General features: G+C 34.7%; 52 protein-coding genes (1 of these 52 running past the window's edge). 11 read left to right on the forward strand and 41 right to left on the reverse strand.

Features of this window, described 5'->3' with window-relative positions; all coding sequences use genetic code 11:
- The first annotated feature begins 341 nt into the window (after positions 1 to 341).
- Entirely contained in the window at positions 342 to 1,604 is a 1,263-nt protein-coding gene (locus tag METHO_RS11810) for a Cdc6/Cdc18 family protein (RefSeq protein ID WP_015313734.1), read from the forward strand.
- 1,023 nt (positions 1,605 to 2,627) lie between these two features.
- Here METHO_RS11810 and METHO_RS11815 read toward each other — a convergent pair.
- The 15 genes from METHO_RS11815 to METHO_RS11885 form a co-directional block, all read right to left on the reverse strand.
- Positions 2,628 to 4,937: a DEAD/DEAH box helicase gene (locus METHO_RS11815; protein ID WP_015313735.1), complete on the reverse strand. Its 2,310-nt coding sequence runs from the start codon at positions 4,935 to 4,937 to the stop codon at positions 2,628 to 2,630.
- A 70-nt stretch (positions 4,938 to 5,007) separates the two neighbouring features.
- Positions 5,008 to 5,184, reverse strand: a complete 177-nt coding sequence (locus METHO_RS13800; RefSeq protein WP_015313736.1) for a hypothetical protein — start codon at positions 5,182 to 5,184, stop codon at positions 5,008 to 5,010.
- A gap of 330 nt (positions 5,185 to 5,514) precedes the next feature.
- A complete protein-coding gene (locus tag METHO_RS11820) occupies positions 5,515 to 6,036 on the reverse strand; it encodes a hypothetical protein (RefSeq protein WP_015313738.1) in 522 nt (173 codons plus the stop codon).
- 31 nt (positions 6,037 to 6,067) lie between these two features.
- Positions 6,068 to 6,940, reverse strand: coding sequence for a hypothetical protein (locus tag METHO_RS11825; RefSeq protein ID WP_015313739.1), 873 nt, complete (start codon positions 6,938 to 6,940; stop codon positions 6,068 to 6,070).
- Between the two features lie 102 nt (positions 6,941 to 7,042).
- A complete protein-coding gene (locus METHO_RS11830) occupies positions 7,043 to 7,411 on the reverse strand; it encodes a hypothetical protein (RefSeq protein WP_015313740.1) in 369 nt (122 codons plus the stop codon).
- 104 nt (positions 7,412 to 7,515) lie between these two features.
- On the reverse strand, positions 7,516 to 7,935 hold the full coding sequence (locus METHO_RS11835) for a hypothetical protein (protein ID WP_015313741.1): 420 nt from the start codon (positions 7,933 to 7,935) through the stop codon (positions 7,516 to 7,518).
- Positions 7,936 to 8,048: 113 nt separating this feature from the next.
- Positions 8,049 to 8,534, reverse strand: a complete 486-nt coding sequence (locus tag METHO_RS11840) for an SLOG family protein (protein WP_015313742.1) — start codon at positions 8,532 to 8,534, stop codon at positions 8,049 to 8,051.
- A 574-nt stretch (positions 8,535 to 9,108) separates the two neighbouring features.
- A complete protein-coding gene (rnhC, locus tag METHO_RS11845) occupies positions 9,109 to 10,080 on the reverse strand; it encodes a ribonuclease HIII (protein WP_015313743.1) in 972 nt (323 codons plus the stop codon).
- A gap of 175 nt (positions 10,081 to 10,255) precedes the next feature.
- The gene (locus METHO_RS11850) at positions 10,256 to 10,561 is read right to left on the reverse strand and encodes a hypothetical protein (RefSeq protein WP_015313745.1); all 306 of its coding nucleotides are present in this window, start codon (positions 10,559 to 10,561) and stop codon (positions 10,256 to 10,258) included.
- Positions 10,562 to 10,689: 128 nt separating this feature from the next.
- On the reverse strand, positions 10,690 to 10,995 hold the full coding sequence (locus METHO_RS11855; RefSeq protein WP_015313746.1) for a hypothetical protein: 306 nt from the start codon (positions 10,993 to 10,995) through the stop codon (positions 10,690 to 10,692).
- A 263-nt stretch (positions 10,996 to 11,258) separates the two neighbouring features.
- Entirely contained in the window at positions 11,259 to 12,593 is a 1,335-nt protein-coding gene (locus tag METHO_RS11860) for an RNA-guided endonuclease InsQ/TnpB family protein (protein WP_048831345.1), read from the reverse strand.
- A 235-nt stretch (positions 12,594 to 12,828) separates the two neighbouring features.
- Positions 12,829 to 13,074 (reverse strand): hypothetical protein, encoded by a 246-nt coding sequence (locus METHO_RS11865; protein ID WP_015313748.1) that lies wholly within the window; start codon positions 13,072 to 13,074, stop codon positions 12,829 to 12,831.
- A 534-nt stretch (positions 13,075 to 13,608) separates the two neighbouring features.
- Positions 13,609 to 14,988, reverse strand: a complete 1,380-nt coding sequence (locus METHO_RS11870; protein ID WP_245546408.1) for an RNA-guided endonuclease InsQ/TnpB family protein — start codon at positions 14,986 to 14,988, stop codon at positions 13,609 to 13,611.
- Between the two features lie 543 nt (positions 14,989 to 15,531).
- Entirely contained in the window at positions 15,532 to 15,762 is a 231-nt protein-coding gene (locus METHO_RS11880; protein ID WP_015313750.1) for a hypothetical protein, read from the reverse strand.
- A gap of 45 nt (positions 15,763 to 15,807) precedes the next feature.
- Positions 15,808 to 16,227, reverse strand: a complete 420-nt coding sequence (locus tag METHO_RS11885) for a hypothetical protein (protein ID WP_015313751.1) — start codon at positions 16,225 to 16,227, stop codon at positions 15,808 to 15,810.
- A gap of 3,247 nt (positions 16,228 to 19,474) precedes the next feature.
- On the opposite strand from METHO_RS11885, the gene METHO_RS11890 reads away from it, so the two are divergent.
- The gene (locus METHO_RS11890; RefSeq protein ID WP_015313752.1) at positions 19,475 to 21,481 is read left to right on the forward strand and encodes a hypothetical protein; all 2,007 of its coding nucleotides are present in this window, start codon (positions 19,475 to 19,477) and stop codon (positions 21,479 to 21,481) included.
- A 47-nt stretch (positions 21,482 to 21,528) separates the two neighbouring features.
- A complete protein-coding gene (gene nrdD, locus METHO_RS11895) occupies positions 21,529 to 23,856 on the forward strand; it encodes an anaerobic ribonucleoside-triphosphate reductase (RefSeq protein WP_015313753.1) in 2,328 nt (775 codons plus the stop codon).
- A gap of 21 nt (positions 23,857 to 23,877) precedes the next feature.
- Here the strand turns inward: nrdD and METHO_RS11900 are convergent, their stop codons facing one another.
- The 12 genes from METHO_RS11900 to METHO_RS11950 all read right to left on the reverse strand — a co-directional run bounded on the left by METHO_RS11900 (position 23,878) and on the right by METHO_RS11950 (position 29,937).
- On the reverse strand, positions 23,878 to 25,944 hold the full coding sequence (locus tag METHO_RS11900; RefSeq protein WP_015313754.1) for a minichromosome maintenance protein MCM: 2,067 nt from the start codon (positions 25,942 to 25,944) through the stop codon (positions 23,878 to 23,880).
- On the reverse strand, positions 25,937 to 27,082 hold the full coding sequence (locus METHO_RS11905) for a Cdc6/Cdc18 family protein (protein WP_172635211.1): 1,146 nt from the start codon (positions 27,080 to 27,082) through the stop codon (positions 25,937 to 25,939). Before METHO_RS11905 ends, METHO_RS11900 begins: the two co-directional genes overlap by 8 nt.
- A gap of 270 nt (positions 27,083 to 27,352) precedes the next feature.
- Positions 27,353 to 27,559: a hypothetical protein gene (locus METHO_RS11910; protein WP_015313756.1), complete on the reverse strand. Its 207-nt coding sequence runs from the start codon at positions 27,557 to 27,559 to the stop codon at positions 27,353 to 27,355.
- Positions 27,556 to 27,861: a hypothetical protein gene (locus METHO_RS11915; protein ID WP_015313757.1), complete on the reverse strand. Its 306-nt coding sequence runs from the start codon at positions 27,859 to 27,861 to the stop codon at positions 27,556 to 27,558. The genes METHO_RS11910 and METHO_RS11915 overlap by 4 nt, the downstream gene beginning before the upstream one ends.
- Before the next feature lie 8 nt (positions 27,862 to 27,869).
- Positions 27,870 to 28,094 (reverse strand): hypothetical protein, encoded by a 225-nt coding sequence (locus tag METHO_RS11920; RefSeq protein ID WP_015313758.1) that lies wholly within the window; start codon positions 28,092 to 28,094, stop codon positions 27,870 to 27,872.
- A gap of 5 nt (positions 28,095 to 28,099) precedes the next feature.
- Entirely contained in the window at positions 28,100 to 28,288 is a 189-nt protein-coding gene (locus tag METHO_RS11925) for a hypothetical protein (RefSeq protein ID WP_015313759.1), read from the reverse strand.
- A complete protein-coding gene (locus METHO_RS11930) occupies positions 28,288 to 28,491 on the reverse strand; it encodes a hypothetical protein (RefSeq protein ID WP_015313760.1) in 204 nt (67 codons plus the stop codon). The genes METHO_RS11925 and METHO_RS11930 overlap by 1 nt, the downstream gene beginning before the upstream one ends.
- On the reverse strand, positions 28,488 to 28,721 hold the full coding sequence (locus METHO_RS11935; RefSeq protein ID WP_015313761.1) for a hypothetical protein: 234 nt from the start codon (positions 28,719 to 28,721) through the stop codon (positions 28,488 to 28,490). The genes METHO_RS11930 and METHO_RS11935 overlap by 4 nt, the downstream gene beginning before the upstream one ends.
- Before the next feature lie 9 nt (positions 28,722 to 28,730).
- Entirely contained in the window at positions 28,731 to 28,964 is a 234-nt protein-coding gene (locus tag METHO_RS11940) for a hypothetical protein (RefSeq protein WP_015313762.1), read from the reverse strand.
- A 56-nt stretch (positions 28,965 to 29,020) separates the two neighbouring features.
- Positions 29,021 to 29,182: a hypothetical protein gene (locus tag METHO_RS13445; protein WP_156811293.1), complete on the reverse strand. Its 162-nt coding sequence runs from the start codon at positions 29,180 to 29,182 to the stop codon at positions 29,021 to 29,023.
- A 278-nt stretch (positions 29,183 to 29,460) separates the two neighbouring features.
- Entirely contained in the window at positions 29,461 to 29,661 is a 201-nt protein-coding gene (locus METHO_RS11945; RefSeq protein WP_015313764.1) for a hypothetical protein, read from the reverse strand.
- Positions 29,662 to 29,679: 18 nt separating this feature from the next.
- Positions 29,680 to 29,937: a hypothetical protein gene (locus METHO_RS11950; protein ID WP_172635212.1), complete on the reverse strand. Its 258-nt coding sequence runs from the start codon at positions 29,935 to 29,937 to the stop codon at positions 29,680 to 29,682.
- Positions 29,938 to 30,413: 476 nt separating this feature from the next.
- On the opposite strand from METHO_RS11950, the gene METHO_RS11955 reads away from it, so the two are divergent.
- The 3 genes from METHO_RS11955 to METHO_RS11965 are packed head-to-tail and all read left to right on the forward strand — an operon-like array spanning position 30,414 to position 35,190.
- Positions 30,414 to 33,944 carry a hypothetical protein gene (locus METHO_RS11955; protein WP_015313766.1) on the forward strand — a complete coding sequence of 1,177 codons (3,531 nt, stop codon included), beginning with the start codon at positions 30,414 to 30,416 and terminating at the stop codon, positions 33,942 to 33,944.
- Entirely contained in the window at positions 33,941 to 34,879 is a 939-nt protein-coding gene (locus tag METHO_RS11960; protein ID WP_015313767.1) for a hypothetical protein, read from the forward strand. The genes METHO_RS11955 and METHO_RS11960 overlap by 4 nt, the downstream gene beginning before the upstream one ends.
- A 5-nt stretch (positions 34,880 to 34,884) precedes the next feature.
- Positions 34,885 to 35,190: a hypothetical protein gene (locus tag METHO_RS11965; protein WP_156811294.1), complete on the forward strand. Its 306-nt coding sequence runs from the start codon at positions 34,885 to 34,887 to the stop codon at positions 35,188 to 35,190.
- A 35-nt stretch (positions 35,191 to 35,225) separates the two neighbouring features.
- On the opposite strand, the gene METHO_RS11970 is transcribed toward METHO_RS11965, so the two are convergent.
- From METHO_RS11970 to METHO_RS12010, 9 genes are all read right to left on the reverse strand, one after another.
- The gene (locus METHO_RS11970; protein WP_015313769.1) at positions 35,226 to 36,662 is read right to left on the reverse strand and encodes a hypothetical protein; all 1,437 of its coding nucleotides are present in this window, start codon (positions 36,660 to 36,662) and stop codon (positions 35,226 to 35,228) included.
- A gap of 86 nt (positions 36,663 to 36,748) precedes the next feature.
- A complete protein-coding gene (locus tag METHO_RS11975) occupies positions 36,749 to 37,450 on the reverse strand; it encodes a hypothetical protein (protein ID WP_015313770.1) in 702 nt (233 codons plus the stop codon).
- Positions 37,450 to 37,848 (reverse strand): hypothetical protein, encoded by a 399-nt coding sequence (locus METHO_RS11980; protein ID WP_015313771.1) that lies wholly within the window; start codon positions 37,846 to 37,848, stop codon positions 37,450 to 37,452. Before METHO_RS11980 ends, METHO_RS11975 begins: the two co-directional genes overlap by 1 nt.
- Positions 37,849 to 37,857: 9 nt before the next feature.
- Positions 37,858 to 38,481: a hypothetical protein gene (locus METHO_RS11985; protein WP_015313772.1), complete on the reverse strand. Its 624-nt coding sequence runs from the start codon at positions 38,479 to 38,481 to the stop codon at positions 37,858 to 37,860.
- Between the two features lie 13 nt (positions 38,482 to 38,494).
- Positions 38,495 to 39,001 (reverse strand): hypothetical protein, encoded by a 507-nt coding sequence (locus METHO_RS11990; RefSeq protein WP_015313773.1) that lies wholly within the window; start codon positions 38,999 to 39,001, stop codon positions 38,495 to 38,497.
- Entirely contained in the window at positions 38,994 to 39,581 is a 588-nt protein-coding gene (locus METHO_RS11995; RefSeq protein WP_015313774.1) for a GNAT family N-acetyltransferase, read from the reverse strand. The genes METHO_RS11990 and METHO_RS11995 overlap by 8 nt, the downstream gene beginning before the upstream one ends.
- Positions 39,574 to 42,564: a hypothetical protein gene (locus tag METHO_RS12000; protein WP_015313775.1), complete on the reverse strand. Its 2,991-nt coding sequence runs from the start codon at positions 42,562 to 42,564 to the stop codon at positions 39,574 to 39,576. The genes METHO_RS11995 and METHO_RS12000 overlap by 8 nt, the downstream gene beginning before the upstream one ends.
- Before the next feature lie 10 nt (positions 42,565 to 42,574).
- Positions 42,575 to 44,008, reverse strand: a complete 1,434-nt coding sequence (locus METHO_RS12005; protein ID WP_015313776.1) for a nucleotide-binding protein — start codon at positions 44,006 to 44,008, stop codon at positions 42,575 to 42,577.
- 18 nt (positions 44,009 to 44,026) lie between these two features.
- Complete coding sequence (locus METHO_RS12010) at positions 44,027 to 44,545, reverse strand: hypothetical protein (RefSeq protein WP_015313777.1); 519 nt, start codon at positions 44,543 to 44,545, stop codon at positions 44,027 to 44,029.
- Positions 44,546 to 44,881: 336 nt separating this feature from the next.
- Between METHO_RS12010 and METHO_RS13805 the strand changes: the two genes are divergently transcribed.
- Together METHO_RS13805 and METHO_RS12015 are read left to right on the forward strand one after the other, a co-directional pair.
- On the forward strand, positions 44,882 to 45,055 hold the full coding sequence (locus tag METHO_RS13805; RefSeq protein ID WP_015313778.1) for a hypothetical protein: 174 nt from the start codon (positions 44,882 to 44,884) through the stop codon (positions 45,053 to 45,055).
- A 4-nt stretch (positions 45,056 to 45,059) separates the two neighbouring features.
- Entirely contained in the window at positions 45,060 to 45,347 is a 288-nt protein-coding gene (locus METHO_RS12015) for a hypothetical protein (protein ID WP_048831349.1), read from the forward strand.
- Positions 45,348 to 45,352: 5 nt separating this feature from the next.
- Here METHO_RS12015 and METHO_RS12020 read toward each other — a convergent pair whose 3' ends face one another.
- Genes METHO_RS12020 through METHO_RS13810 form a run of 4 tightly spaced genes read right to left on the reverse strand, consistent with a single transcriptional unit; the run spans position 45,353 to position 50,610 of the window.
- Entirely contained in the window at positions 45,353 to 47,500 is a 2,148-nt protein-coding gene (locus METHO_RS12020; protein WP_015313780.1) for a type IA DNA topoisomerase, read from the reverse strand.
- A 53-nt stretch (positions 47,501 to 47,553) separates the two neighbouring features.
- Positions 47,554 to 48,825: a carboxypeptidase-like regulatory domain-containing protein gene (locus METHO_RS12025; RefSeq protein WP_015313781.1), complete on the reverse strand. Its 1,272-nt coding sequence runs from the start codon at positions 48,823 to 48,825 to the stop codon at positions 47,554 to 47,556.
- Positions 48,826 to 48,829: 4 nt separating this feature from the next.
- Complete coding sequence (locus METHO_RS12030; RefSeq protein ID WP_048831351.1) at positions 48,830 to 50,200, reverse strand: hypothetical protein; 1,371 nt, start codon at positions 50,198 to 50,200, stop codon at positions 48,830 to 48,832.
- Positions 50,197 to 50,610, reverse strand: coding sequence for a hypothetical protein (locus METHO_RS13810; protein WP_048831352.1), 414 nt, complete (start codon positions 50,608 to 50,610; stop codon positions 50,197 to 50,199). The genes METHO_RS12030 and METHO_RS13810 overlap by 4 nt, the downstream gene beginning before the upstream one ends.
- Positions 50,611 to 51,316: 706 nt before the next feature.
- On the opposite strand from METHO_RS13810, the gene METHO_RS12040 reads away from it, so the two are divergent.
- From METHO_RS12040 to METHO_RS12050, 3 genes are all read left to right on the forward strand, one after another.
- On the forward strand, positions 51,317 to 53,230 hold the full coding sequence (locus tag METHO_RS12040; protein ID WP_015313784.1) for a hypothetical protein: 1,914 nt from the start codon (positions 51,317 to 51,319) through the stop codon (positions 53,228 to 53,230).
- A gap of 267 nt (positions 53,231 to 53,497) precedes the next feature.
- Positions 53,498 to 53,866 (forward strand): transposase, encoded by a 369-nt coding sequence (locus METHO_RS12045; RefSeq protein ID WP_048831018.1) that lies wholly within the window; start codon positions 53,498 to 53,500, stop codon positions 53,864 to 53,866.
- A gap of 2 nt (positions 53,867 to 53,868) precedes the next feature.
- Entirely contained in the window at positions 53,869 to 54,300 is a 432-nt protein-coding gene (locus METHO_RS12050) for a transposase (RefSeq protein WP_245546356.1), read from the forward strand.
- 313 nt (positions 54,301 to 54,613) lie between these two features.
- Here the strand turns inward: METHO_RS12050 and METHO_RS12055 are convergent, their stop codons facing one another.
- Positions 54,614 to 57,671, reverse strand: the 3' portion of a protein-coding gene (locus METHO_RS12055; protein WP_015313786.1) for an ATP-binding protein. 35 nt of this gene lie beyond the right edge of the window; 3,058 of the gene's 3,093 nt are visible here — the last part of the coding sequence; the start codon falls outside the window, past its right edge — the gene reads right to left on this strand; it ends in the stop codon at positions 54,614 to 54,616.

Below are 57,671 nucleotides of genomic sequence, written 5' to 3' on the forward strand. Positions count from 1 at the left end.
TTGTCTATTTTTTTATTTTGTTAACTTATATCATTTTGGTAAATATACACTTGTTTGCCAATGTAATAGTAATTTCATTTTATCCCAGATAATATTCTTCGTATATTATAAACCCAAATAATATCCTTGTCTGTTTTTCATAGATTTTTATTATATTTAAATATTCCGTATAACTTGTATATCAAAAAACGATTTTTACAAAATAAGAAATACTTGTTACATTAGCAATGTAGTGTACATACACTTACGTTGGTATTATTGGTTACATTGGTTACAAAGACCAATTAGATTTATATATTAGTATATACATGTGTTAAATAAAAAAAGTATGAAGGAATAAGATGGCTGAAAATACAGTTGATGTAAATAAAATACTGTTTAGTGGCTCAGTATTTTTAAATCCTGATGCTGTGTCGCCAGGATATAAACCTAAATCTATAAATGAAGTCATGCATCGAGTTGATTTTATCGAAGCATATACTACACATTTTAAGAAAACTGTAATGGGTTTTGATTCTTCTAATCTTCTTGTATTTGGTAAAACTGGAACTGGAAAAACAATGGTTACTAAGTTAATGATGCAAGTTATTAGTGAAGCTGCACTTCAAAATGGTATTGAAGTTTTTCCTGTTTTTGTTAATTGTAATGTTACTTATTCTGATACGATGGTTCTGCGTTTCCTTATAACACAATTTGAGGAAAAATTGGATTTACCTCATGAAAAATTAGTGAATAATTTTTCAGAATACTATAATCGTTTGACATATCTAATGACTAAATATGGAAAAAGCATCATTATTATCTTTGATGAGATAGATAAACTTACAAATCCCGATATCATAAATAATTTTTTACGTATTAAAGAAAATGATGATATGAAGCGCAATGTGTGTATTGTGGGAATATCAAATAGTTTATATTTCACAAAAAACCTTGATCCGCGTACGAAAAGTGCTTTATCACAAACAGAAATAACAGTTGAGCCATATGATGCAGTTCAACTTGAAGAGATATTATGCTATCGTGCGAAATTGGCTTTTAAAGATGGAGTAATTGATGATATGGTTATTCCTTTATGTGCCGCACTTGCAGCTCAAGAACATGGAGATGCTAGAAGGGCTATAGATCTTCTAAGAGTATCTGGTGATATTGCGGATATGAGAGGAGATAAGATTATCCAATCAGAGCATGTTCGTGAAGCAAATACAAAAATTGATTCTGATAAAACGAAGAGAGTTGTTACTCGCCTTACTCCCCAATCGAAGACAGCGTTTCTTTCATCATTGTTGTTATTAAATAAGCCAGGAACAAACACTGTAATTACTAGTGATATTTATAATGTTTATTTACAAGTGTGTGAACAAATTGGAATCGATGTATTAAGTGCACGTCGGTTTAATGATTTGATTGGTGAGCTCTCTATGTTAGAGCTACTTTATACAAAGAAAACTTCACGGGGAAGAGGAAAAGGGGTCGTGAATATGGTTGGTATTGATGTTAATCTCGATTCCAATATAATTTTCGATTGGATATATGAAGATTCTCAATTTTATAGTATGAATGGCAGAAAGCAATTGACTATTTATAATCAATTAAAGTTTTGATTTCTTCATTGAATCAATATCCTGCTACTATTTTCATATTTACATTGGCAATGAAGTGTCTACGTTTGTTGATTTTCATATTTACATTATCAATTCTATCTCTTTAAGTCTACTGGTATTGTTTTTACATTGGCAATAAGGTGTCTAGGAATTATTTACAAATTTACATTGGCAATGAAGTGTCTACGTTTGTTGATTTTCATATTTACATTATCAATTCTATCTCTTTCAGTCTAATGGTATTGTTTTTACATTGGCAATAAGGTGTCTAGGAATTATTTACAAATTTACATTGGCAATGAAATGTCTATTGTTGTTGATTTTCATATTTACATTATTAATTCTATCTCTTTCAGTCTACTGGTATTGTTTTTACATTGGCAATAAGGTGTCTTGGGATTATTTACAAATTTACATTGGCAATGAAGTGTCTACGTTTGTTGATTTTCATATTTACATTATCAATTCTATCTCTTTAAGTCTACTGGTATTGTTTTTACATTGGCAATAAGGTGTCCTGGGATTATTTACAAATTTACATTGGCAATGAAGTGTCTACGGTTGTTGATTTTCATATTTACATTATCAATTCTATATCTTTCAGTCTACTGGTATTGTTTTTACATTGGCAATAAGGTGTCCTGGGATTATTTACAAATTTACATTGGCAATGAAGTGTCTATTGTTGTTGATTTTCATATTTACATTATCTATTCTATCTCTTTCAGTCTACTGGTATTGTTTTTACATTGGCAATAAGGTGTCCTGGGATTATTTACAAATTTACATTGGCAATGAAGTGTCTACGGTTGTTGATTTTCATATTTACATTATCAATTCTATCTCTTTCAGTCTAATGGTATTGTTTTTACATTGGCAATAAGGTGTCTAGGGATTATTTACAAATTTACATTGGCAATGAAGTGTCTACGGTTGTTGATTTTCATATTTACATTATCAATTCTGTCTCTTTCAGTTTACTGGTATTGTTTTTACATTAGCAATAAGGCGTCTAGGGATTATTTATCTTAAAAATAGATTACGAAGTATCTTTGCTATAATGCTTCTAACCGTGATTTTTGGCTTATTCTCTTCCATTGCTAATAATTCAGTATTCGGTGTTTCAACTACTTTTTCTTGCTCAATTTCTGTTATCAGCATATCTTTTTTTGTTTCTGTTTGTTGTTTTTTCTGAGCTTCAATTTCATCTATTACTTTGAATAGGTCATAATCAATACCAAGGGAGTTAAAAATCTCAATGGATTTATTGAGTCCAAGTATTTCAATAACATCTTTTAGTGGCATTGTTTTTAAGATGTCAAGTGAATCGATTTTGTTATCATACAGCTTTTTGGATGATAATCTGTCAATGGATGTTGTTGTCATCAGAGCAAGCATTTCATTGTTAGCACCCTTTTCAAGCATTTTCTCAATATCAGAGACAGTGCTTGTCCAGATGTTCTCTTGCATTTCCATGATTTTCCGGGAAGCGTAGACTAACCATTTTGCTGTTGATATGGTGTTTTTCAGATCGCCTTCTCCAATTTTATAGTTCCTCATTATTGTTTCTATTGGAGTTCCATTAATCCATTCCATTAGCATTAGAGCTGTTTTAATGCTTCCTATTTCCTGCGGGGTGATCTGGTTTATTTTGGTTGCATTTATCCACGGAATTTCGTTACTTCTTTCGATGATGATATTTTCAATATTCTTCCTTTCGTCTGCAGTAAAGGAAGTGTTTTTCATATTTGGAGTCGAACATATTATACTCATCAAATTGAAGGGAGTAATGAATAATGATTTTTCAATCTTGCTTGTTATTATAGATGCTGTTTCCGGGTAGATATATACTACGGATACCATTTTCCCAAAAGGAGTGGATTCTATCCTATCGCATATTTCAATCATTTTTCTTCGATGCAGTACTTTAATACATTTCGTTGTTAAGTTCTCAAAATCAGCATCTGGGTTCTGGAATCCAAACAATGTTTTCCGGAGGAAGTGATTGATATCTTCGAGTGTATTGGCGAATTTGTTATTTATTGTAGCTAATAAATGAGTTTCAAAGTGGTTCTCTTGTGCTAGATTTGATATAACAAGCTCTGCCTGTGCATTGATAAACGTTGCTTTGAGTTTTTCTATATCCTTTTCAGATTCAGCTATGAGTACGCTTTCTCCATATGGATCAAGATGTGGTCTTCCTGCTCTTCCGGCCATTTGTTTATAATCAAGTACGGGAATTGGACATCTTCCCTGGCCAGGATTGAATCTTTTGTAATTTCTTATAATTACTCTTCTTGCTGGTAAGTTAAGGCCTGCAGCTAGAGTGGGTGTGCAGGTTATTATTTTAATTAATCCATTCTTGAATCCTGATTCTACGATATCTCTTTGTTTTTCATTCAGGCCTGCATGGTGAAAAGCAACTCCATTTCTGATGCATTCGGATAAGATAGGGTTAGACTGTTCTTCTCTATCGAGTTCAATAGATAGTTTGTTGAGTTCTTCCCTATTCTTTTCAGTAATTAGTGGAGAGATATGCTTACTGAGTTTCTTTGCAAAATCAGAACAGCTGTTTCGACTTGTTTCGAATACAAGGCACTGCCCTCCGATATTTACGGTATCGATAGCAATATTTATTGAAGGATCATTAGTTATTGGATTTATATCAATACTGTACTTACTGAATTGTATCTTGTTCTGGAAAAAGATACCTTCTCTAAGGTCTGCTGGTCTCCAATCTGTAGTAATTAGTTCAGATTGAAGCCACCTTGCGACTTCTTCTGCATTTCCAACTGTTGCTGATAGACTGACAAATTGGATTTGAGAGTTTTTTTCTCTAAGCTTGGTCGTTACCATTTCGAGAGTAGGGCCTCTGGTCTTACATGCAAGAAGATGAACTTCATCAATAACAACGCATGTAACATCATCAATCCAGGATGCTTCTGATCGTAGCAGAGAGTCTGCTTTTTCAGCGGTGCAAACGATGATATTACATTTTTCAAGCCACCTATTATCAGTGTTGTAGTCACCGGAAGCAATACCAGGGTTTATTCCAAGAGGAACAAAATCCTTAAAAGAGGTGTATTTCTCTTTTGCAAGAGCTCTAAGGGGAACAATGTACATTGCTTTCTTCCCTTTAGATATTGCTTTTAGCATTGCAAGTTCTGCAAGAAATGTCTTTCCGCTTGCAGTTGGAATTGCACAAAAAACATTTTTTCCTTTAAGTAAACCCTTTTCCATACACTCTGCTTGTGGAGGATATAGGGTTGTATATCCTTTGTTCAAGTAAAAATCGATGTAATTCTGTGGAAGGTCGAGTGTATTTATGTCCATGCGTAGTTCTCCTGTAATTACATGGACTCTGTTTGTCTTTTTTTGTTCTGGGGGAGCTGGCAAAAGAAGATTATATTTCGTATTCAGGCAATGGACCTGAAATCCATATATTTCTTGTATTTTCTAATAGTTCTATTGCTGAGCACAACGAGATATCAAGATCAAGTGCTTTGATTGCAATGAGTTTAGAATCTTCATTTGGAAGAACATCTAAAAGTTCATCAAATTCTTCTTGTGACCGTGGCATGTGATTTTCCTTGCGTTGATCTGTATTAATTTAATATTCTCTGAGCAATCTTTTCAAGTTGACGTATATGCCCTTCCTGAAAAAGCTGTTTGATAATATCTAAAGAAAAGAGATTTGATTCATTTTCAGTGTTGAATATAAATTTCCCATATGTATCTTCAGTGAATAGCAGTATTTGTGTTGTCATACAAGATTCCTTATGATTTCGATTTTCTAAAATAAGATAAAAAAAGAAAGAAGATAATGATAGCAAGAGGTAGATCTATCATTGGCCGATATTTGATAGAGGCTGAAGGGTGTTTGTTTTTTTGAGAAAGGGATTACTGGATTTCACCCCAGTAACTTTTCAACGATTGGCTGATACTTGGCCACGATTTCAGGGGAAAGGTTGTTCTTCTCAAGTCTCTCTGAAAGGAAACCAGATAGTTCCTTGAGATAGATTTCCTGTGTTTCTGCACTTGCCGGAGTTACGGATTCTGCACGGATATTGATTATTCTTGTATGGTCTTCAGTTTCAAAGGATGTCAGCTTTCCGATGATGGAGATAATGCTGTGAATTGGTATTTCTGCAAGTTGTGCAGATGCTTCTGGCTGGTATTCTCCTGCAGTAACATAAATTGGTCCACTGGGATCTGCTACCTTTGCTTTCCAGAATGTCTTTTCCTTTCCTATATCTTCCTTTTCCATAAGAGCTGCCACAAGGAAGACTTTGCTTGCTTCCTCACCGGTTTCTGTTACGAATATCCGGGCTTCGTTATCAAGTCCTTTGATTGGTACGGCTTCTTCAGCTATAATGTTCTTCATTTCTTCAATGGTCAGACGCTTTGCTACTGGATTGTATTGATTGCTCATGGTTATTACCTCGAAAATTTGTATGGGTTTTTTACTCACCCATAGGAGTTATCTCGCATGCATTCAGGTATGTGGACTTCATATCCAGCACTATTGTGGATATGTATTTCCCAACGAACATGTTGGTCTGTGCTTCTCTGACAATGCTATGGTCTAAGGCATCTGCGGCCATTGCAAGTGCAGTATCAAGGGTCATTCCGGTTATCTTTTCGGTGAGCTCTCTTCCTGCTACTATCTTAGATTCCTTGCGTCCATCATCAATGGTCAATATCAGGCGAAGATCGTATATCCCTTCTACAGTTCCATGTTGTTTACATGTTCCCTTGTAGAGAGAAGCTTCACATACCGGACATCTCTTAATGAGACCACTTCCGGGTGCAACCTTTGTGACTATGCCGACAATTTCTTTCTTTTCGGGTACATAGTTGATTGCTTTATCAGAGACTGCAAGCTCAGATGACTTGTTGACTGATATCTGTGGATTCCCGTTGAATGGGTTGCATACAACATTCCGGAAATCGATGGTCTGTCCTTCTTCTATAAGAGGAACATTGGCTGTAGACCAGATTGTGAATATCACTGAGCCTGTTTCATCGCCTGCAACACCTTTCTGAACGATATTATTCTTCTTTTGATCAAAGATCTTGATTACCTTGAGGGTCATATCTACCCAAGTTCCCTCTTTCATTTTTTCAAGCTCTATGACAGTTGCTCTGGTCTTTGAGCTGGATTTTTTTATTTCAATTCCAGCATTCTTAGCATACATATTAAGTACAGCTATGGATGCTGTCTTTTCATCAACTTTGAAGTTTAACCTGAAAGCCTGTACTTTGCTCTCAACTTCTGCTTGTTCAACTGCGATTCCATTCTTTCCGAGTGTTTCCACTATTGCTGTTGCGTTCATTTCTCTCACCTAATTAATTCAACTACCTGTTTGTCTTTTTAACAGGGGTTTGACAATTGCATTTGTATCTCTGGTTTTTTTGTTTGTTACCAGTTTTTGCAATTACACTAAATCTTTGTTTTTTTTGACTTGATGCATTCGTTCCTTTGCTTCTGGGCTTTGAGCTCTTTCAAGCAGGCCATATTTTTCAAGAAGCTTTTCTGGCAGAGATCCATAGAAGTATTCTGACATATCTTCTTCATATCCTCCAGAATATCTCATGGGGATGTTGGTTCCTTTCTGGAATGTCGCAGAGCATTCTGAGCAGACAAAGTCCTTGAATGAACCATGATTGTAATCAACACTAAAGGTTCCCGGGCAGATTTGTTGATGAAGTTCCAGGAAGAGTTTTTCGTTTCGTATAGGGATATCGTCTCCAAATTGCTGTCTTTTCTTTTCTGTTTCCTCTGAAAGTTTCTTGAAATCAACCACTTAGATCACCACTAGTTTCCTTTGCTTTTTTTTGCTATTAGCATAAGCTAAAAGAATTGTAATGTACCCAGACCTAATATTGTTTTTTTAAAAAAAGAAAAATATCAAAGTGAAAAAACCGTGAACCGATCATCGAGAATATCCTCGATAAGAGGTTTCACCTGCTCCCATTTGAGTCCACCATTGCCACATCCGGGTTTTGAGAGTCCACAAGAAGAGTCTATAGGGAGTATATCAGCAATCTTCCTTGCAGATTCCCTGATGAGTGAGAGATCAGAAGGATCCTTCCAGTTATACTTTGTAGGGAAAGAGACTATCCTGTATTCTGGTACAATATAAGGAATATTTCCGTTCTTCCTTACATGTTCTGCAAGGATACGTGGCAGGCCAGGATATCTTAGAGATGCCTGTTTTGCAACTCCGGCACCCATGACAAGTGTTCCATTCTTCTTGATGATGCTATTGGTTGTAACAGCAGTATAATCACAACCAGAATTCCATAGATCGCCCTGACATTCCTTCATAGTTATCGGAAAATTGTGTGTCTTTTTTTAAAAGCCAATAAGAGTATTATGTTAAAGTATACCTAATATCTAATGTATTTTTTATCTATAAGGATTTAAAATCGTATTGAAAATTAGATATTAATAACAATAACCTTCTTTCTTACAAGATTAAGTTTATGAATAGTGTAACATGTTCCTGAATTAGAAGATCCATCCCATACTGCAATGGCCATATCTGCATCATGAACCATAGCATCATTTCTCTGGAGGAAAGCATTTTTCGAACCTTCCTGGGAGATGATTTTTGCAACTTTACATTTTGCAAGGATTTCTCTATACCTTTCCTGTGATTTCTTTGGCCACTTTGATTCCTGGCCAGTAAAAGGGATGTAAGCATAAATTGGAATATTCTTCTCTAGACCAATCTCTGCGAACCAAGTGTCTACACCTTGAGCAAGTCCAGTGATTATCTCGATTTTAGGATCCTCAAGAAGAAGCAGTTCCAGCTGCATAGAGAGTTCCGTTTTGATTCTCTTTGTAACAGGATTGTTTTCATCATATCCACCAAGTCTTTCTGGTCTGTGTCCTGTAATCATAACTTTCATTTCAATCACCATTTATATGTATGTCTTTTTCAGGTAGATCAGGACAGATAATCTTAGAATGGTAGAATGATGATTGTGAACTACCCTCCCTACCATCCTTTGGATGTCGAGGAAGGAGACTTTTGCTTAAGGTATTAAAAAAGAGAAAAATTAAAAAAAGAAAGTCTAAGAATGGTTTTTATCGATATTCAGGACAACAATATCTTTAGGGACTGCATTGTTAGTATTGTTTCTTTATTGTGGAAAAGGTCTTATAATGTCATTAATTCTAAAGGGTATATTCATCAATCCAACAGAAACCTTTTCCGAATTTGATAACCTTGACTTTTGTTGCATTGATTACATTGAGTTACGTATTTGTCCTTACATACAATGCAACTGCTCATGAATATCTGATTCTGATAGTTGACATATTTTTGGTTTTGAAATCTCCAGTATCAGCTTCTCTTTCTTTACATCTGTTACATAGTAACATAATATCCTCTGATTTTAATTATCTCTAATCATATAAAAGAATGATTTTTAGGAACGGAAGGGAGGATTGTGTGATTCAAATAGCAGATATACCTCCCGTTCCAGTGGTTATTTAATCGTTTTTAAATGCAACAACCTGTTCGGTTGTCTTAAAATGGAGTTTTGAAACGTTTTTTAGAGCATTTGGTCCATGTGCTTTGACGAATTTCTGTCCTGTGGATATTACATCAGTGGCACCTTTAGGGAATCTCATCTTATAATTGTTAGACATTTCATCCATACATTTCAGAAATTCTGCTCTGGCAAGTATGGAGGCAGCAGCTACAGCAACATTAGACTCAGCATGTGTTTGTTGTATAAGCTTACAGCAAGAACCAAGTGTATTTAATTCATCCTTGAGAATGTTTTCATTATGGGAAAACTGATCTACAAGAAGTGTGGTTTGGGTTGCATAAGCTTTCTTTAATTCGATGTCTATAGTAACAATTCCATTTAACCCACCTAATAAATTCTCAATTCCAGATGCGTGTAGCCACGCTAATAATTTATTGAGATTATTAATTTCATTATACTTCTGATTGTATTCCTCAGGGAGTAGGGTCTCGATCTGATATTTCCTATGTGTCAGTAAGTTAGTAATCTTATCAGCGATATCCAGGACCTGTTCATCTGTGAGTAATTTGCAGTCCTTCACACCAATGGATCGAAGAGTGGATTCGACTTTTCCATCGGTAATACAAACAGCTGCAGTCACTAATGGCCCGAAATAATCTCCTTTTCCAGACTCATCGCATCCGATAAGTGGATATCCGAGATTATCCTGGGAGGGTGTTGCAGTTACATAAGTAGATTCTGCAGGAGAACCTATTATTTTCCGGATTTGGTCTGCATCTTCTCCGTTACCCAACTGAGAGGCATCTATTGTAATTCCTTTCTTCTTGGATGAGTAAATTCTCAAAATCCTTGAATAGGAACCCTTGGATACAGAAAACTGAACTCCGTAGTTGATTGATTGCACATCTCCAACCCGGAATCCATTATTTATAAGATCCGTTCGAATGGTATTTGTTGTTTTTTCAAGCATTTGAATCACACAGGCATATTTGCCTTTTTAGATGTGTTCGATTATCGTTGTTAGTATATAGCCTATTCCTATCGAATAGGGCATTGCTAACAATATTAAACCAATGCACAGGTTCTTTGTAGATGTTCTTTTTATTATTCTGACTATTTTCATCATATTATCACCTAAAAAAGAATTATTCAAAAAGGCCAACATTGACCTTGTATATCGGTGCAGTAATATATCCTGATCTGACTTGTCTTACAAAATCAGTTATTATCCCTGCATCTATAAGAGCTTGAACCATTCCTTTATTTTCATCATAATCCTTGATTATAGCTTCGTCCTCTGCAAGTTGCTCTGCAGGGATGTTAATTGTAGCGGTTGCAACTGGTGCTCCATCGCAGTCATCAATTAGCTGAATAGCAATTCTGCCATTGTTATACTTCAGTTTTTCTGCAATGCAATCCCATTCACCGAACTGTACTCTAATTATTGGCATCTTAAATCACCACAAACATATCTGCTTTTTTTGTTAGCAAATACTCCATATTCTTCAGGACCTCGTCCTAGTCTCTTGATACATTAATAAGTTCTTTCTGGATGATCAATAGGGAAGAAAAAGAAGGATTATGAAGGCACATATTCGGGGGAGAGCCTGTATACTGGGAATTCCCATCCTTGAAATTCAATGTCCCGAATATGCTCAATAAGGATACCGGCATCTATCAGATATTCGGGAATGTCTTCATCTCCCCTGATATCAATTATTGTTTCATCAACCCCAATCTCTTCCTCAGGCATAATAATCGTTATGAATGTGATTGTTTTCTGAGTTTCAGCGTTTATGATACGAATAACAATTCTCCCCATTTCTGTTCGATTGATATCAGCAATACAATCCCATGGCCCATATGCAAATTCATTTGTTTCCATATAATGAACCTACTATTATTGTGAATAAAAAAGATTTGGTTCCTTGGAAAAGGAACGAAAAAAAGAGAAAATCTAAAAAACAAAAGTAATTAAATCGGAGCAACAGGAAACTTATTAAGGGCTTGTATTAAGCTTAATTTTTCGTTTATGTATCTTTCAATTTGGTTCTTAGCTGTTTGTTTGTACTTTCTGTCACTCATGTGAACTACTGCTCCCTGCCAGCTTTCAGCTGTCGAGGAAGGAGCTTCCTACGAGTATTTGTTTCATCTCAAGATCATCCTGTTAGGAATGATCCCGATCAACAAACCTGTTTGTCGTAGATTATCAATTATATTTTGATAGCTTGTCCACAAAGCATTGTGTTTGAAATACCTCAAGAGAATGTTTACAGAACTATTACAATCTCTATCAAGAATGTTACCACAATAACTACATTCATAAGTTCTGTCGTTAAGTGACATATTCTTGATCGTTCCGCAAACACAACATTTCTTTGAGGTATAGGATTCATCAATTCTTATTACTCTCTTACCCAAGCTTTCAGCTTTGTAGGTTAAGAATTGAGCAAATCTTCCTATATGTCCTGAATTATGAGTACCACGATTGGTACTCCTATCTTTTTTACTTGTTTTTGGCTTAGAAGAAGCCATTTGTTTTACATCAAGTTTACCAATGATAATAGTATTAGCATCTGTATTCTCAACAATATTTCTGGTAATTTTATGCTGGTTATCTTTGAGTTGATTAGATGATTTTCGTTTCATCCTACCAAGGTTGTTATGCAATCGTTTCCATTTTCTGCTGTTCTTCTTACAATGGTCTCTTCGGGATTGGATCTGTTGAATTTTAGGTTCCCAGTACTTATCTGGTCGTCTATTAACTAATTCATTGAATTGACCATAAGAATTAACCATCGTTTGTTTGATTGTACCAATATCAATAGCAAGATAACAATCATTATTACTATGCTTTACTGCAGGTATTTCATATGTAATCGAAATGTAAAAGTCATTGTCTTTCTGATAAACACTAATCTGAACAATATCAGTAGCCGTACTAAATATTCTTTCTTCAAGCAGAGTAGCAGGAAGTTCAAATATCAAAGGTATTCCAGATGGATGCTTATGAGAGAGACCAATGAAAATCTTGTCTACATCAGAATACTCTACTTCCTGTTTATGGATTCGAGTATCCATAGACTTGCTTACAAGAATATTACCTTTAGTATCAGAGATCTCAAATCCTGACTGATTATAGATCATCGTAGTGAAATACTTCTTGCCTTTGAATCCAGGAGGTCTAGCTTTGACATCCTTATTCTTTCTTAGATTGAAAAAAGACCTATAATCATTGTCTAGACACTTCAGGGTTCCCTGCAATACTTTGGAATATACCCATTTATATTCAGGAAATTGTTGTTTGAGTTCGGGTAACTTGTTCTGTTGCTGAATGTAGCTGATCTTTATTTTGTTCTTATATGCATCATGACGTTCTTTCAAACCAAAGTTATAGATAAGTCTGCACTTTTCAGATAGATTCCATAGAACAGATTCCTGTTCCAAAGTAACATCTATCTTGATTGGTAATGTCAACTGCATACAAAAACCCATATATTATAGCGATAATAATGTATATAAGCATTAGCATGATACTGATTTTTGTAACAAAAGTATCTTTCTCATCCCCCACCTGTCGCTACGCTCCGAGGAAGGGGACTTCTCGCTTAGAAGTTAAATCACCGGAAATTTGTTTGTCTTTTTTCCGGTGTTAGCTACCATTAGTGATGTGTAACAGCAATTATGAAAAGAACGATGCCAATAATTGTGAAGACAATCATAAGCATCGCCTCACATGTGTATAGTTGATGTTACCATATGGAATAGTAATATTATTAAGTTGAGCGCGTGTACGTCCAAGGATTCTCCTCTTGGTAAGTTCTATTTTACCAATGCTATGCAGATGCAATAGCTTTTCTTTTACATTCTCCAGAGGATAGCCAGATTGCTCAAGCTCTCTCAAAATTGGTGCAATAGAAGTTTCTCTTTCCGGAATGAGGTCCATTATTTGTACTTGTGTCATTTTATTCCTCATTCTTTTGTTTGGCTTTTGGCTAGGTACAAAAAGACAAACTACAAGAGTGTCACAAGTGAACTCTATCAAAAAAGAATAATTGGAAAGTGCGGAACTCTACGAGTATAAGTAGAGTTCCTGTTTGTTTGAGCGACAGAAGAATGTATGCAATTTTTAGAAAATAGAAATGGAGTTTTGCCTCCCGATAGAAACCGAGAGGCATTTTGGGAGTTGGAGTCTGTCTAAGTTAGACTCTTGCCTGGATTGGTTCCACCTGGATTTTAACCAGGTACTATGGACCCATTGGAACCATGGTGGTGGTGGGGACTCTGCTGATATTGCTGTAAAATACAGAGTCCCTATGTGTTGGTTGGTAGTTACAAATTTTCCGAAGCATGAAGTGGACAGAAAATATTCTACCGTGGACCGGATAGATAAATTTCATACCACTTCGATATCATATTACTACTCAAACTATATGAACTACTCCCTCCTAATCACTTTGCAGTGATTTGAGGAAGGAGCTTCCTACGAGTATTCGTATCATTTCGGTATCATTCTGGTTGGAATAACCCCGATCAACAAACCTGTTTGTCGTAGATTATCAATTGTGTTTTGATAGCTTGTCCACAAAGCATTATGTTTGAAATACCTCAAGAGAATGTTCACAGAACTATTGTAGTCTCTATCAAGAATGTTTCCACAATAACCACATTCATATGTTCTGTCATTAAGTGACATATTCTTGATAGTTCCGCAAATACAACATTTCTTTGAGGTATATGATTCATCAATTCTTATTACTCTTTTACCCAAGCTTTCAGCTTTGTAGGTTAAGAATTGAGTAAATCTTCCTATATGTCCTGAGTTATGAGTACTTCTATGAATGCTTTTTTCATATCTACTATCCTTTGGTTCACTTGAAGCCATTTGCTTTACATCAAGTTTACCTATGATTATGGTATTAGCATCCGTATTATCGATAATATTTCTGGTAATTTTGTGCTGGTTATCTTTTAACTGATTAGATGATTTTCGCTTTATCTTACCAAGGTTGTTATGAAGCCTTTTCCATTTTCTGCTGTTCTTCTGGCAATGATCTCTTCTGGATTGAATCTGTTGGATCTTAGGTTCCCAATACTTGTCTGGTCTCCTATTCTTCAACTCTGTGAATTTTCCGTAAGAATCAACCATGCTTTGTTTCGAGACACCAATATCGATAGCAAGATAAGAATCATTGTTATTATGCTTAACATCAAGTACTTCATAAGTAATCGAAATGTAAAAGTCCTTGTCTTTCTGATAGATATTAACCTGAACTATATCAGTAGCCTTGCTGAATATTTTGTCTTCAATCAAAGTAGCAGGTAATTCGAACTTTAGTGAAACTCCAGATGGATGATTGTGTGAGAAGCCAATGTATACTTTATCCTGTTCAGAATACTCTACTTCTGGTTTGTGTATCCTGGTATCCATGGATTTGCTCACAATAACATAACCATTAGAATCAGATATTTCAAAACCAGACTGGTTATATAGCATAGTAGTAAAATATTTTCTACCTTTGAATCCAGGTGGTTTTGCTTTCTTATCCTTGTTATTTCTCAAATTGAAGAACGATTTGTAATTATTATCAAGACACTTCAAGGTTCCCTGTAATACCTTGGAATACACCCATCTATAATCAGGAAACTTTTTCTTAAGTTCAGGCAACTTATTCTGTAGATTAACATAACCTATTCTAGTCTTATTTTTGTAAGCATCCTGACGTTCTCTCAGACCAAAGTTATAGATAAGTCTACATTTCTCAGATAGATCCCATAGAACAGATTTTTGTTCTGGAGTAGTATCTATCTTAATTGGTAACGTCAACAGCATATGAAAAAACCTATATCTTATAATGAGACTAAGATATTTAAGCATTAGTATCTAATGATAATTATTATTGAATAAGACGCATTCATCTCCCAGCTTACGCAAGGAGACTTCTGCTTAATATGTTAAACATATGTCCAAAAATAGAAAAGTGAGGTATTGGCTCCGGGTTGGAGATGCCCGGAGCTGGATTTAGATATTATTTGGATAGGAGAAAGACATTAATAAGGAGGTCTTTCTCCTTGGGGAGTCTGGGGGTAGGTTCCATCTGGAATTCAACCAGCCGTGGAACCACATAGGAAGTGGAGAGCCTGCAGGAGAACAGACTCTCTAGCTGTGGGTTCCGGCAGGACTTGAACCAGCTAACCAGCAAGGAGGTATCTGGCATCGGAACCATTTGATTTTCATCTTTTTGTTTGCCTTTTTGTGTGGTGGAAGGAGGACTGCATCCACTACAGGCCTCCTTTATGGTTGTGTGTTGGGTGGTACGTTCCTAAAACGGGGTCCTTTCCGGACTTGAACCGGATGTAGATTTTAAGGACCACATTGATTCCATTTATTTGTTTGCCTTTTTTTTGAATATTTGGAGGATTAATCCTCCAATTCGCTGTAATCACAATATTCTAAATCCGGTTTTTCAAGCTCATGGAGTTCTCTTAATTCTTCCTGGATGAGCTTTGGATCAAAGAAGTCCAGTTCTGCAAGTTGTTCATCAATACCAGCGATGTCTTCACTGATTTCAATGTGTTCTTTTTCAGTTATTGCTTGATTGGACTTTTCTATAAGCTGTTCTCTCTTTTCGATTAGTTCTATTCTATCCATTTGAATCACACTAATCTGTTTGCTTTTTTTTGAAAATTAAATGGATTAGATCATTAAAGTATAGTTGAATACATCAGTTTTTGGATTGCTAACAGTTATAGCAAGCTGAAATCCAGCTTGTAGATCATTCCGGTTTCCATCGGTTCCCAAAATAACTTGGTCGGGAAACATTTCTTGAAGAAGGAACAGACAGGCTACAACAACCTTATCATAATGTTTTTTCCTGGTCTTACATGAAAACATTCCTGCATGATTTGGTTTTACGGTAAATGGATCACATGAATTATATGCGAATCCATTCAAAACGATTGATTTTTCAGTTACCAGCGTTTTCATTTTCCAGGGATCTTTTCCCGAAAGTACAACATTTGTACTTTCAACAATTTGTTTTACTTTTTCGGAATATGATTTGAATTTTTCTCTATCCAGTTCTCCATTAATTGTCCAATAGTGAGTAAATCCCATCTTAAATCACCACTAACATTGTTTGCTTTTTTGTCTCGATGCTATAGATGTTATCTTTTGATATACACAAATGGTAGACAAACAGTATCAACTGATTGAACTATTTGAACTAGAAATATGACTAAATATTAAAGAAACATACATGGAATCAGCAATCAACATTTAAATTTTAACTACAATAAAATCATATATTATTTAACTGTAAGAGCTACAGAAATCTAGTAAATTCAGATTCACAGTTTAAATAAAATACAGAATTTATTACAATCAACACTGCAATTTTATTAAGCCATTCAACAAAAAACTAGTAAAATGTTCTGGCGTATAAATGGCTCTATTTTTGTTCGTAACTTCTATAATTATCATGTATAATGGATTGATAAAATTTATACTCTTTACAATGCCAAATTTCTAAATTTCTGCATGTTCTCAGCAAACTACCTTAATAAGTATCATGTCGATTTTATGAATAATTGAATTGTATCCTATACAAGAAAAAGTTAATTTAAACGAATTAATTGATGTAACTACTACATAAAATGATTATGTCTTAAAACACGCAATTTTCACTATGTTCTACTAATCATCATTATTTTCATTCAAATCCTTAAAATTAAATGTATGTTTGTAATGACAAGTGACTAAAATAATTTATGTCATAAAAAAACTAAACTATACTGTATTGCCAATCTTAAAGACAAATGGTACTAAATTTCTTAAAAGAACCAATTAATAAAAGTAGTTATATTAGATACTTATTATACATGTTTAATGTCCCAAAACAAAGTTTAATTCAATATTCAATATACTTTTAGTGTATATACTTGTTAAAACCGACTCGTTTTTAGATCCATCTTTATTTTATCTATTAAAATCGTAACAGTAGATTATATAATTAATTTTAAAAGACCCGCTTAACCTCAGAATACAAAACCGTAAAAATTAATACATTTTTTTACTAGAGTCTATTAATTCATAGTATAGTTAAATAGCAAAAAAATAAAAATTAATATTTAAATATTAAAGTAAAAAATATATCTTAAAAAATATGTACATACTTAATTAGTACAACTTCCTCAAAACAGTAATAAACTCAAAAGATGTACAATGTTTCCAATACAAACCAACTATACTAAAAACATACTTTGAACCAATAATATAAATGAACACTTGTTTTAAGATAGCTATCTGATTCCTAAGAAGAAGTTTCTTCAAAACAAAAGGAACTCTTTCATTTATTACACAAAAAGATTAAATAAAAACAACATGTACCATCTTTTAAAATCATCTCATGTAAGGTAAACAATCACAATTTATCGATAAAAAAATAAAATTCATAAACATATAAATCAAAATAATCATTCTTTCATCCTTTCTAAAAATGGAATTTATGATGAAAGACAGATCTATTTTAAGGAAAAACCTTCAAATTATCACACTATCCATATTCCAGTTCTATTATTTTCTTATTATTCTTCTAGTTGAAGCTCTAGCCTACTTCACAAATAAAATTACTCGAGTACCCAAAAAAGACAAACAAAAACATCACTTAACTTTGTAAATATGGTCTCCAAAAAAACACCCCAAAAATGACCAAAAATTCGCCTAAAAAATGCTCCAAAATTTGTCTAAATTTGCCAGTCCAACATTCTCAATTTTCCGGAAATCTATTAACTAGATTAGGTCAGGGTAGTTTCAACAGTTCACACTGTTACTCATCAAAAAAGAGCAGATTGTAAAACTCGCGTAATACCCTATTTTTCCAGTTAAAATATGAGACTTGTCATAATAGATAACTTTATATATGAAAAAGCAACTAAAAATGTATTACCAGAGAAAAAATCTTTGGGGTCCTATGACCAATCGCACAATAATCCGAGAAGACTGAGTTTCCCCAATCTCCTAGATTTCCACCGGCTCGAGGTGAGTTCTTTGCGAGGGCTTGATCAATCCGTTCCCGATGGTCGCTAGTTACTTCGGTTTCTAGCTTCACAGAAAAATGGATAAGGCACAAAGGTCCGATGGTCGTTGACTACTTCGGTTATCAGCCTCACAGGAATATGTGCAGCGAGTGATGGAGACACTCATAGAAGATTCCGGGGTTAATCCCCCGGGATCTTCTCTTCTCAAACGCAACAAATTTAATTACAGTTAATTAAAATAAGTTAGCTAAGTACATTCTAAAAGAAATCCGAATTTTTATACTCAATATGTAAAAATGCTATTATCCACACATGTGGATATAATTACTCGGCACAAGATTTATTATTACACAGTTCCTTTTACGTAAAAGATATTCTAAAGAATTAAAATATATTTTCTTAAATTAAAATCAATTTCTAGTATACGATTAGTTTCATCATCACATTTAGACTTATCAAATTATCTACTAAAAAATCGAATTAATACTACGTAGTTTAACTAGCAGAAATTCTTGATATATAGAAAATACTCCCAGTTTAACAATATGAATAAAATATGAATGCTTAAAATCCTGAAAAATCCGAATATGGACAGTTACAATTCACAACGATTTGATATTAATAAATTAATACTCAAAATTAATCCAATACGCATTTTAAAAAAGTAAGACAAATTTAAATTCAAATACACAGTTCAAAATAAATATACCCTATTCTAATCAAATTAAAAAACATACTTCGCTGTTTTTTTTACTATTCCTTTTTGCTATAAATTTAGATCTCAAAATGATAAAACAATACCTTTAGAAAAATCAAATCAATATCCAAAACATATTTAGATAATTTTTAGATATACAAATAACAAGACACATTTTCACATGTGTAAATTCACACACCAATGTCTCCAAAATTTAATATTGTATAATGTTAACTAATTGTGCTGACATAACCACTAAATTATTTAATGTGCTAAATTATCAGGGAATCATTTAGAGCAAAACAACTCGAAAAAACAGAATATAACTTTTCAAATATGTTCGCGTTTTCTGCTGTATATTTGTTAAAGTTGTGTGTCCGTTACAAATAACAATGTATAACTTATATTAGATTTGATCCGATAGTACATACATAATATATAAACAAAAACTATCATTTTATTTATAAATAAATCATCTTACACTATCTAAAACAACCACCACGATGTATAAATATAATCCAAACAATTTATATTTGAACATTGAAAATACTGGTGAATAACTTCACACAAACATAACAAAATATATACTACAGATAGTTGGAAACTTTTTTTGTAGGGATGTCTTATAATGGATACAAATAATCTTTTAGAAACTCGAATAGCAGGTCCTCACGAAATATATGCAAGATGGAATTTTGATAAAGTTACTTTTGATAGACGAGATGGAACCTTAGAATCCGATGCTCTCAGGTATATAAGCTTGAAAGATTTCAAATTATCACAAATCAAACATTCTAAAGACTTTTTTGAGCTACTTCCAGCTGAACCCTTTTTTCCATTGTTAGCAAAGATTATAGGTATCAAGAAAGGAATATTTTTTTCATCAGAACAATATGCGAAAATTAGACTTCATTTACTCAATAACAAACTTATTAATTACAAATGGATTGATTTTCAAAAATATGATGGATCAGTTTATAATTCGACTCCTTATTTCTTAAATGCTCTTGGAAAATATTATTATCAACATACATTTATCCTAAGTGCTGATACAACGGCCAAAGGATTTTATCGGTCATGTGTAATTTCAAATAAAGATTGTTCTGTTAGACATATATATCATCTTGAAAAATTTTATAAAAATAATGGTCATGAGGTAGTAGTTGGCAAATACCCCTTTGATCTTATCATTGATAATAAACATGCTTTCATTTTAACAGAAATGCATGAAAATAGTATTGGAATTGAAATGAGGTTATCTGAGGCAATTTTTCAAAGTATAAAAAATGGAATCAATCTATACTTACCATCGATGACTTCCGAACATCGAAGAAGGGTTTGTGGGATTATGGCTGGTCTGTTGTTTGAATATAAGCTTGAAAAATATGCATTTGTGTCTTATTTAGAATCTGAAATATGCTCTGATCTTAAGATAAATAATTGGTCGTATTTCCTTACTAATTCAAAAGAACATGGTCGTACTCCAATATTCCAGGATCCACTTGAATTCCCAAAAATATCCCTTACATCAGACAAGATAATTGGTACTCAATTGACAAACATACATGAAAAGATTCAGGAAAAAAATAAGATTAGCTTCTTTTATTCTTTACGTTACATCAATGGAATGAACAATAAAGAAATATGTCCCGGTGTAAAAGCAACAATCGGCTATGGCCAAATACAAAATCTATGGAAAGATATGGCAAATGGAGCAGATGTATTAATTACCGGAAAAGTTCGTTCAACTCTTCTTGATAATATACATGTTCCACCAAGAATGATGATAATTGATAGTTTCAATTTAGAAGAGAATCAGATTCAAGGTAAATATGATAGCTTTGAAGACGACGAAAGGTCTGTAATGACAGCAACACAAGTCTATAGGGTATTTGAAAAGAAAAATGTTGAAATGATAATGCTACCAAGAAACCATGCAAAAGCGATCCTTAAAGGCTATAAATTTTTGGTACATTCAATGACAACAACTCATTATATGGGTAACAACAGAGAATCATTCATTTTAATTGATTTTTTTGATCATCCTCGAAAAGAAGAGATTCATCAATCTCTATTAAAAATGTTAATTGCATTTGGTCATGATTCACCAAAAGAATTCATTCCAGAACTTGCAAAGGTCAGGGAGATGTTCCAGGATAAAATACGGATATTTGCTCACTTCAGTGGTACGGAGACAGTAAATTGGGTCTACTATAAGGAGCTAATAAGGTATTCTAACAGAGAAAAAGTGTGTATACTGACTTCTCACGTAGATATGAAAGGCCTTGTAAAAAATGCAGAGCTTATCAGAATACAGGGAACTAGTCGATTTGCTAATCATAATAGCTTGATGTTAGCTAATTGTCCTGTAATGAAGGAAAGAATGTGGCATCCAAGAATGGTGTACAACAAGAGATTTGTTGGTGCAGGGAGTTGGGACTTTGCACAAATAACTGATCAGAAAGAACTTCAGGTCATTTGCATAATGCCGGAATATAGCTCTTTTTACGAAAAAAGCAGCCAGAAATCCCAAGATAATCTCATAGGCTTTAACCGTGGGAGCAGTCACACTGTTACCAATCATGGTACAACAAGAGAGAATCGTATTCAGAATCGGGCTCAAAAACGTTTATAATGTTTCTTTTCCTATTTAATTATAGTTAATCTACACGAAGGGATCTTATGATTGAGATTAAAGATAGCCAACAAGAACCAATAGATATATCCATTCATTCGAAAAAAGTTGTGCAATCGACTTTAGATGGAAATACCATTTCACCCATTCCAAAAGTAAGGACTACTGATGGGCATGTTATCGAATGGAATAGAGAGGCAATAATTTCTCAACTAATTAAGGATACAACACTTGGAGAATCCTTTAGCGGAAAACCTTCTATCACAAAGGAAGAGGCCACTGAAATAGCAATCTCGGTCGAGAACCAGATTCGTAGTATGAGGATTAGTTTCCTGTCAGGGGCCCTAATAAGGGAAATGGTTAACAGGGAACTTCTGGAAAGAGGGCATATAGAATGGAGAAATGTATCAACAAGAATAGGTACTCCTGTGGTTGATGCATGTGAAATCGATTTAGGGACTGGATTTGAAGCCAACGAAAATGCTAACCTGCAGGGAAACGCTGAAACATCTCACAAGAAGAAAGCAGATAAGATATCCAAGGAACAGTATTTGCTTTTACTGCCGCCCAAAATCTCTGATCTTCATCTGAATGGAGATATCCACATCCATGATCTTGAATACCTTGGAACAAGACCATTTTGTCAGGATTGGGATCTGAGATATTTCTTCTACTATGGCTTGATGCCAGATGGAAATGGAACCAAGGCAAGTGTAGCAGGACCTGCAATGAAAGCAGAAGTTGCTATCCTTCATGCAGTCAAAGCACTTGGAAGTGCTCAGACAAACTTTGCTGGTGGTCAAGGATTCTACAATTTCCTTACATTCCTTGCACCTTATTTGGAAGGGAAAGAATACAAGGAAATAGAACAGTTAATGCAGATGTTTGTGTACGAAATGACGCAAATGATGGTAGCTCGCGGAGGACAGCTGGTGTTCTCATCAGTTCAGCTTTCTCCAGGCGTACCAAAGCTCTGGAAGGACAAATCCGTGGTCTATAAGGGGAAAGTATGGGATGGAATTCAAAGTCCTCATAGAAGGGAATATGGTGAGTTTGAGAGAGAAGTAAGGTTATCCTTCAAAGCTTTAATGAATGTCATGCTTCAAGGCGATTATTGGGGGAAACCTTTCAGTTTCCCAAAACCAGAAATATCCATTGAGCCTGATTTCATGCAAGAAGATGAGTTGTTCAATAAATCTCATCCCGAATTGCCAACGTATGATGACCTGTATACAATGTCATTTAAACTTGCATCAAAGTTCGGAACGCCTTATTTTGACAATCAGCTTCCTGAATACAGGGGAGCCGGAAATGGAATCTCCTGCTACCAGTGTTGTGCATACCAGTTCTCAGCTACTCCCGGAAGCGATGCAAAGTTTGACGAAAAATTAGATTTCAATAATGGTATGCATTTTTCAATGGGTTCATGGCAGGTAGTTTCACTGAATTGCCCAAGAGCAGCTTACAGGTCAAATGGTGATGATAAAACATTATTTGCAAATCTCCGTGCTCTAATGGATGAAAGCATTAAACTGTTCAAGATAAAGCGATCATGGATGACCAAGGTAATGGATGCAAACCGAATGCCATTTGTTACACAAAGACCAAAGGATCCACGTACCAATCAAAAGGGAGAGATAGCTGTAGATCTAAATGCTCTGGTTTACACTATAGGTGTTGTAGGGATTAATGAAATGGTGCAATATCATACCGGAAAACAAATGCACGAATCAAAGGATTCTTTCAAGCTTGCTATCAGAGCTATGATTGAGATGGGTCAATATGCCAAAAAACTATCTGAGGAACATGGGATGGAAATTGCTCTTGCAAGAACACCTGCAGAAACAACATGTCAAAGGTTTGCTGTATCAGATCTGTTACATACAGATTATAGAGAGAAAGCTGAATTGGTCATAAAGGGTGATGTTCAATTGGCTCTTAAGAATCTTGGTAAAACCAGAGATCTTCCTGTATATTATACAAATGGTACACACGTTCCCCCTGGAGCAGGTGTTTCTTTGACTGAACGTATACGGATAGAGCAGGCTTTCTTCTCGATTGTTGCTGGAGGAAATATTCTCCATATATGGATGGGAGAAAGTGCTCCAGATCCGAAGGGCCTGAAGGATTTTGCAATGAACATTGCCAAGAACACACAGGTTGGTTATTTTGCTTTCACGAAAGACATGACAATATGCCAGAACGATTTCCATGTTATGAGTGGTCTTCACGATACATGTGAAAATTGTGGGTCAAATAATGTTGAGCAGCTTTCCAGAGTAACAGGCTATATCCAGGCTGTTGGTGGTTGGAATGCTGCAAAGAAACAGGAACTAATTGATAGACAAAGGTATTCGATTTCCAATATGGTATAAAAAAATAAAAATTGTTTTTCTTTAGACAAGTGTTAGAGTGTCATGAGAAGGAGACAGGATATCTCCGGATCGTTTCATCTTTTCTATCAGTTCTTCAGTCGTTCTTTCATCAAAACCTTTCAGTTTCATTTCTTCGATGATTTTTACTTTTTGTACTTTGTATCTTCCGAGATAGTCAATTACGTTTTTAAGAAGCTGGATCTTATCTTTCTGGCTTTTGCTGGTCCCGGTAGCTACAATATCTACATCATATTTCCCAGTTAACGGGTCTTTATAAACCTGATCCATACTAGCAAGTGTTAGACGGATGGTTCGCTTTGCATCATCTTCTTCAGCGAATTGTCTTAATCGTATCCTTGCACTAGCTTCAGTTAACCTGATCAATCCTTCAAGTTGTCTTGCAGTAACAGGGACAGGATTATCCTGAGAATTTGATGTGCTTCTCCTCATATCAAGATAAAAGTTTTGTAGTATTCTTATAACATCATCTGGGATTCTTGGAATAACACATTTTCTACAATAAGCTACATATTTCTTGATTAGCTCAGGACTTATCTCTGGACTTGCGGTTCTTCTGATTTCATCAATTTCACCACTAAAAGGCATTTTTGACTCTATGATCTTACGATCTATGCCTGCCTGGTGAGACTGCAGGATATGCATGGATATCTCGGAATCTTTCTTTTCATTTGGGATATCGAGCATAAGGAATATCAGATCGAACCTTGACATGAGAGCAGGTGGTAGAGTTAGTTGGCTCATGATGGCCTCAAATTTATCAAATCGACCATATTTTGGATTAGCAGCTCCTAGAATAGCACACCTGCTTCTTAGAGTTGTATTGATGCCAGCTTTTGTAATTGTCACTGTCTGCTGTTCCATGGCTTCGTGGAATGCAGATTGGTCTTCTTTTGACATCTTATCCATTTCATCAATAGCAGCTATTCCACCATCAGCAAGTACTAATGCTCCTGCCTGTAAGGTCCATCTTCCGGATTCATCCTTTGTTGCAGTTGCTGTCAGGCCTGCAATTGAACTACCTTTTCCAGAGGCAAGTATTCCTCTGGGAGCGAACTCAATCATTTTTCTAAGGAGCTGGCTCTTTGCAACTCCAGGATCTCCTATAAGCATTATATGAGATTCACCACGAATACGAGTGTTATCATTCAGTATCTTTGATGTTCCTCCGAACAATTGAAGCACCAGAGCTTCTTTTATCTCATCATGTCCTTTGATAGCGGGTGCAATGCTTTGTATGAGTTTTGTGAATATTTTCGGATCTTTAGAGCATTCCGTGATCAACTGAATATCTTCTTCAGTGATCTCGATTTCCTCGTAATCATCTACAAGTTTCTCGAATGAATTAGCATTAAGAACGAATTCAAAATACGTTGATTTACCATCCCTTCCAATGATTGGAAGTATGCTAATAATACCGTTAAAAATAACCCGATCTCCAGCATTGAGTTTTCCAACGAGATTACCTTCAACATTAATTTTCAGGTTGTCTGGGTTGGTTTTTCCTTTCAATGATTCTGGAGGATCCTGTATCAATACATCTTGGGTGTTAACGAATTCGTATTTTTCAACTAAATCTTTGAATGGTCCTTTTTTTCCACATGTTTCATTATCACAAAATTGAGGCACTATTAGTTTTGTCCCTGTTTGGAATATTTCCATTTCACATTCACATCTCATGCATTGGTGTACAGTCATTGTTGTCTTTGGTTTTACACTAGTGATTTGACTGATGATGCCCTCAACAGCTATGAATTTGTTAATATGCTCACTTCTAATATCAGATATAGGTATTCTTCCTGGGAAATTATGGATTCTGATAGTAGCAGATTTAAGGTCTACATCAACCGGCAGGTCTATAGTTCTCAGAGCTTCATTAAAATCCTCTAAAAATGTAGCAGGTGACTCTTTAAAAATAGGGACAAGATTTCCACTATTGTAAGTTTCTATATTGCTATAATCAACGATCAAGTTATCTTTATCAGGGTAGTTGTTAGCTAATTCTAGAATGTCATCCCAATAATATAGTTTCAGGAATGCAACTAGTTCATTTGTGGTATCGTTATTCAATTTTACTCACCTCGTTGAGCATTTCTCTTAGAGATTCAGATGAAACATTTAGAGTAATTGTAGATATTCTGCCGGGAATTTCTTCATAGATGACGTTTCTATTGAGAATTCCTAGATCTTCAAATCCACCAATTATTTGAGAGATTCGTGGTCTCGATAAAGGTTTTATATTTTCTTTCTTACATAAAGACACATACTCATTATAGATGTCAGAAGCATGTACTTCTTTTTTTTCACTTGTTAATGCAGCTATAATTTGGATTACTATTCTCTGGGATGGTGTAAGTGTACGGATTATTTCTATGACTGGGTTGTGTTTTCTTATTTTTAACATATTAACTAGATGTTCTTCGGTAACAGAGTTTGCATTTTTTGATTCAGCAATAATCGTTGTGTCCAAAAGTAAGGAAAGTATATCAGATATACTATTAGGTACTGCTGTTATACATTGTTTGATGATTTCATCCGAAATGGCTCCTTCCTTAAATGCACTCTTTCTATCGAAAACAATTTTCTCAATTTCCTCTTTTGAATATGGGGAGAATAATATTGTAATATAATTGTCATCAACTTGCCATTTTTCAATATCACTATCAATAATCAGAATAAAAGAAATGAATATGTTTTTATTTGTATTCCTTGTTTGTAAGGATGCCTGTGCATCAAAAAGAAGCTTTAGAAAATCCTTAGATTTTTTTCCTGGAACATTGTGATCAACAATTAATAAGGACATTTCTTTTGTTTTAAGAATATCAATCAATTTTGAAACAACTTGTTGTTCATTGAGTCCTGCTTCATATACGTTATCATCCTCTGTGATTCTGTAAATCACATTCTGAATTGCTCTTTCAGGACTAAATGAGATGGAATAAGATATTTCAATAATTTCAAGGTTGAGTGTTTCTTGATGTATTTTTTCTCTTAAATCATTGAGAATCTTGTTTACTACAATTGTTTTTCCAGTTTCAGATTTACCGAGAAGAACCATATCTTTTGGTTGATATCCTCTTAGAATTGGAGAGATGGTTGTAACTAATTTATTTAATTGCTCATCTCGAAACAATATTTGGTCGGGCATGTAACCTGTCTGCAGTAGTTCTGGCCTTATTATCAAACTGTCTCTGTCAAACACGTTCATACTCATAAATGACGTATTAACGAGTTCATATATATAACTGATGGTAGTTTTTAGTTTAAATAATTAGTTTTCATATATCTAGTTAATCATTGTTAACGAAATAATGAACAATAATTCCAAGACTAACAAAAAAAGTCTATAGGAAAATAGAATAACAAACCAGAGTTTTTTCGAATAAATTATCCTAAAAAAAGAGACATAAAAATTGTATACGTTTTTAAATCCTAAGTTACAAAAAATAGATCTATAAAATAGTAGTTTTCTTTAACATTATGTTAATGGAAGTTCTTCATATAGTGCTTCAACAAAGGCTCTTGAAGGGTTAACCAATATATGCTCTTTTACATACATAAGGGAATAGAGAGAAGCAACTAGCATCATTAACGCTAATGTCATATTTGCAAATGTCATATATGCATCAAGTAGTGTTCCAGTTGCAACGTTGAGTTCCATTTTATCTGAAAACAAACTTATCACCAAGCATGAGGAGTATAATATTCTTCAATTTCTCGCATATCTTCCCAATATGCAGGTTCTGGTACATCTTCAGGTTCAACTAAATATTTGTTTACATTATAGTCAGCAATTAGCTGGTTTGTTGCTTCATCAGCTTGATTTGCAGTGGTGGTAGCTGTTTCACTTAAGCCAGTATGAACAGTTGTGCTGGTGGTACCTATCAAGGAAAGGATCGTTCCTGCAATAAGAACGAATATCACGATACTGACAAATGTTATCTGTAATCGTGGGCTTTTCATGAGAACATCAAATGGGCTTGTCATCTTCCACCTTAATATTCAAATGCTTTTTCTTCAGTAATTACTCCGATGATACTGTTGACCATCGTGTTTGAATTGTCAACAAGAGCTCCTTGTACAGCGGTATAAGCATTGATAGACACTTGTATCAGTGCTAATGCTACAGCTATTCCAATAATGGTTGGAGCAAGCGATATTAGATCAACATATATATTGAGTAAATAATTAGAGGATAGTTGCATTTTGCTCTGGAACATTATCCTCACGTACCAATGATATCTGCAGCATAATCAATGAATCCTTGTGCAACTGTAGTAGGAACAGTCAGGTATAATTCCGTAAGGACTACTAATGCACCCATGAAACCAAGTATGATGGGTAATACTCCGATTACTTGTTTATACAATCCAATTACAGGATTGTGCATCAGAGTCATCTTAGGTCCGAACATTAAAATACCCCTGAAGTTTCTACAATATCGAGCACTCTTGTTGTAGATGCGGTGATCATATCATTATATCCACCAGTCTGTTGAGTAATAAGTGGATCTGCACCAGAATTCATTATTAAATATACGATTACACAAGCAATTGCAACTACAGCAATATATAATGCAAATCTAATTCCAGCAGGAATGATTTCATCAATGATCATGGACCAAATTCCTCAATAAGTTCATTTGTTGTTTCTGTGGACGTTCCGATAATGTCTGTTACTCCATCATTAGTTTCATCCAGGATATCTACTCCCCCGTAGTATGCCTGCTCATATAACAACAATAAGATACTTACTCCAGCAAACGCTCCAACCAAATAGGGAGCATATTTTCTGATGATCTCCAGTGGGCTTCCTTCAAATGCCAAGAATACTTTTGATGTAAACATATACTCTCCTCATGGCACTATTCTTTCAAAGATTCCGTCTGCAATATCCCCAGTATCGTCAACTGTATCGGCAGCTGCATCACCAGCACCCTCAAACATATCATCACTGGCATTAAATCCAATATAATATATTGCAGCAATTACACCAACGGCAGTCATTGCTCCAATTATTTGTGGAGCATACCTACGAAGCACTTCCAGAGGGCTGCCTTCAAAAGATAGATTTATTTTTTCTCCAAACATTTTGTATTCCTCTAGTGGTGATATTTTGATAAAAATTATTTTGATAAAAATTTAAGTTATGGAACAACTTCTAGATAGACTTCTCCCACTGCTTCTCTTGCTATTCGCGTATTAGCATCAACAGAATCAGCAGCAGCATCTCCTAATTCATCAAGTGTTTCATGAGATCCTCTAAAAGAAAGATAGTACAAACTAACTACAGTTCCAACCGCTGCCATAACGATTAAGAAGTAAGGGGCATATTTTCTCATTACGTCAATGGTATTTGATTCAAATGTTAGTTGGCATTTTTTCGTGAACATAAAAATGGAGAAGATTTATTCAACATCTGTACTAAATTAATCCAGCGAACTGGATATATCGGGAAAGATCGTATGAGTATGGAAGTATTCTCGAAGCCAGAGTCAGGATTTGGAGTAGTACTGCAAACGAGGCAATAATTACTATCACGTAATTGAATACGATTCTCCAGCTTGTTTGAAACATTTCCATTTGATCACTCTACGATCTGTTCTGTCAGTGCATCGATAATGGTTACAGTAGATTCACCAGTTGCTTCTACCATTGTGTATACTTCATTCAGTATACGTTCAAGCATTGCTGCTCCTGCTGCAAGCAATATGAATGCGTATCCAACTCCTATCAGATCAGTGTATAGCTGGATAGGGCTGAATAACTGACATTTTTTCCCGAACATATTGTTACCCAGGTACGATTACCATGCTCCGAAGGCAGCCTCACCAGAACCGTCAAGACCTGCGTCAATTGCACTCTCAGCAGATGTTTCAAGTGCAATACGGTTATTATCTGTTAAGGTGCCGGTTGCGGCGTCGTAGCCGTCGCTAACCATTTCAGAACCTTCTGTGAAACCGAGGTAGTACAGTGCGGCCAGGGAACCGACTGCGGCTCCTGCTACGATCAGGTATGGTCCGTATTTTCTGAGTATATCAACAGTGTTGCTTTCTGTCTGCAAGCTAATTTTCTGTCCAAACATTTTATTCACCTATGCAATTTTATTTAGTTTGACACGTAGCTGAAAATTCGGAAACACTCATATTTCAATTATAAATTTTAATTAAAGTGCAGATTCCCGATAGTTTCCACTAATGTGCCTAGTTCTCGTTTATCTCATTAAACAAAAACTGCTTTCTAGCAGCTGTTTCATATATTGTTGAGATATACTCTACTTGGTTTTTGTCATATATATATATAGCTTAATTTTAAGTGGTTGATGATATGCGTTGTTTGTTTTACAAACTTCCTTAACGAATCGTGCAATGGTGATTCGTATAAAATATAATTACTTCTCAAAGTTTAGGGTTATATATGTACTATTCTTTCGAAATATGTATATACTCTAAAAAACAAATATGGGCGTGACTAAAAACAATCACGAATAGAATTTTCTATTTAAATTATACGATTAAAACTATTCCTGGCGGAAAATATATGTTTGATAATGATGACTGGCTGAATTTCCAATTTGGAAATGGAATTGGCGACCTATCTAATTTCGATGATGAAATGGATGATATGGAATCTGCCCTGAATGAAGAAGAACCAAATGGGGGGACTTTTAAATCAACAGTAAGTGAATTTTCCCATTTTGAAGGAGAGATGTATAGCCGGGCTAGAAGGATTGTATCAGGAATTGTGGAGTCATCTGAATTGGTAATCAATGCAGCTCCCGAAGGTATTTTTGATAATATTTCAGATGCTATAGATTCATGGAGGGGAGAAAATCCATGGGAAGGACAACAAACCGAAAGCATGAAGAAGTATACTTTGGGGCAGCAGCAAATAAGAGTTGCTTCTCTTGCAGTAGGAGATGTGACTGGCCAATTCTACAGGGATATTAACAATGGTTTTGGTATATCACAGCACTTGATTGACGTAAATAATTTTCAGGAACGTGCAACTGCTCTTGGATTAACCGTGGGGGTTGCAGGAGTTCTTGTATTTGGTTTGGAGGCTGCAGTGGGTTATGGTACACTTGTAGCAATAGGTGCTGCTTCTCATGCGGCAATTCAGGTTACGGGTTTTGGAGTAGGAACAAACGAAATGGCCCGTGAACAAAAAGAAGAGGATGAAAAAAAGAAAAATACTTTTGAACAGGGTGGAACACGATATTATATCTCAAGAACTGAATCTGATTCTCAATATAATAGCATTGTAGGAATGGAAGGGTTCCATGATATTGCTATTAATGGAAAAGTGATTGATACGGTTCATGGAAAGAAAATCGAACGTTCCTTTTATAATGCACAAGGGGAAAAAATTGGTTCTTATAAGATCGATATACTCAGAGATTATATTCATGAAGAAGAAAACCAAGAAGGCATTGAGAATTTATGCCAACAATTGGGTGTAGAAAAGAGTCATGAAATATATGGAGGAGTAAGCCAGTTACAAGAAGGATCGGTGATTAGAACCGAAGAACGACAAATTTCGGTTAAAGTTGATTCTGTATATGTTTCTCACGGTGATGGTGAAAATTATTTTATGTACAGTTTTCAGGGGAGAAAGTCAGGTGAAAAAGTTCCGATTCAAGTGGTTGGTGCTGATTCAGTTGGTAATGAATCCTTTACTCATTATATTTCAGAAAAAGGACAGCTTATCTTTTCTGAATTTAAGACAAAACAGGGAGGAACAAAAAGCAAATTGGATCCTTCTTTAGCATCGATTCAGCTAAGTTCTTTTCATTATGTAATGGATGGAAATCTTGATGATCCATATCAATGTGTACATGGATCGCTTCTAGCAGGTGATGCCGGTCTTGCAATGCTGGATTCGCTCCATGCACAGGTCGAATTGAATCATTATAGAAAAGTGATTAGTGAGTTGCACAGTTCATCCAGGTTGAATGCAGGGCTAATGTCTGCTTTTCAATCTTTTACTTTTTCAAACGGGGGAGAACATTCCGTGTTTGATGCAATGGGATCCATTATAGAGGCTCCTTTTACAGGCCTTGAGATGTGCATTGCCGAAAAACGAGAAGGTGTAGCAAATTTCATGGTTGGAACGAATACTCTTGTAAATTTAATTTCTACAGGTCCAATAGCAGGATCAATTGCTGGCAAGATTCATACTTCAATATCTGGTGCTTCGGAGAGTATGACTAATGCATCTCAGAGATTTTCAGGAATAGCTAGTGGAGTAGGTAATACATTTTCCGAAGCTGCTAGTAGGTCAGGCGGTTATTCTTTTAAATCTGTAACTGAGGCATTTGAGGAAATAAAAGATGATATTCTTGAGGCGATAGATAGGTATGTTAGTTCGAGTTCTAATTCATTTACTAAAAAAGTGTATTTTAGTGAGGAAATAGTCGGACCATCAAAATCGTTATCAACAATAATAACGGAACAAATAAAAAATGGTGCACACCGGATGGTTGCTCCGGTAATGATGTCAGCAAGTCTCAGTTTAATTAGTGGAAACTTTGAGGTAAGTGTTTTAAGTTATATAGACAGAAATCTTCGTAATGCAGAAGAATTTATGTTTGGATCTGGTTATAAAGCATTGATAGGAACGATTGAGGAGAATACATATAATGTTCCTATCCTTTCTGGAATTGTATCAGGAAGGGCACTAACGATGGTTGCTCAGTCTGTATCGTTCAAAGATGTTAGTCGTGCTATTAGAAATAACGAGCTTCGAACAGCTAAGATGATGGAATCTGGTGTGAATTATTCATTTGAAAAGGAACAATTCAATGCTGTAATGGAAGATATTAAGAAAGATTTAGTTGAACAAGGGGTTTCTGTTGATCTAAGGGATATCACCAATAATGGGACAATATATGTGCGGAAGATTGCATCTAGCGATGGTTATGTAGAAAGATCTCAGGTAATTGTCACTTCTGATGTCAAGGATCTTGCAGATAAGATCACAAAAAGTAGAAATGCTGTTCTTACAACTGAAGCAGTTGAAATCCAGAATACGTTAGCATCGAAGTATGCAGCCGCAAGGTATCTGTTTAAAGACTCTTCTTCGTTGGTAACAACTCTATTTGATAATCCCGACCTAAAAAATGATCTTGGTATTAAACATGGTATTTTTGACGATAGAGTCCTTTTTTCGGAATTGGTAAAAGGGCTTAGTGAAGGAGAGTACAAATCAAGGCTTAGTACATTATCCGGTAATTTTAATAAGATCAAGGAATTGTTTTCCTCTGATTCTGAATTAGTAAATTCGCTACATAGTGATACTACTGTATCAAAAAAGATTGGAGTTGTTTTTGATAATAGTAGTCAGGCATATGGTATCAGGGATGTTGTCAATAACTGTTATGACGGTGATTGGTCAAAATACTCAGCAAGTCCAGAGGAATGGAAACAGAATGTAAATAATCTCGCATCAGTTTCTCAAATGGATCCAGAGACAATAAGAGAAAAAGTTGTTAAATTCGTGGTTATGGGACACGGTGGATTGGATAATACGAACAATATTACTGATGCCAATGTTGCTAGATATATGGATGCTATGACTGAAAATGAGATAACTAAAAATGCCGAATGGGATGAAACGAATTATTCCCGTATTCAATCTAAAGATATCCGTATTGTCAGTACAGGCAGTACAAAGAATTTCTGGAGTTCAATGGCAAGGTTATCTATATTCGGTACAAGAGATCCCTTTACTACAGAAGGGAGATATACTATGGAATCTGCAACCTTAAGTGCCCATATTCATAATAACGATGTTTCAGCGCAGATGTTCAGTTCCATTGATGCTGGTATGCCTACAAGTATTCTTGGAATGGCAAGAATGGCATTTGGACATGATTTCAATAAAAGTGATTGGTCCGAAAACCTTGTTTTTAGTGATTTTGCAGGCATTAGAGATAATGTAGAGTTAGATGACAGGTTCTTTACTCATTCGAATGACTTTGATGAAACAACTGATACAACTGGATATGTTCTTGGACAAGGTTCAAAAGCAGTTAATCCAAATACTAGTGGAGGAAAAGATAGACCATGACAGGAACTTACCGTGGAGAGAGTTATGATCAATGCATTGCTCAAACGAATGCTCGCTTTGAAATGTGCAGGAATATGTTCATTCAGAATGTCAATTATGTATCAGCTATCTTAAGTAATCCAGAAAACTTTGGAGTATCAGGGACTGATATTGAACAATATATTAAGGAATGTATTGATTACTATAGAATTGTTCTTAACACAGAACAATACATTTCACTTGATGGTATCAAGGAAAGCATAGAGAAAGCGATAAATCCCCAAAGAGTTCGAGAGATCAATGACAAAGCTTTAGATATGGAAACAGCGAGAACAAATATTGATCAGACTATCGTTGATTGCATTGCTGGATTAATTGGTATGATTGATACTGAAGAAGAGAAAAAGGTATACGAGTATGCTCTTAATGCAGGTGTATTCAAGGAAAATGATCTATTTCTGACAACCAATGAATCTTATGAACGATCATATCTAAAGAAGAACGAAAAAATAGCTGACCTTTTCTTTATGAGTGGAGGGATTTCAGTATCAAGTCTTGATATAAAGACAAGCAATCTTAAATTTAGATATAATTCGGATTCTATGACTGTTGGATTCAGTATGATGACTCATGGGCGACACGCTACTTTTCCAGAGGTATATTGCAATTGTCTTTTCACTGGTCCCTGTCAACTAAGTTTAAGGGGAACATTTGTCGTCAATAATGATAGTGTATTTGGAGGCAGTCCATTTAAGTATAGAGATTGGTTTGTTTCTCCAAACAAAACCTGTGGAGCAATGATGTGCTTTGATGAGATCCTCAGAGAAAAATATCTATACGTAACCTATTGTAGACTGTTATCATCGGGCATACACAATCTACAGGAATATCTTAATAGCGTTGCTTATGAGTTCAGGCAACTGCTTAGAGAAAACCAATTCAATTTATCGTGGTGAGATTTGTGGAAGATTCATGGGAATTATTAAAGAAATGTTTAACCAGTTCAAATCATCCAGCTGCGTTACATATTATTTCTTTAATCGAAAAAGATGAAGTAGATATGGAAATGCAAAAAAAGCTTAGTATTTGGGATAGATTGTTCCAGGAAGGCAAAAAACTAAACAATCGTATTGAACAAATGGATAAATTTCCAATCGGAACTAATACTAGCTATATTACACTAGAAATGTATAAAAAAATAAAAAATATATCTAATGAAATGAATACTATTCTTTTAGAGATTTTGTCTACAAGAATAGCAGCTTAACTTTTTTAAAAAATAAATTCTGGATGGTTCCAGAATCAGAATCCTAATATCGTATGACCTATAAAATATCCAGGTGAACCGATTACACAGACAAGTATAAATGCAAGTGTCAGTTCTACAGCAAACGGTTCGTTTCTCAGGGTTTTGATATTTTCAATTCTTTTACTGATATTGTCCATATCTGCTTTTCCAGTATGCTCTACTATTTTTGTAAATGATAAAGAGTATTCTATCATTATAGAGAACATTATAAGCATTGCTGGCATTGCTAAGATCCCTAGACTGTTATTATATACAGCAAATATAGTATCTTCAATTAAGAGTATGAAAGATCCTATTACGAACGATAATACGATAATTTCTATAGATTCGTTTTTTATGTTTTTGGTCTTAGCTATGTCTGATTTACGTGTTAGAATACATCTTGCGGTATAGATTGCTGTCAAACCGATGAACCAGTTAAGAGGGAGTATAAGATATCCAATCAGAGATACAGTTGCTAGTTTAATCGATACTGGAATAGTTCTGCTAAATGGTTTGAACCAACTATTTCGTAGAAGAACTGTTGTAATAAACATCAATATCCCAATTATTGTAATCAAACCAATTTTAGTTGTAATTTCGGTATTTTGAATAAGGTGATTGATAATTATTTTTTGTATTAGACCGTATGAAATTATTATTCCGATCATTACACTGAAATATAAAGAAACAGTGTTTTTAATAAAAGGCTTTATAATTTCATTATCGTGTTTTTTCAGATTATAATATATCCTGAATGGTGTAAAAATGAACATCAATAGAACAGCATAGAAAATTGCTCCAAATCCTGCAGTTGGATCCATTTCAAGGTACAGGCATGTTCCTGTAATCATCCATATTAACATTACATCTCCGTTACCAATACTCAATTGGCGGAACTGCATTCCGACAGGGGTTGTGAAATTTAGTAATATTAATGCCCTTGTGAGTGTTGAATCTCCTAAATATTTTATCAAGAATGCACTAGATGCTATAATTATTGCTATATACACAGCTGACCAGATTATTTTTACAACAGGATTGCTTGCTACAAGGATTCTAATCATCTGTTTTGGAATAGTCCATGCCATTAGAGGAAATGCGAATAAAATTAAGGGGATGACCGGATTTGTAGTTTTTAACAGTATAAAGAAAATATATATTACTGGAGCGAATATACCCATAGTATATGATATTGTTGTTCTATCAAAACTCATCCCTGAGATGTAGATTGTTATTGCCGTAAAGACTGCGCTTATGAATAAACTCTCACCTATTATAAGGGTAATAGGTAGGTTTTGTCCACTATTTGATATTGTACTCATTGCGGCAATGAATATAAGTACCGCAATCCCTGGAAGCGTATTATAATCTCTTGTCTTGATATCATTCCATGATACAATTATGCAAAAAATTGCGACAATTGCTGTCAGGATCATTGGTGCAAACATTGTAATCTCCTTTTTGAATAATCAAAGTAATAAAAGGATCCCCCAACAAATTATTATGGGGGATCTTTTGTTTCAAGGTTTAGAGGTTATGTAAAGGAACCTATGAAACTATTTGGAATGTTTTCGGTTGTATTTATTGATGCTGATGCTACTTTATCAAATACGTTTTGTGTATTTTGCGTATTTGATGATGGATATATTTGCTTGTTTATATCATCTACACTAATAATTGTTTCATTAGTTCCAAGTTTTTGTTGTATTGCTTCACATATACGGTATGAATCTGCATACAATGTAGAAAGATCATTTCCACTGAGCAACACAACAGTTGATCCGATTGGCACTACATAATGCCAGCTGACATCATTGCTGAACTGATATGCAGGAATGGATCCAAGCAGGACGACTTTTCCTGTAACAGTTCCAAATATCCCGATTTCTCTTTCAGGGTTTGCAATCAGTTTTTCAGTGAATTTCTGACAGCCTTTAACTGAAGCAAAGTCATACTCCCATCCTGAAGTTTTAGTTTTAGGATGACGAAGTGAAATGATCCTTGTTATTCCATAACTTGTTAGGCTATTCAGAGTTTCTGCGCTATTATTTCCAACTTCTCTAAGGGTAACACTTTTTGTTTCTAGTTGTTGTAAGAATGCCTGAGAATTATTCTTTACATTAAGAACTGGTTCTTCAGTGGTTACATTGTCTTTATTTTTGTCTGTACATCCACTTAAGGGAGCTATAATGAGTAAAACGACAAGAATAAGAAGGAAACTCTTTTTTGTTGTCATTATAACCCTCCGTTTCTTAATGCATTTGGATCTCTTTGGATCTCAAAAATTATGTAAGCATTTATTATCCATGCGATTATTAAGCCATAGATATACATTCTAGATATCATTAAAAATGTCAGAGCATGGATGATATGCATAGCAATAATTGTACCATAACTAATTTGCATTTCTATATCCATTGCATATTTCATGATGCACATTGTTCCCATAAATACGACAAAATTTCCTGTTATGAGTCCAATCCATGAAGTAGATGGGGATATTATTATTGTACCGAAACTGATTAGCATAAAAACAGCTAATCTGAATCCAGGTCCTAGTGTTAATCCATTTGTTCCATATTCGATTGTATAGGCAGTTCTTTTTCCGAGTACGTATTCTAGACAGTCTGACATGTGACCTCCTCAAGAGTACAATGGGGCGCATTCGAATGTTTCTTTATGTGCGTTATGTAGATATCTTACAATCAGATGTGATGCAGTGCATGAGAATTGTATTGTAAGGATGTCAGCGGCACATTTATAGATTGCAGCATAAGCGATTCCTGTTGTGAATGATAAATTGAGGTTTCCTGCAACTAATACATATATCACTCCATATTCAATTGAATTCATTATTGTTGCAATTACCATGTAATTTCCTGCATAGGTGATGATATCTGGAAGATATATTCCCTGGAATGTTTTTGTTCTAAATGCTTCAACTGATAAAGTAAGTCCAACTAATACTGAAGCAAAAATTAAACTATATATATCAGAATAATTGACTGTCTGGGTTAGAATCTGTATTATCTTTGGGATGAATACAGCGAGTGAAAATAGAGCCCATGAGGTTAAAGTTGTTCTAAGAGCTAATTTATCAGGTATATCTTTATTTGAAATGAACAATACTCTTCCAAGGATAATTGTTCCTATTGCTAGTAAGCTTGTAATTGCACCTATAAGTGGAGATAATGATCCAAGTATAATCCCTACTATAGTTGTAATGAAAAGTATAATAGCTGGTCTTTTGTTTTCAACTGCTTTCATAAATTTCACCAATTTAGATGTCGTATAGCTGTGAGGTTACATCTGATAATGCTTTTCCAAGGCCAACTAATTGTGATTCAAATGGCATTTGGTTATGAGCTTCACTTATTAATGTGCTGGCACCATCTGCAGCATGGTAATCAATTACTTCATATCCTTCTGTGGTGGATTTCAATATCATCCATCCTGGTCCTTGTACGGTACCGGATTTAGTTCCACGGTAGTTTCCAATTACCTTTTCATCAGAAGCCGGTGATCCCACTGCCCGAAGGCCTGCGTATCCTGAAGATCCAGAATGTATAACGAGTTCATATCCCGCAGGTATTGGGGTCTTGGACATATAGTTTAGTCCAATATCATTATATGTGTCAAGCACTTGGTAGTGCGTGGCTGTTGTATATATTTGAGATTGGACTAACATTTGGGAAATCGGATTCACCATTCCTACGCTATTTGCAAAAGCCGTCAGGAGAATGACTGCTGCGAAGATGTCCTGAAGTATATCTACTGTATTAGTCATAATTCTCCTGAGGGGTGTTTTTTCTAATCCATTTATTCATAGTCTCTATAGCTATTGGGTGAGTATTTCTCATCCGGATGTGGTATGCTACTATTGCAAGATAGCTTATTGTCTTTTCACGTAGACTGAATTTATCCAGAATAATAGTATCACTACATTCATCACAAAGGACAGTAGGTATTTGGATTTTTTCGTATTTTAATATATAGTAGTAATGATTCATATCTGTGCCGATGCATTCAAATCCATTTTTCTCATAGAAAGCTCTTGCTTTGTCAGAGAATTCAGATTTATTAGATACTGTTACAACTATATCTTTAGATTCAGCAATAGCAAATCTCTTGATCTGGTTAATGGTTTCGGTACTATGTCCTTTTCTTTGCTGGAGGCTATAGAGTAGAATGATATATATTTGATCAAGTTTTGGATTACTGTATATATATCCCACAGATGATGCATAACTAAATCTTTTTGAGATTAACGGATAAAAAGCATCGAAAGCAAGTTGCATGAATGAAGGGGAGGAGTAAATCTGCTTTGCAGCAGTTATACCCTCTTTGGTTTTACTCAAATTATTCATTATTCTCGCCTCGATTGATAATTTCCATTATTTGATCGATATTCTCATTCTCATCAGTCGTTTCATCTGTTTTGTCTTCTAGTCCCGGTAATGTGTAATCCTTTTTCTTGACTGGAATGGTTTTAGTCTCGTTTGCTCCAAGGCTACCCTTTAACGTGAAACCTTTTTCACCAATGTTTACAATCATTACTTTATTATCAGTCAAAGTTGGGGGCACGATGTTGGTATTGAAGGATATATTCTTCTCAAATATAGCTGGCTTCTGACCTCTATTGCTAATAACAATATTGTATTCTGCAGTTGCTTCTGTTATCTTCATCTTGAAGTTTGGCAATCTCTTGTACCAGAACTTGTACGCCATTGCTCCGACCAGAAGAACGGCTGCAAGACAAGCTACTACTGTAAATGCTGTTTTCTTCAGTTTATTGCTCTCATATTCTTTGACAATAGATTCGCATTGTTTCCTGAAGTCATCAGAAACTTGAATATTGTTATCTACAATTGTTTTTGCTAATGTGTATTTTGTACTTGGTGCTTGTAAAAGTGGTATTAGGTTTTTGCTATCATATGGTATAGTATAGTTGCTCTTTTGTGCATCAGGCAATGAATCATAGATACCCATAAATGTATCTATTTGGGTAGTTAATTGTACCAGATTATTTGTATTTACCTGATGTGTTGAATCATCATTTGGCCATGATTCGATTTCTTTGAGTAGATCCTGTATTGCTGGTACGATAGGATCATAGTACATATCGACATACTGCATCCTAAGCTCTTGAATAAGTGTGTTGTTTGATTTGGCTATTTCAACAGCATTACTATTCAATAGTGTGTGTATTGTATAGCTTTGCTCTTCTGTGATCAGTGGATTCTGCGTTAAAGCCGATAGATCTGCTGTCGTAATTGGAATTGTGTATGGACTATACATCCTTTCATTGATCAGGTTATTGATTGCTACATCTGCAGCGAGAATTGATGCAGTACCATACGATTGTTTGATAAGGTATTCAGCATTTGTATTTTCATTCCAGTTTGCTATAATTGCTGATTCTTCATCGATGTTCGGATTCTCTGATATCCGATTCAATACGTTTTTTAGTGTTTCGATATCTACACTCTTTGTATAGTAGATCTCTACAGAGGGCTTATTATCAGAATCATATGATAGAAATACTTTCTTATGTGGAATAGACATACACTGGATTCTTGCTTCCTGAATAGCTGCAAGGTACACTGCATTTCTGATGTTAGAATTCTTAATACTGTTCAAGTAGAAATCTGCTTTTGCTAGGTATAGATCTGCTAGTTGATCAGAACTATACATTTCTACAAAGTCTGGATAACTGCTAATTGTTTTAGATAATCTTTCGTTGGCGTTGACGTAAATTGCACAGAACTGATTGAGTGATTCGATTTCAGCAGTAGAATTAGAATCTTCGTTTTCAACTTCTTTCAGAGAAAGAGTTGTTGGAGATGCTGAATATAATCCATTACTGTATTTAAGTTCTTGATTATATGCACTTAAATATAGACTGCTTGCAACAGTATCTATCAGATTCCAATCATAATATCCGTTTGCAAATGGAGCAATTCCATTGTAGTAATAGTCTGATTTTAAATATACTGAATTGATATTATTCTCTTCTTTGTAATTATCAAGGTTTGTACTATAATCCTTTTTTAATTCCTTGAGTTTAGTTCGCTTATCTCGAAGTTCCTTAAGTTCTTTTTCTTCGTTTGCATCAAGGACCAAATCTTCTTTTGAAGCATTTGCTTCTTCAGGAGTAATTATGTTGTCTCCCTGATTTTGGAGTTCCTTTATCCTGGCATTAATGTCATACAATTCTTTTTCTATTGTCCTAACAGCTTCATTTTGAACTACATAGTTATTGAACAATACCCATTCATCACTCGTCATAAATGGTTCATTTATTTGATATGCTGAGTATATGACAGAACTCCATATCATATAGCTCTCATGCTTTTGGTATGAGAGATCTATGAGTTTATCGAGTGGTACAGTTAAGTAAGTGACAGATACTTTGTCTTCGTCTTCTTCCTTTGTCTGGTTTCCTTCGATTAATGCAAAACTTTCAATCTTAAATGATGAGGACATCTCATATTTATCAAGAATTTCAGTTAATCTTTCAGTATTCTCTTCGAGAGAATCTTCAATTGCTTGATATCTTTCGACTTCTTCATCTGAACCAACGTATTCAATAGTTCCATCAGTATTCTTTATAATCTCAATTAGATCACTATATTTCTCGAGCTCTTCGGTGAGAACTTTATTTTCTTCAGTTAACAGTTTGAATTCTCTGTAATCTTCTGAAGATTCGCTGGTTTTATCCATTTCAAACTGATTATAGTCAGAGAATGCAGAATAATACTGCTTTTTTAAATATGCTTCATCTTCTGCACTTTCTATAATGAACTCGTTTTTAGCAGTTTCGTGGAAATCATTTACGTCCTTGTATAAAGTTGCATCATATTCTGTTTCCTGTTCAATTACATATCCTTTTAGGATCATTTGCTTCGTTAAAATTGTTTGTAATGATGATCCAATATTTGTTTTTCCTATATTGATCCATGCTTTACTGATAATGTCTTTTTCTTCATCAGAAGCCTGTTCATTTGTTTCATAGCTCTTTGTTAAGAGAGCATTTGCAAGAATAAATTGTATTAATGCAGTATCATCATGATTCTTGTTAATTACCCGATTTTGATTATCAATGGTAGTTGGCATATATCCATTTTGTAGATAGACTTCTGCTAATCGGGAATGCATTGAGTAATAGTTCTTGTAAATCACTGATAAATCTTCTTTTGGAGCAACCGATGCTGCAACAGCCATTGCCATTAAATCATTTGTAATATCAATGGTATTTGTATTTTCAGTGGTTTCTGCGAGACATGGCTGTAAGAAGGTTGATAAATAAATTAAAAGAACAAAAAAAATAAAGAGGTTATTGTTTTTCATAGGGTCCTCCTTACTTTTTAGTTGAAATTGGTTTATCTCCAATTTTCTTACCAAACAAAGACTTTACCAATCCTAATTTACCAGTTGTTTTTGGTACGTTTTTCTCTTTTTGTTTGTCGTTGTTTTTTGATGGAGTTTCAACTGGTTTTGCGATCATACGCTTTTTCATCATTTCTTCATAGAGATTTTTTGGCTCATTAAAGATCCTGTGTATATCCTTCTGTTCGATTCTAGTGCGATTAAGAACATGTAGTGCCGTTATCCTTAACGGATAATCTAGACAGGTATTTGTTCCAATGACAAGTTTGTTTCTGTATGATAGGTTCGCCATCGTTCCATCGACATCCATAGGAATTACACTTAGGAGAGGTAATTGACTTTTTTGAATTGCAGCAACAGCTTCATCTAACTGATCGGGAAGTACGCTATTGAGGATAATCCCCCTAACCTGTATTTCGGACATGTATTTTTTCAGCATGTCGATTTCAACATTAAGGTTACTTGGAGTAGCAACTGCAATCATTTCAGTGTTGCTCATGCTAATAAGTACATTTTTTAAGGTGTTGCTTGTGGCTTCTGTGTCATAGAATACATGACTGAATTTCAGCTGTAGACATCTGTTTATTTCATCCATTTCACGGCTGATCTGAGACGGGTGACACATATCACTGATAATTGCTCTACCTTTCGATGGTACAAGTGATAATGTATTCACAGGAAGAGGAGATGTAGGAGTTGACCGGTATCCCAACCTATTGAATATGTATGCAATAGGAAGGCCATAATTGAACTTAAAAATAGAAGGATATATTTCTCCAAGGAATTGTCTGTTTGCCTCCATCCTGAATTTAAGATCGCTTCTCATCTTTTCTCTATCATCAAGTTTTTGTAAGGTCTCAGGCCTTAATTTGAAGTCTGTATAATTCAGAAGTTGTAAATGTTCTTGTGTTATTTCGTTATTGTATAGATCTTCATGATAAAGGACATTAGTTAATCCAATCGCCAGTGCCTTTGTCACGATTCTCTGTTGCGTCTGATCAACGACTCCTTCAATTCTATCGCGTTGAAGGATTATTTTTGTTTCTTCCGGGAAGTGAGTGTATATATGATATGAAAGTGGGTCATTAAGATTGCATAATCTTGCTGCAAGTTCTAATGGTTCTACGATTTCATCTGTATCAATCATTGCAGTCTGATTTTTAAAGATGCCGTTGATTATGTTCTCTGTGGTAATCACCATCTCCGATTTTTCAAGTTGTTCAATCTCATCATTTTTTGCAGATGGAATTAACATCTTGGTTGCGGTCTGATTTCTTGTATCTCCATCAACTAAGAGTGTTGGATCCTCTTTAAGATGGGATATATAGGATGTCACGTTTACGGCAATTGTGGTCTTCCCAGATCCTCCTTTTTCGGAGGAAAACACTATCGATGCATTTGTCATTCTCGTCACCTGCTGAACTTAATTTTGTAAGAACTGATCTAGAAATCCTTGGGATTCTTCCGGTTTTGAATCAGATTTGTTTGTTGTTTCAATATCCTTTTTTTGGAGGTCTCTGATAGGACTGACTAGAGAACTCTCGGGTGTTTTTGGTACTGAGTTATTATCATTACTTGGAGTTCTGGTAAATGAATTATTTACGATTTTTAGGATAGCGTCAGGTGTTAATCCCATCTTGTTGAGTTGATTTGTGATTCCAGCAGCAATTTTTTGTTCTTGCATGCTTTCATTTATCTTTAGTGCCTGTCCTACTACAACTGCTGTATCAATCGAATGCGTTTCTCGCATCAATCGTATTGTCATTTCCATGGTATAGAGTTGGTTTGTCATGATGCCAATTGTATATGGTGCAAGACGAACCTTTCCTTCTGTGTCAATTACAAAAAGAGGGCTTTTTTGGACTGAATCTCTAAGTTGTTGTTGAAGAGATTCAAACAGGGGATAATTACCATTCAGGAGATTGAACATTAGTTTATCCATAGTATTGATTCCTGTATTGTTGTCTTAAATATTCTAGATTCAGGCTATATACTACCAATGATGTTAAAGAATGCTTTTTTTCATAGGTAATATATGATTCGAATCGTAAGTATTATAGTTAACACTATCTTGATAGGTATCTGTTTTCAAAAACTGACTGAACATACATAAATGTATATGTTATGGACTATCAGATTTTTGAATGACTATTAGAACGATTTATTGTCCATATACTATATATAGATTTACTACAATTGTTAAAAGAAAGAAATAAAATAAATCTTACTTTGAAAGTGCTGCAATTCTAAACTGAATTCTTTCGCAGAGGTAGAGTTAATGGAAGGTTTCAACCAAATATTTATAAAACTCATTAATCTTGTTCTGGATATGTTTGTTTATCTTTCAGGAAAAGTTAGTATGAGCATGTTGTTTTTCTATTTAATATCGATTGTTTTTTTTGCAATGGCAATATCATCAAATCTCTTATCCCTTTCGATTCACGGAGGATGAAAAAGTGTTTGGAAAGAAAATGGAATTTGCACTTATTTTTGATGATATCATTAATCTTTTTTGTGAGGCATATACATGTCTCGCAATATCGATTATGATTTCTTGTTTCTATATTATTGTACAAAGCGCACTATGTTTTGCTTATTCTCACATGGGAAAATACGTTTTATATTCAGTAGTAGCTCCATTTAGAGATGTTCCTGTGCTCGGAGGAGTAATTGAAGTATATATAGATCATTTAATATCACAGGATACACAGGCATATAATGCATTTATGGCATCAAGTTTCTAAAAAAATTAGCTGTTTTCTTCTACAAGAGAAGAAACCAATTCTATTTCTTTGTCAATATTTGGCGTGTAAATAATCCTGCTTTTTGTCTCTTTTTTTTGTTCTTGACAATTTTCATTCTTACACTGGAAGCATGGTCCTTTTCCTAATCCCCATTTATAATCTCTTTTTTCTGTATGTACAATGAACATTGGCAAGTTCGATTCAGGACACAAACCTACAATTTCCAACGTTCCAACTTTAGGAATTGATAGAATATTTTTACATTCAGGATATCCATAACAACCTACGAATCTACGGAGTTCTCCATCTGGGTCAGTATATTGCTTAACGGTAAGTGCTTTTTTACATTTTGGGCATTGGCCTACGATCTGGAACTCTGGACTAATCAGTATCTTCTCAAGATTTTCTTGAATTTTATTTTCGTTTAATATAATTGATTTTGAAACCAATTCTATCAAATGAATTCCTTGATTAATTGCATCATCAAATGTTTTTTTACTTGAAAGTACATCAAGTGAAAGTAAATTAAATGAATTCCTGATATTGAATGAAGTTATTATTGGAACATTTTTTTGGAAGAGTTTTACAATCTCTTTACCAAGGGATGTTGTCTTTAGATTTTTCTGAGATCGAGATAAAAAACCTCTTCTGATACAATTTTCAATTATTTTTGTAGTATTAAATCCAGAACTTTCTTTATGAGCATGTGTATATATGTCAAAATAGGAGAACGGCTGAAGCTGTGGTTTTATTTTGCTCATTCCAATTTTTTTTAATGGGAACTGATCACCAGGTACACAATTTAGAGGAGATCTTAGTTCAATCAGGTCAAAAATATATGTCCCTGTCCACCCATTATTCAGGATTGTTCCATTAATACAATAAAAATTCTCATTTCCTACCGAAAAACTGATTTTTTGTTGTTCGATTTCAAATGGTCCGGAAAGAAGGCCAGCATAGTGCCTGAATATTATTGAAAATACACCTTGCATCTTCTTATCTTTATCGTGTTGCATTGCAAGTGGCCTGCAGGGGTATATTGGAGTTGTTTTTCTTGAACTAGTCCCTCTGTAAGTGCTTCCATTTTCGAGAATCTTTTCACAGATCGTAGTAAATCTCTTTTTAAAAAGCGTCCATTCTTTCAAAGGAGACAAAAAATCAAAATCTATAGGATATTCTTGTTCATTCGTAAAAGGATATGATATGTAACCGAGTTTATATAGTTCTTGTAAAACATTAATTATTTCATTTGTAGATATATCTAAATGTTTACCGCATTCTGTCATCAAAGATGCAAAATTCAGGGGTTTGGGAGGAGCTATTCTTATTATTCTATTTTCAATATGCTGTACTGTTGCAACAGTATTTATGCTTTTGATTTTTTTCATCCGTCCACTAGCTTCTTGTTTTGAACTAAATACGTTTTCTATTGGCTCAATAACTACTCCTATTTTATTTCCAATATCAATTTTACCAAAAATGCTCCACTTTTCGTTTATCCTCTCTTTTTCAATGGCTTCTTCGTGTTCAAGGATCAAATTTAATAAAGGTATTTGACAAGTATCAATCACAAAGTATCCGATATGATCTCTTGTCTTTTTTGAAAGATAGTTGGATAATTGATAAGTGAGTACGTTTTGATATATGTGTTCAAGCATCATCAGGACATTGTAACTATCGGCTTTTGATTGTTCAATTGATTCAGGATTAAATAAATTTCTTTTAATATCTCTGTATGAGAATGTGTTGCATCTCATTCTTTTGACAGGAATCGAATATTTCATTTTAGAGACGAGTTTTGCTACCTCTACAGCAATGCAATCGCCTTCTGGAGTATTTTCGGTGGCAACAATCACTAAATCTGATTTTGGAATAACTGATTCCAATAAGTATGTTGCTTCACTTTCCTTATCTTGCATTTTTATTGGACGTGATAGGAAATCTGTATATTTAATATCTTTTTTTTGCGGAAACACATAGCTATAATCCATAAGATGACCACTAAAATAAGTTATTTTGTAAAGAGTATTATTCCACTTAATCTCGATTACAGGTATTCCTCTCACGTTGTATGTGTAAGAATCCTCTCCCAATGCTTGGGTAATTTGAGTTGCATAAGCATGTTTAGTAGTTAATATGGCTATAGTTCGCATATAATCACCTAAAAAATGGGGGAAACCCCCAATAATTCATAAAAACATTCGTTCTATTTCTTAGTGTAAGATCCCTGGATTCTCCGTTGAACTGTATCAGGCATGACGATATATTGATAGTTTTCATTACCTATCTGAATAGTAGCAGTCTTAGGGACTATAGCTAATGAATACGCTTCTTCTAATGTACTGGTTTTTTTCAGTTCAGAATTGTCTACAGTAAGTGAAGTAATCTGATATTCACTTGAATTTGTACGCAAGAGGACAGCAGCTTTCTGTTTTCCCGAAGTGGATACATTAAAGCTGAATGAATCATTAGTTAATATCATGTTTGAAAGTTTGCATTCAGGGTTCAGTATAACAGGAACTACTGTTGTTTCATTATCAAAACTGAAAAAGTCTATGATAATACTTAATTTTTTGCTTGCGAGTAATGAGACATACTCATCAAGAGCAGTATCATCTTTTTCATTGATGCCCATGAGCACGGATCCTTTTTTACCCATGAATGTTATTTTATCTCTATCATTGCGTATTTCTCCATTTCCAATTAGAACAAAGGTGTTATGATATATTCCACTAGTACATTTGATTACTTGAGGATTGTATCCTGAAAACTCAGATACTTTGAATTCTTCGGGTATGACCACTTCAACAATTCCATCATCATTGAAATTTATGTAAAAGTACCCATCTTGTTTGTCAATTACATTTATGCTTGCATTTGCAGTCTTAAAAGTCGCAATTCCACTACTGTTTAAAATCCCGGTTATTTTGGAACCCACATAGCCCTTTCCTTTTCCACAGTTGATTCCGGAATTTTGTAGAGGGTATGCTGCCAGTGATTTGAAATATTGGTCTTCTCCGATATATAGTCTGGAAAGGAGGAAGTCCGTCTTTGCTACTTTTGAATGATTGAAGTTTATCCATTTCCATGTAGTACTATCTCCATTAAGTGAAGTCGAAGGTGCTAATTTAACTTCTACATAGCGTTTTCCACTAAGAGGAACTACCAATCCATCATAGTTTTTTACATTTCCATTATAATTCACGTTAACTTCGTATGTCTTTCCTCTTGTTACTGATAATCCAAAAAGACCTTTAGGATCAGTTGTTGTTGTGTATATCTTATCAGTATCGAGATTTCTGGCAGTAACAGTTGCACCATAGAGCCCGATACCCAAGTTATTTGTAACTTTTCCATATAGATTAGCAGAATTGAATTCCTCTTGGTCAATTAATGATGGACGAATATCAAGAGGAGTTGCAACAGCGGTTCCTACCAGTATAATGGCTAAAAGCAAAATGCCTAATTTTTTGTACATGTAATCACTCACGAATCTCTAAACATTGTCGGTTATCTTTTTTTATGTAGTATTGTTCTGGAAAACTCAGGGATGATATCCAGCACCTGGGACATTGATTATATCCGATGCAATAAGGAACAAAACCTGAATGACCATAAAGGTATTTTGGTGTTTCGTTTTCATCGATTAAAGAACGTAGTTGTTCATTTGTCAGATTATATGAATACTTTTCAAGGCCAATAATATCTTTGATTATATAATGGCAATCTTCAATGGTATAGAACCATAGCAAGGTCGAAAACATAGGAACTAATACATTATGAGGTCCTCCTTTCATTTCAAATATTTTTTTCATGCACGGGAATTGCACGAGTTGACCTATATCTTCAAATGTTTCAAGATTTATTTTGGGTTTTATAGGATATAATGTGTATTTCAACCATGTACCACATTTTCTTATGCGTACTTTGTTTTTAATAAGAGGAGAAGAGAGGAGATCATGAATATTATTTTTGATATCAGAATGTTTTTTTTGCAAGGATTCATTTGTTCTGGTAGAAGCATATTCCTGTAGTAGGTATGAGATAATTGCTTTTTCATGTTCATTTTCTGGTTTGTATTTATCTAGCAGGTTTCTGATTGCTGAAACTGTGAGTTCCCGTTTAACCATTTTCTTGTCATCAAGAATATTGTATAATAGTTTGAAACGGGTAAGGGTTAATTTATCAATATATGATAGTTTATTATATTCTTTTGTTCGAATTGATTGTTCGAATGATTCAATTGTTGTTTCAAATTCAAGTCCTCTTTCTATAAAAGAAGGGTTTGCTTTTATTACGATTTCTGATATTTTATTCAGTTCCAATTGGCTGTCGGTGATCCAGTATGCAAGTTGGTACAATATATATTCATTTCCAACGATTACTTTAAAATTATTGAATCCCTGGACATAATTAACCATATTGCTAATACAGCATTCCAAAGGAATCAGTAAGGTATTATCTTTTCTTTCAATTACTAATTTATCAATATAGAGGTTTTTAGATAACATTGCAGAAAGGTCTTTATCACTCAGACTCACAACTTCCTCTTTAGCAACAGAGAACATGATTTCATTGCACTTTTGCTGGAATGATTTATTGAGTTTTCTATGTTTTCTTGATAGTTGGAATGCCAAGAAGTATGCCATCATAAATACAAGCGGTTTTCCTTTAAGCAGGCACTTTAGTATCTCATTGCTTGTATTTTCTGGATTTAGAAACTGGTAGAGGATATTATTAAACGCTGGATTAGTTATCTGTTCAGCATTTATGTTACTTGTGAGTTCTCTGGATATTGTTTCTTCTGGGTACATATCAGAAAACAATAGCATAGCATGTTGCTTTTCCATCATATTACTCCTGTAGTAATAACATTAAATTCTTCTCCGGGTTTCAGTAATGTCTTAATACGATTTACTTTACCATGTAGACTTCCAGGGATTCTTAGTACTCGGTTATCTCCATACGTTACAACTTTATCAACAGGGATCCCTATCGTTGTAAAGTAGGATGCAAGGAATCCCCTTGTTTCTTTTTTAAGCTCTGTCATTCTAGGATATGTGCATTCCAGATGAGCTCCCTGCCCACTAAAATATACCAATATTTCATTTTCAGGAATGCCAATTTCAAGTAGAATTTGCTTGAGTTTGTGAATTCCCTTAATTGCAAGGGATATACAATTAAAACAGTATGGGTAGTTCCTTGGATTTAAATTTCGGATGTAATCTAACCTGCTGATAAATTCAGGACTTCCTTCCTTCAAATCACCAAATTTTGGATGATGCTCGCATTTTGCATACTTTGCTACATCCTTTGCATCAATATCAACAGTGAATAAGGATCCTGTCCCATAATAGGCAGAAATGGCCCCATTTTCAATAAGGAAATTTTTTAGTTCATCGAATGTCTGGAACTGTATAGCTTTACCAAGTGTTCCCCGGATGAACTTCTCATTCCTATCGATACATGCCCATTCTGGAACCGTACGAATTGATTTTATAAAGCTTGATGCATTCTGTTCGAAAAGAAACTGGAATTTTGTATTATAGAACTGATGAATTTCTTCTTGAGAGGCCGGTCTCCAGGTAACATGAGTTGGCTCCCATTTGTAAATGTTATTTATGTCTATAGTATCGCCTCTAGTATCGTTATTTTTGAGTACAATCTTGAATTGGTTTAGAGAAAATCATTTAGACTATAAGCTTTAGTTTTTATTATATATCTCTTATATCAAGAATCTACTTAAAAATATTGTGGTGTTTTTAATCTCTATCGTTTTTTCAAACTAAAGTATAAATACTATTTAAGACATGTTTAAGTGTAGCAAGATACACTGCAGAAAATGCAATTGTAGCTTACCAACAACGAAGAAGAAAGCGGAAGCTATAATCACTGATTTTGTTTCAATGTGAATTGATTTTCACGAACAAACGATGTATAGCAGCAGACATATCCAAAGCGGAGGGATTATGCAAAACTCTCGAATTGATGATCCGATTGCTCAAATACTTGAGAGAACAGTGGCTCAAGTGAATCAGTTAAATGATCCATGGTACTATGAGTTTTTGTTATCTATTGATCGAAAGCAAGAATTTTTAACAAAAAAGTTATTTATCGTTCCTAAACTTAAGAAATATAGACAGCAACAGATTGGAAGATATGGACTCTACAACTGGATATTTAGGTTATGGGGGTTAGATAAACCCCTTCAACCGGAATATGTCATCTCAAAAGCAATATTCCTATTCAGTGCATCTGTTTTAATTTCAATATTAGTTTCATTTCTTTCAGTAATCCTTTCCTTAATAGTTTTAGTAATTGGGTATTTGATAGCATCACGATGTTTATCAATGCCCTATAATATCTTGCAAACAATCCGGAGCATGGATTTATTACACTATCCTCAAACAGCTAGTGTATTTGCAGCCAGAGATGTAAAAGAGCTTCTCGAGATACTTCAGGATGTAGAAGTAATTGGTCACGAAGTTCAAAGTATGCTTGCCCATTATCTCAATACTCCCAATCCTAGCATATCAACGCTGGAAGGAGAAATTGGTGATTACTTAAACAAACATCCATTAACTTCAATGACGTTAATAAAGGATGTTCTAGATGTGTTCAGGACTCCGAATCTTGATATTCGAAAACAACAAAAGCTGAATATCATGAGGCAATTTCCTTTGGAATTGTCAGAATACTTCAAACGAGTTACAAATGACTATAAACAAATACAGTCAACATCTTTGATGTTCAGTGAAATGGTAGTTTTTTCAATGTTTATGATTCTGGCAATATTTGGTCTCATTGAAACGCCATTCTCGTTAGTATTACCTGCAGTTGTTATTGCAGTATCTGATGTTTTTGTCCATCAGTTACTGATGCGAAGTATTTCGATTAGGTTATTCTACAATTTCAGATTGGCAGAGGCTGAAAAAGTTCTTCGTAAAAAATACATAAAACATTCAATTCTGATAGGAGTTATAATATCAGTTGCTTTTGGTTTAATGATTGAAGATCCTAAAGTCGGAATTTTATGTATTATCATGGGAGTGCCTTTCGTCAGTTATATGATGACATCCTTATTGGCTGTTGTTGTGATCGAACAGGAAGCTCCTCCACTTCCCTTACACAAAATGATAAGAGAATACATTTCAATGATTTCCTGTATCCGCTTGAATGTCGGAGAAGTCTCAATGAGATCTGCAGTTGACATTGGTCTTAGAGAATTTTATACTGGTCCATTACAGGAGGTCATTCGTCCTATAATAACCGACTACCACTTCAATAAAGATATCCATGATATATTGAAGAGAATACATGAAGAAGCATTTAATAGATCTTCTATTCTCAGGCCATATATTTTCTTCATAGAATCTATTATTGAAACATCACCTGTAAAAGGTAAAAAAACAGAAACAAATCCAGTTGAGCTATTTGATATAATCTATGAAATCAGTACTCAAATTTTGAGACCATTGGCACTGAGTTTTGAATCTATCGTTATCATAGGCACAAGCAGAGCTAAATTTACTGGCGTTATCAATGGAATTACTGCAGGTATATTCATAATTCTTGGTAAAATATTCCAAAATGTTCTTATTAAAGGATTAGGAAATATGGGTAGCTTCATTGGCACCGATAATGCTGGAAATATGAGTAACTGGATGATGGATTTCATGGTAGGTATGATTGGTACTCTTAATGGTACGGATCTTATTGCAGCTGGTCTTATATCTTTAGCTGGTACATATCTTGGTGTCTATCCATTCCAGGAAAAGAGGACAGGAGCATATATAATTAGTGTTGTGTCAGCTATTTTCAGCTCATATGCTGGATTCTTGGCGATGAATAAACTAATTGAAATGATGACACATCTATTTTGATGTGTAATCTTATTTTTTAGAAAAATCAGGAAGAGTAGCAGTTATATAGTTAATATTTTTTGGATGAGCTAATGATGATACAATAATGTATAAAAACGCCATGCAAAATAAGTATCAATATCAGGGCTCTTATACAGGACTTCAACTCCACAATCTGGACATTTTCTGATATATACAGTATCTCCAGGCTTCATAGGAAACATTTCTGAATGAGCCCATATCAAAACTATAAATACTATCTTTCTTAATGTTATTGTGGGGATATGAATGGAATTCAGAGAACTCTCTGATGATCAATGGAAATTTATGAAGCCACACTTACCACCACAACCAATTACCGGAAGAAAGAGAGCTGATGACCGTAAGGTTATCAATGGTATTCTCTTTGTTCTGATAACAGGTTGCAGATGGGGAGATATGCCAGCTATTTATGGTTCCCAGGCAACTGCCTGGAGAAGGCTGAAAAGGTGGTCAGAGGAAGGTATATGGAACGAGATAATGGAATCTCTTCGGGATTCCGCTTACCAGAAAGGTAAGTTCTCGTTGGATACAGTGTGTATCGATAGCAGTTTCATCGAAGCTAAAAAAGGGGAGAGGACTCCTCGTACAACGGTCACAAGAAAAGAAAAGGCATAAAGATTCATGCATGTGTAAGTTGTGAAGGTTTTCCTCTTACAATCCAAATATCTTCTGGAAAAGAGCACGACAGACAGTACTTCATTGAAGTTATGGAGAATATTAAGGTCAATACCCATGGAAGACCAAGAACAAGACCTCTTGAAGTTCTGGCAGATGCTGCATACGACGATGCAGAGATCAGGCAGTATTTAAGGTCCAGAGCTATCAAAAGCAACATACCGATCAATACAAGGAACAGTAAAAGAAAGAAAAAAGGAAGACCTACTCGATTTGATGAGGAAACATATCATTACAGAGGAACTATAGAACGATTCTTTGCATGGTTGAAGATGGGATTTAGAAAACTGGCAAGTAGATATGAAAGGCTTAATGTGGTTTTCAAAGGATTATTAGATATTGCATGCTTTATGTTGTGTTGGAAAAAGGTGTGAGAGAAGTTTTGAAATAGGCTCAATTATAAAATGTTCTTAAAGTATTCTTTGGCTCATCCAAGACCTTTACGTCTATTTGATTACCATGGAACATTTGAATAATCCCACGACTACAGATTGGCTCGAGTACCGTATCCACTATTTTTTGGCACATGTAATTAGTTTCCATGTTTCTCAAATCCTGTTACTGTCTAGTTCAATTGTGCATTTCTACATATTAATATTTTGGTGCTACTATGGCAATGCCTTCAAATATTAATATAATTACGTGTTCGTTTTTGTTACTAATAATAAAGATTCCTGAGTTTTTAGCTCAGGGATCAGCTGATTCATCAACTTTTAATTTTATAGCAGTTAGGAATTTGAGGAAATCAAGGTCCTTACTACTAGCCATAGAATTTGGAATATCGTTCTGGATTGTGTCAATCACTTCTCTTTTGCCTGTAACGTAAATGGTATCAATTTGTGCATTTTCTCCGGCATTACAGGCTGCAAAGTATATTTCAGATAGTAACTGGGATGTCACTGATTTAACATAAACATATAGAATTTGCTGGTTATTGTTTGTTCCACTGATCCAATGAATACTATTGATATCCCCTTCTTCGGTGTTCTCTAGAGATCCAACGTCAACTGCTTGTATTTCCCTTGAATCTGTTTTTGTATCAACATTATTTTCCGGGATATACCATTTTACATCCTTTTGAGATAATCCTACAGTTGAGACATCAAATCCTTCGATCACATATACTGCACCATGTCCTTGTGAAACTGTGTGTTTCAGAACTCCACAGTCTATTAGTTTTAGGAAAAATCTCCCTATTATATCAGGTGCAATCATTTCACATTCATTTGATACACTTGTTGCAATATTCTCAGCACAGTAGAACTGACTTTTACATGAAAAACGTGCATGGTTTTTCATAACAGCTAGAATAATTGCTTTTTTATCAGGGATTTCAGGACAGAATTTTGTATACTTCATGTATATAAGAATATCATCTAAATTCGTTGCTGGTAAATTAATGTTCTCTTTCTGTTCCATTGATTTAGATGGCTGCTGCATTGATTCCTGATTTCTTTCTTCGATTAATTTTTCAATTTCCTTTTCTTTACGTAACTGCATACGCTTTGAAGCGAACTCTTCGCCTGTATATGGTCTCCATACTATCCCCAGGTTTCGGTAGAACTTTGCAGCAACGTCATATATTCTCTCGTCTGTAATTGTTTTTCCGGCAAGGTTTCTAACATTTGGATCTATAGGAATTGGGTTCCGGATACCATTTTCGACTAGTTTCTGTTTATATATCTCGTCAATACGACTGAATTTAACTATAAATGGATCAGGAAACGTATTTGGTGCATGAACAAAACATCTTCCTGGCATCATACTTGGCATGATATCTGCCTGTTCTTCTTGCAGCATCATACTATCTTCGAGTACTCTTTTATCAGCACCATCTGCAGTTCGGAAAGCTAGTTTAATTGCTGTGTTCAGGATTGCATCTCTATATACTGCTCCCGGAGACTGGTCGCATATGTCTACCGACACATCACTGGCACGTACTTCTTTTAGAAGCTCTGAAATTACTTTTACGGCTCCTCCTGCAGGACTGTCCATTTTACTTGGATGTATTGCAGGGAATATTCGATGTGCTTCTTCAATGACTATCTTATGTCTCATTTCTCCTATACTTGTTCCATTTTTCTCAAGGTATCCGGCACATGAGCTTAGCATAGAAGCTACAATGAAACTTTTCATTTTCTCGTCTTTTAGCCATGCAAGATTTATCACAACATTGTTGTTAAGAAGTTCCTGTGGAGTAATTCCATTTTGAACATTGAAACAATGACCAATACTTCCATTTGTAAAAGGAATCATCTTTCTAACGAGAGCTTCCTTTACTTCTTTTAATCCCATTCCTTTCTGTTGTCTTGGATCATCATATTGGTCGATTATTTCGATTAGGTCTGTAAAAGAAGGATTGACATATTGTTCATATAATTGGTATATGCACGTCGAAAGGATTGAATATTGTGGTGGTGTAAGTGAGTCTCCAAAAGCAACTGCAAAAGCATTTCCAATAAGTTGTATATGCGAGTCTGTAGATACTTTAGTTGGAACCGTAAATGGATTGAATAGAAGACCTACAGCTGTTTCAGGATTACCTAAACATATTATTTCGGGAGATGGTACGAAAATACCATGAGCAGATAAATCAAAAAGACCAGCAAGATTGAACCATTCTCCCTTTGTTGGTTCTATTACAAGGACTTTTATACCTTGTCTTATCAGCTGTTCCATAATTACAAATTCAGCGTTTGTTTTACCACTACCAGTTGCTCCAGTTATGAAACAATGCTCGTTTGCGACTTTAAGGACAGCATAGTGATGGGCTTTTTCAACTCTTCCAATAAGAATATTTGCTTTTCTGGGATCAGGAAGGAAAACTTGTTTTGTAGGTATTTTAAAGACAACTGATTCCTTTATATGTACAAGGCTCCCTCCTTCAAAATTCAAGTATTTTGAAAGAACATTAACAGATGCAACCGGATACGTTCCATCGGATAGCATTCCATATGTAATATAGTCTTCAACCCGTGCTTTACCATCGAGATCATATTCTTTTTTCATAAGTACATTTGGCAAGGTTTGAAGTATTGATTCGACATCTTTCAAAGATTGCTCGTGTGCAAAAACAATTATTTCAAAAGCAAACACTTCACGAGCATGCATGAGGTCTTCTTCCTGGTTCTGTAAAAGTGTTGATATCCCAACAGATTCAAACCGTACAACCTCTGTACTTATTCTATGTTCTAGCATCACGCCTTCAGCTTGTGTCATGTGGGTATAACTTGCATCCTTTCTGAATATTCTGTATCTCTGATCGAGACTAGAACGAACATCAGATAATTCTTCATCTGTGATTTTCCTCATTCTGATCATGAAGTCTACGGGTATGTCCAGCTGGCTGAACTGTTCTAATATGATGGTTATAGATTGCTGGATAAATTCCGTTCTGGTTTCATCCATTTCTTCCTGATTGATTTTCACTAAACCATTGAAGTTAGTAAATTGGAATTGAGGAGATGATTTAATAACAACGGCGTTATTGTTGATAGGTGGTATGTAATCAAGTCTCTCAAATTCAATGTTATGTCTAACCATCAAATTATCGATGTTATCTGCATCCGATTTTGAGAACGTTACAATTCCCAGGGTATTTTCGTGAAAATTCATTCTTAATATTGCTTTGTCCAGCTGGGATAATAGCTGTGACGTGAAGGCAATTTTATTGAGATCTGAAGGCACTTCTCTAATAACAACTTCGTTAGTGGGGGAATTTAGTGTCAAAAGTACACGAAAATTT

Source organism: Methanomethylovorans hollandica DSM 15978 (assembly GCF_000328665.1).
In the GTDB taxonomy this organism is placed as follows: domain Archaea; phylum Halobacteriota; class Methanosarcinia; order Methanosarcinales; family Methanosarcinaceae; genus Methanomethylovorans; species Methanomethylovorans hollandica.

Coding starts and splice junctions, on each gene's coding strand:
- METHO_RS12025 (WP_015313781.1), bottom strand. CDS start 48,825: ATGTACAAAAAATTAGGCATTTTGCTTTTAGCCATTATACTGGTAGGA.
- METHO_RS11865 (WP_015313748.1), bottom strand. CDS start 13,074: ATGACACAAGTACAAATAATGGACCTCATTCCGGAAAGAGAAACTTCT.
- METHO_RS11975 (WP_015313770.1), bottom strand. CDS start 37,450: ATGACAACAAAAAAGAGTTTCCTTCTTATTCTTGTCGTTTTACTCATT.
- METHO_RS11860 (WP_048831345.1), bottom strand. CDS start 12,593: ATGCAGTTGACATTACCAATCAAGATAGATGTTACTTTGGAACAGGAA.
- METHO_RS11925 (WP_015313759.1), bottom strand. CDS start 28,288: ATGTTCGGACCTAAGATGACTCTGATGCACAATCCTGTAATTGGATTG.
- METHO_RS12030 (WP_048831351.1), bottom strand. CDS start 50,200: ATGATGGAAAAGCAACATGCTATGCTATTGTTTTCTGATATGTACCCA.
- METHO_RS11990 (WP_015313773.1), bottom strand. CDS start 39,001: ATGACTAATACAGTAGATATACTTCAGGACATCTTCGCAGCAGTCATT.
- METHO_RS12045 (WP_048831018.1), top strand. CDS start 53,498: ATGGAATTCAGAGAACTCTCTGATGATCAATGGAAATTTATGAAGCCA.
- METHO_RS11940 (WP_015313762.1), bottom strand. CDS start 28,964: ATGTTTGGAGAAAAAATAAATCTATCTTTTGAAGGCAGCCCTCTGGAA.
- METHO_RS11870 (WP_245546408.1), bottom strand. CDS start 14,988: ATGCTTAAATATCTTAGTCTCATTATAAGATATAGGTTTTTTCATATG.
- METHO_RS11905 (WP_172635211.1), bottom strand. CDS start 27,082: ATGAACGTGTTTGACAGAGACAGTTTGATAATAAGGCCAGAACTACTG.
- METHO_RS11995 (WP_015313774.1), bottom strand. CDS start 39,581: ATGAATAATTTGAGTAAAACCAAAGAGGGTATAACTGCTGCAAAGCAG.
- METHO_RS11985 (WP_015313772.1), bottom strand. CDS start 38,481: ATGAAAGCAGTTGAAAACAAAAGACCAGCTATTATACTTTTCATTACA.
- METHO_RS11915 (WP_015313757.1), bottom strand. CDS start 27,861: ATGACAAGCCCATTTGATGTTCTCATGAAAAGCCCACGATTACAGATA.
- nrdD (WP_015313753.1), top strand. CDS start 21,529: ATGATTGAGATTAAAGATAGCCAACAAGAACCAATAGATATATCCATT.
- METHO_RS11820 (WP_015313738.1), bottom strand. CDS start 6,036: ATGAGCAATCAATACAATCCAGTAGCAAAGCGTCTGACCATTGAAGAA.
- METHO_RS11835 (WP_015313741.1), bottom strand. CDS start 7,935: ATGAAGGAATGTCAGGGCGATCTATGGAATTCTGGTTGTGATTATACT.
- METHO_RS11955 (WP_015313766.1), top strand. CDS start 30,414: ATGTTTGATAATGATGACTGGCTGAATTTCCAATTTGGAAATGGAATT.
- rnhC (WP_015313743.1), bottom strand. CDS start 10,080: ATGCTTGAAAAAACAACAAATACCATTCGAACGGATCTTATAAATAAT.
- METHO_RS13805 (WP_015313778.1), top strand. CDS start 44,882: ATGGAAGGTTTCAACCAAATATTTATAAAACTCATTAATCTTGTTCTG.
- METHO_RS13800 (WP_015313736.1), bottom strand. CDS start 5,184: ATGCCACGGTCACAAGAAGAATTTGATGAACTTTTAGATGTTCTTCCA.
- METHO_RS11855 (WP_015313746.1), bottom strand. CDS start 10,995: ATGGAAACAAATGAATTTGCATATGGGCCATGGGATTGTATTGCTGAT.
- METHO_RS11890 (WP_015313752.1), top strand. CDS start 19,475: ATGGATACAAATAATCTTTTAGAAACTCGAATAGCAGGTCCTCACGAA.
- METHO_RS11935 (WP_015313761.1), bottom strand. CDS start 28,721: ATGTTTACATCAAAAGTATTCTTGGCATTTGAAGGAAGCCCACTGGAG.
- METHO_RS12040 (WP_015313784.1), top strand. CDS start 51,317: ATGCAAAACTCTCGAATTGATGATCCGATTGCTCAAATACTTGAGAGA.
- METHO_RS11930 (WP_015313760.1), bottom strand. CDS start 28,491: ATGATCATTGATGAAATCATTCCTGCTGGAATTAGATTTGCATTATAT.
- METHO_RS13445 (WP_156811293.1), bottom strand. CDS start 29,182: ATGGCAGCGGTTGGAACTGTAGTTAGTTTGTACTATCTTTCTTTTAGA.
- METHO_RS12000 (WP_015313775.1), bottom strand. CDS start 42,564: ATGAAAAACAATAACCTCTTTATTTTTTTTGTTCTTTTAATTTATTTA.
- METHO_RS11970 (WP_015313769.1), bottom strand. CDS start 36,662: ATGTTTGCACCAATGATCCTGACAGCAATTGTCGCAATTTTTTGCATA.
- METHO_RS11960 (WP_015313767.1), top strand. CDS start 33,941: ATGACAGGAACTTACCGTGGAGAGAGTTATGATCAATGCATTGCTCAA.
- METHO_RS11885 (WP_015313751.1), bottom strand. CDS start 16,227: ATGGGATTTACTCACTATTGGACAATTAATGGAGAACTGGATAGAGAA.
- METHO_RS12010 (WP_015313777.1), bottom strand. CDS start 44,545: ATGGATAAACTAATGTTCAATCTCCTGAATGGTAATTATCCCCTGTTT.
- METHO_RS11920 (WP_015313758.1), bottom strand. CDS start 28,094: ATGTTCCAGAGCAAAATGCAACTATCCTCTAATTATTTACTCAATATA.
- METHO_RS11810 (WP_015313734.1), top strand. CDS start 342: ATGGCTGAAAATACAGTTGATGTAAATAAAATACTGTTTAGTGGCTCA.
- METHO_RS11980 (WP_015313771.1), bottom strand. CDS start 37,848: ATGTCAGACTGTCTAGAATACGTACTCGGAAAAAGAACTGCCTATACA.
- METHO_RS11815 (WP_015313735.1), bottom strand. CDS start 4,937: ATGGACATAAATACACTCGACCTTCCACAGAATTACATCGATTTTTAC.
- METHO_RS11850 (WP_015313745.1), bottom strand. CDS start 10,561: ATGCCAATAATTAGAGTACAGTTCGGTGAATGGGATTGCATTGCAGAA.
- METHO_RS12020 (WP_015313780.1), bottom strand. CDS start 47,500: ATGCGAACTATAGCCATATTAACTACTAAACATGCTTATGCAACTCAA.
- METHO_RS11880 (WP_015313750.1), bottom strand. CDS start 15,762: ATGGATAGAATAGAACTAATCGAAAAGAGAGAACAGCTTATAGAAAAG.
- METHO_RS11840 (WP_015313742.1), bottom strand. CDS start 8,534: ATGGTGATTGAAATGAAAGTTATGATTACAGGACACAGACCAGAAAGA.
- METHO_RS11945 (WP_015313764.1), bottom strand. CDS start 29,661: ATGTTCGGGAAAAAATGTCAGTTATTCAGCCCTATCCAGCTATACACT.
- METHO_RS12005 (WP_015313776.1), bottom strand. CDS start 44,008: ATGACAAATGCATCGATAGTGTTTTCCTCCGAAAAAGGAGGATCTGGG.
- METHO_RS11825 (WP_015313739.1), bottom strand. CDS start 6,940: ATGAACGCAACAGCAATAGTGGAAACACTCGGAAAGAATGGAATCGCA.